Raw genomic sequence first — 53,615 nt, forward strand, 5'->3', positions numbered from 1 at the left:
CGCGACGCCCTCAAGGGCAAGCCCACCCGCCAGTTCACCCCACCCTCCGACCGCATCGTCGGCTGACCAACGGCTCAGCGGAGGTCGGCGGCGACGAAGGACCAGACCTCCAGGTCGACCCGGCCGCCGTGGGCGTAGCCGGCGTTGCGCAGCAGGCCCTCGTAGCTGAAGCCGGCCTTCTCGGCCACCCGGCGCGACGCCAGGTTGCCCGGCGCCACCCGCAGCTCGACGCGCTGGAAGCCGTGCTCGAGGATCAGCGCGATGGCGAGCGCGTCGACCGCCTCGGCGGCCAGCCCGAAGCCGCGGGCGTGCGGCGCGATCGCGTAGGAGACCTCGGTGCACCGGGCGCCCCAGTCGGTGCGCCGGGTCCAGAGGCAGCCGACCACCCGGTCGTCCTCCCGGCGGAGCACCCCGTAGTGGTCGCCGTCGCCGCTGTCCCGGCGCTGCCGGGCCAGGTCCGTGCACCAGGCCTGGCCGTCGATCTGACCGGCGGAGTCGGCCAGCGGCAGCCAGCGCCGGGTCTGCTTGTCGGCGAACACCTCCTCTGCCGCCGGCGCGTCCGCCGCCGTCAGCCGGCGCACCTCGGTGCGCGGCGTGGAGACGGTCAACGCCGGGAACCGGCGGATCGCCACCTGACCGATCACGCCGGCACTCCGCCGGGACGTGCCGCGACGTCCTCGGCCGCCGGCTCCGCCACCGCCGCGGCCACCAGCCGGGCGGCGATCTCCGGGTACGCGGCCCAGTGCACCACCAGCTGGGAGGCGTGCACGCCCCGCCAGACGAAGCCCTCCGGCGCCCCGCCCGCCCAGCTCCACGCCGGGCGCTGCCCGGCCCGCGGGGTGAGCACCGCCCGGTGCTCCTTGTGCCCGGCCACCACCGCGCCGGGCGGCGCGACGACGCTGCCGGTGAGCGCGGTCGCCTCCCGGTAGCCGACCACCATGCCCTCCCGGCTGGCGCCGACCGCGTCGAGCACCCCGCACATCGGCAGCCCGTCCAGCTCCCGGGCCAGCCAGAGCAGGCCGGTGCCCTCGGCGACGACCGGGCGGCCGGTGCGGGCCAGCTCGGCGACCGCGATGCAGAGCCGGCGGTTGGCGGAGAGCTGCTCGGCGTACGACTCGGGCAGTCCGCCGCCGACGACCAGCGCCCGGGTGCCGGCCGGCAGCTCCTCGTCGCGCAGCGGGTCGACCGTGACCACCTCGGCCCCGGCCGCCCGGAGCAGCTCGGCGGTCTCGGCGTGGCTGTAGCTGCCGCCCGGCCCGCCGGCGAGCGCTACGACCGGGGGCTCCGCCGGCGGCTCCCCGTCCGGTGCCGGCGACCAGGGCTCGGCGGGCAGCGGCGGGGCGGAGCGGGCCAGCCCGAGCAGCCGGTCCAGGTCGACGGTGGCGGCGACCGCCTCACCGAGGCGGCGCACCGCCCGGGTGGCCTCACCGGAGCCGGTGAGCGCGGGAACGGCGCCCAGCCGGCGCGCCGGCAGCACCGGCGGCAGGTCCTGGCGGCGCAGGGCGCCGTAGACCGGCACGCCGATGTCGTCGAGCGCCTCGCGCAGCAGCGTCTCGTGCCGCGCCGAGGCGACCCGGTTGAGGATCACGCCGCCCAGCCAGATCTGCTCGTCGTACGACCGGAAGCCGTGCACCAGGGCGGCCACCGACTGCCCGGTGGCGGCGACGTCGACCACCAGCACCACCGGGCTGCGCAGCCCGATCGCCACGGACGCCGTCGACTCGGTCTCCGGGTGGCCGGCGAGGCTGTCGTAGAGGCCCATGCTCCCCTGCACCAGGGCGAGCGCGGCCCCGGCGGCGCCGTGCCCGAGCAGCGGGCCGATCCGGTCCGCGCCGACCAGCCGCGGGTCCAGGTTGCGGCCGGGCCGCCCGGCGGCCAGCCCGAGGTACGCCGCGTCGACCTGGTCCGGGCCGATCTTGAAGCCGGCGACGTCCTCGCCCCGGTCGGCGAGCGCGGCGAGCAACCCGATCGCCAGCGCGTTCTTGCCGTGCCCGGAGGACGGCGCGCTGAGCACCAGGCGCGGCACGACGGTCATCATCGACTCCCTCGCGGCAGCGGGTACGCGGCCGCGGACCGCAGGCGCGGTCCGCCCGCGTGACGATAGCCGAACCGGCCGCCGGGCGAACGCCGCCGAGCGGGCGGGTCGCGGCCGCGCGCCGCCCGGGCGGTACCGGCCCGGCGCAGTGGCCCCGGTCATACGGGTAGCCTCGTGGTCGTGTACCGGTTCCTGCTGACGCCGCGCTGGCTGGGGATTCTCGCGCTGACCCTGGTCGCCGCGACGGTGATGGTGCTGCTCGGCAACTGGCAGCTGGACCGGTACCGGGGCCGCACCGAGGTCAACGAGCGGATCGACGCCGGCCTGCGGATGGCCCCGGTGCCGCTGCGGGAGGCGCTGCCGGCCCCGACCGGCGGCAGCGGCACGGCCGGCCCGGCGCCCGCCGAGGAGAAGATCTGGACCCGGGTCACCGTGACCGGCCGGTACGACACCGCGAACGTGGTCCTGGTCCGTGGCCGGACGGTGGAGAGCAAGGTCGGTTTCGAGGTACTCACCCCGCTGGTCCTGGCCGACGGCACCGCGGTGCTGGTGGACCGGGGCTGGGTCCCGCCGGCCCCGGGTGGCGCCACCGCCCAGCCGCAGGTGCCGCCGGTCCCGTCCGGCGAGGTGACCGTGGTGGGCCGGGTGCACGAGAGCGAGAGCGGCTCGGTGGCGGTGTCCCGGCGCGAGGGCCGGCTGGAGACCCGCCGGATCGGCGTCCCCCAGCTCGCCCGGGAGCTGCCCTACCCGGTGCACGGGGCGTACCTGCTGCTGGACGAGCAGGCCCCGGCGGCCGACCCGGCCTTCACCGCGGTGCCGGTCGGGCACGCCAACAACTGGCAGAACTTCGGCTACGTCGTGCAGTGGTGGCTCTTCGCCGGGATGACGCTGTTCGGCTACGTCCTGGTGGCCCGCCGGGAGGCCCGCCGGCTGACCGGGGCGACGCCGCAGCGGCCGGTCGACCGGGCCGCCGAGCCCGCCCCGCGCACCCCGGCCTGAACTCCCTGAGCCGGCCGCGGCCAGGGCCCCGGCGGTCGGGCCGGGCGGGCGGTCGTCAGCCGGTCGCGCGGCCGGCGTGGATGGCCCGCACCGCGTCGATGGTGTCCGCCTCGGCGGCGGTCTTGTCGTCGCGGTAGCGCACCACCCGGGCGAAGCGCAGGGCCATCCCGCCGGGATAGCGGGAGCTGGCCTGCACGCCGTCGAAGGCGATCTCCACTACCTGTTCGGGGCGGACCCGCACCACCCAGTCGCCCTTCTCCACGGCCAGGTCGAGGAACCGCTCGGTCTGCCAGCGCAGCAGCTCGTCGGTGAGCCCCTTGAACGTCTTGCCCAGCATCACGAAGTCGCCGGTGCGCGGATCACGGGCGCCGAGGTGCAGGTTGGAGAGCCAGCCGGTACGCCGACCGCTGCCCCACTCCACCGCGAGGACCACCAGGTCGAGGGTGTGCCGGGGCTTCACCTTCACCCAGGCGGAGCCGCGCCGGCCGGCGTCGTACGGCGCCTCGGGGGACTTGACCACGACGCCCTCCTGGCCGGCGTCGACCGCGGCGGCGAACGCCTCGCCCGCCCGCTCCGGCCCGTCCACCTCCATCCGCCCGACCAGCAGCGCCTCGTCGACCGCGCCGGCCAACGCCGCCCACCGCTCCCGGCCGGGCAGGTCGATGAGGTCCTCGCCGTCGAGGTGCAGCAGGTCGAAGAAGTACGGCGTGAGCACCGCCTCGCCGGTGGTCTCGGCGGCGGCGAGCACCGCCGGGGCCACCGGGGCGCGCCCGGTGGTGCTCGGCGTGGTGCGTCGGGCCGCCCGGCTGGAGGTCTCCTGGAACGGCAGCGGCCGCCCGGTGGCGTCCAGCCCGATGGCCTCACCGTCGAGCACCAGCTCCCGGGCAGGCAGCGCGCGCACGGCGGCGACCACCTCGGGCAGCCGGGCGGTGATGTCGTCGAGGCTGCGGGTGAAGACCGCGATGTCCGTCCCGGAGCGGTGCACCTGGATCCGGATGCCGTCGAGCTTGACGTCGACGACGGCCGGGGTGCCGGTGGCAGCGAGCGCCTCGTCGACCGAGGGTGCGCTCTGGGCCAGCATCGGCGCCAGCGGGCGCCCGACCTGGAGGCCGAAGTTGGCCAGCGCCGCGGCGCCGCCGGTGAGCGCGGCCACCGCGACGGCCCGCAGGTCACCGGCGAGCAGCAGCGCCCGGCGGACGGCGGTGAGCGGCACGTCGGCGGCCCGGGCCACCGCGTCGGCGAGCAGCCCCGCCTGGGCGCCCTGGCGCACCTCGCCGCTGAACAGCCCGGTCAGCAGCCGCTGCTCCTCGGCCGTGGCGGCGCCGAAGAGCGCCCCGAGCAGCGCCCGGCGGCGGCCCTGCGAACCGGGGCCGTGCACCGCGGCGATCTCGTCGATCGCCGCGTCGACCGCGGCCACGGTCAGCGTCGGCTGCTCCGCGGGGGATGGCAGGTCACGCAGGCTCGCCCAGCCCACCCCGGTCTGCCGCTGGCGCAGTTCGCCGGCGAGCCAGCCGGCGCCGGCCGCGATCTCCGCCGGGTCGAGCCGGCGCAGCGCGTCGGCGAGCAGCTCCACCTTGGCGCGCCGGCCGCTGGTGGCACCGACGGCGGCGGAGGTGGCTGCCAGGTCGAGGAACCGCACGGGTTCATCCTGCCAGCCACCCCCGACACCACCGGGGCATTGCCCGGCCCGGACCGGCGAGGCCCCCAGGACCACCACCCCGCCGCCCCGACGCCACGACCACCGGTCAGGCCGACACGGGCTCCTCGATGCGCAGGCCGCGGGCGCGGACCTCGTCGGCGACCCGGGAGAGCACCGCGTCCAGGGCGACCAGGGCGGCGGAGAGCTCACCGAGCTGTTCCTTGAGCGTGTCCTCGGGCCACGCGGAGACGTCGACGTCCCCCAGAGCGCTGACGGCGGCCCCCAGCCGGGCCATCACCTCGTTCGTACTCATGTTCGAAAGGCTATAACAGCCCCGCGCCCGACACACCGCAAACTCCGACATCCGCCGGGAAGTTACGGTTCCGACGCCTACCGGCCCTTCGTGCCCGCCTCGGCCACCTTGGCCAACAGCAGCGCCTCGGCCAGGCAGACCCGCGCGAACTCGCCCAGGTGCAGGCTCTCGTTCGGGCCGTGCGCCCGGGCGTGCGGGTCCTCCACGCCGGTCACCAGGATCGCGGCCTGCGGGAACATCTCCTGGAAGGTGGCGATGAACGGGATCGAGCCGCCGACGCCGATGTCCACCGGGTCGGTGCCGTCCCAGGCGGTGCGGAAGGCCGACCGGGCGGCGTCGAACATCGGGCCGGTGACGTCGATGACGCACGGGTCGCCGTCGTGCTCGAAGGTGACCTCCACCCGCGCCCCCCACGGCGCGTGCTTCTCCAGGTGGCTCCGGAGCGCCGCGTACGCCCGCTTGGGGTCGTCGCCCGGCGCGAGCCGGACGCTCAGCTTGGCCTTGGCCGCCGGCACCAGCGCGTTCGGCGCCTCGCCGGTGGCCGGCGCGTCGATGCCCAGCACGGCCAGGGCCGGCTTGGTCCAGAGCCGGTCGGTGATCCGGCCGGTGCCGATGAACGACACCCCCTCGGCCAGCCCGGCCTCGGCGCGGATCCGGTCCTCCGGGTAGTCGACGATCGCGCCCTCCCGGCCGACGAGGCCCTCCACCGCCACGTCCCCGGCGTCGGTGTGCAGGGTGGCCAGCAGCCGGACGAGCGCGGTGAGCGCGTCCGGCACCGCGCCGCCGAACATACCGCTGTGCACCGCGTGGTCGAGGGTGCGCACCTCCACGAAGCAGTTCACGATGCCGCGCAGCGAGGTGGTCAGCGCCGGTACGCCGATGTCCCAGTTGCCGGAGTCGGCGATCACGATGACGTCCGAGGCGATCTCGTCGCGGTGCTCGGCGAGCAGTTGCTCCAGCGAGTCGGAGCCGTACTCCTCCTCGCCCTCGATGAAGAGCACCACGCCGACCGGGAGGGCGTCACCGAACGCGCGCAGCGCCGCCACGTGCGCCATGATGCCGGCCTTGTCGTCGGCGGCGCCGCGGCCGTAGAGCCGGCCGTCCCGCTCCACCGGCTCGAACGGGTCGGACTCCCACAGCGACAGGTCGCCGACCGGCTGCACGTCGTGGTGGGCGTAGAGCAGCACCGTCGGCGCCCCGGGCGGGGCCGCCTTCTTGCCGATCACGGCCGGCTGCCCGCCGGAGCGCACGATCTTGACGTCCAGGCCGCAGCCGCGCAGCAGCTCGGCCACCGCCTCGGCGGAGCGCTCCACGTGCGAGTGGTCGAAGCCCTCGAACGCGATGCCGGGGATGCGGACGAGGCGTTCCAGGTCGGCGCGGACACCGGGCAGTTCCCGCTCGACGGCGGCCCGCAGGTCGGACTCGGACATGATCGGTGTGGTCATGACCGGCATCGTATGCCGGCCTTACCGGGCCGCACCGCCCGAGGCCGTGGCCGCGCTGGTCAGGGCTGCCGCACGTAGTAGTGGTCGGCGTCGTGCGGCAGCGCCGGCGCCCCGTCCACCACCAGGTCGGCGCGGGACCGGGTGCCGTCGGCGGCGAAGTGCGCCCGCTCGCCGGCGTGCCAGCGGCGCAGCTCGGGCAGGATCTGCGGGCCGTCCCGGTCGACCGCGCGGGCGAGCCGCAGCGGCGCCGGGGCGGTGACGAAGACGGCGAGCGTGAGGTCCGGCCGGGCGGCGACCCGGGCCGCGCTCACCCCCTCCACGACGAGCACCGGCGCCACCGGCACCGGCACCGGACGCGGCAGGAAGCGCCGCCGCACCCAGCTGTAGCGCTGGTAGGCGCCCGGCCGACCGGCGCGCAGCGGGGCCAGCACGCACTCCTCCAGCCGGGGCCAGAAGGTGAGCTGGTCGGCCCAGCCGTCGAGCAGGTCGTCGGTGTGCACCACCGGGGGTCGCCCACCGTCGGGCAGCGCGCCGAGGGCGTCCGCGAGGCGCGCCGCGAAGACGCTCTTGCCCGCGCCGCTGGGCCCGTCGACGGCCACCAGCCGGGTCCGCCCCAACCGCGCCGGCGCGGCCAGCACGCGGCGGGCCAGCTGGGCGTACGCCTCGACCACGACCACCGCCACCCGCCGACGGTAACCGGCCGCGCGGACCATTCCCCGGCCCGGGCCGGTTCGGGGGCCGACGCCGGTGGCCCGCGGTGCCCGCCGGCCGGATCCGTCGCCCGTTCGGGCGGTCGTGGTGCGGACCGGGGCCGTTCCCCGACCGGACGCCCGGGCGGGGCGGCATGATCGGCTGGTGTCCCACAGCGTGATGAGTCCGGGCGTCGACGCCCTGCTGGAACAGGCCCGCGCCGGGGTACGCCGGCTGACCCCGCACCAGACCGTCGAGGCGGTCCGCACCGGGGCGTTGCTGGTCGACACCCGCAGCGAACGGCAGCGCGGGGAACAGGGCGAGCTGCCCGGCGCCATCGTCATCGACCGGACCGTGCTGGAGTGGCGGCTGGACCCGGCCAGCGCCTGGCGGATCCCCGAGGCTACCGGGTACGACCTGCGGATCGTGGTGGCCTGCCGGCACGGCTACAGCTCCAGCCTGGCGGTGGCGAGCCTCCGGGCGCTCGGGCTGCATCGGGCCACCGACATGATCGGCGGGGTGCGGGCGTGGCTGGCCGCCGGACTGCCGATGTCGGACCGCCCCGCCGACGTCCGCTACTGACGCACGCCCGAACGGCGACACGCCCCCGGGCCGCACCGGCTGCTAGTCGTCCAGCGGATCCCGGGCCGGCCCGACCTTGGCCAGCCAGGCCGCCGCGTCGGCGGCGCCGAGCTCCGCGTCCACGGTCAGCGAGGCGGACAGCGTCGGGTACCGGCGGATGTTCTCCCAGCTGCGGGTGTAGGACGGCGGGTCGAGCACGATGACCCGGACCCCGTCCAGCAGCGGGATGTCGGCCGGGAGCCCCTCGTTCCAGATCCACTCGCCGTGGCCGTCCACCAGGTTGAAGCTGCCGGTCACCATGCCGCCGAACCGCTCCGGCGGCGCGTCGGTGGCGACCGCGACCCACGCCGGGTCGACGGTGAGCCCCTCGATACGGCCCGGTGCGGCCAGCGCTCCGGCCAGCAGGGTGTGCAGCTGGAAGTTGTCGCCCACGCCGTCGACGGTGACCCACCAGCCCCGCCCGGTCCCGCGGTGCAGGACGAGCAACCGCTCGGCGTCGAGCAGTCGCAGCAGCCCGAGCATGCAGTCCAGGTCGCCACGCACGTCGGCCAGTCCACTGCCCAGCTCGCGCAGCCGCGTCCGGTGCGGGAACGCCTGCCGCAGGGTCGTCGAGTGCTGCAGCAGGGTGGTCGTCGGCATCGCCCAGCTGCCCGCCGAGAGCCAGCCCAGCGCCGCCCGGAGGGCGGCGTCCTCGTCGTCGCCGGCCGCGGTCATCGCCGCGACCGCCGGCTCCAACGCGGCGGGATCACCCGGCTCGGGCAGCTCGTCGTCGGGGCGGACCCGTTCCCAGGCGACCCGGAACCGCTCGGCCTCGGTGAGCGCGTCCAGCAACCCGTCGGCGACGGCGCGGACCAGCGGGTCGGGGCGGGCGCCCAGCTCCACCAGCGCGCCGCAGAGCACCGCGAACTGCCCGCCCGCGCTGGTCCCCAGCTCGGGCAGGAGCGCGACGCAGCGGGGCAGCACCTCGTCCAGCTCGGCGGGCGACGCTTCCTGGGCGGCCTGCCACAACCGCGGCACCGCGTTGGTCATCCGGGCACTGTCGTGTGCCCGCACGGCCGCCTCCACGTCGGCGCAGCGATCAGTCAACTTTCCGGAACGATTCAAGAACACCGGCGCACTCTAGCGATCCCGCCGCCCCGGCGGTGCCCCGCCGGCGCCGCCCTGGTCGTCGCCGGTCGACGCGCCGGTTCCCTGGTCGTCGACGGTCGCGGAGCCCAGCCACTCGTCGTCGCCGGCGGGCGCGCCGGTTCCTCGGTCGTCGCGGGTCGCGGAGCCCCGGTCACTCGTCGTCGCCGGTCGAGGCGCCCCGTCCCTGGTCGTCGGCGGTCGGGGCGCCGGGTGGGATGAAGGGTAGGCCGGGCGGCGGGCCGGTCTCGATGAGGCGCCAGAGGGCGTCGGTGTCCAGGTGCTCCTCGACCAGATCGCCGAGCAGGTCCAGGGAACGCTCCCGGGCGGCGGCGAACGCGGTGTCGGGCGCGACCCGGAACCCGCGCCGGCCGGCCAGCCGGGCCGCCTCGGTGAGGAACCGCCGGCGGAACTCGTCGGACTCGAACGCGCCGTGCCAGTGGGTGCCCTGTACGGCGCCGAGGACGGCTCCCTCCCCGGTGCCGTCCGCGCAGGTCAGTAGCGGGGCGAGAGCCGGGTCGGCGGACGAGACGTAGCCGTGGTGGATCTCGTAGCCGCGTACCGGCACGTCGGGGCCGGCCGTGCCGGTGGACTGCCGGACGGTCTTGCGCGGGTCGAAGGTGATCTCGATGGGCAGCAGGCCCAGCCCGGGGACGCTGCCCCGCCTGCTCTCCACCGGGTCGTGGATGGCCCGGGCCAGCATCTGGAAGCCGCCGCAGATGCCGAGCAGCGGTTTCCCGGCCGCGGCGTGCGCCAGCACGGCGTCGGCGAGGCCGGTCTCCCGCAGCCAGGCCAGGTCGGCCACGGTCGACTTCGAGCCGGGCAGCACGACCAGGTCGGCGGCGGCCAGCTCGGCCGGCTCGACGGTCAGTCGGACCCGTACGCCCGGCTCGGTGGCGAGCGCCTCGACGTCGGTGGCGTTGCTGATCCGGGGCAGCCGGACCACGGCCACGTCCAGCCAGTCGGTGCCGTGCGGCGCGGCCGGGCGGCCGAGCACCCGGCCGTACGCGAGCGAGTCCTCCGCGTCCAGCCAGAGATCCAGCGCCCAGGGCAGCACCCCGTACGTCGGGCGGCCGGTGGCCCGGTGCAGCATGTCCAGCCCGGGCTGGAGCAGCCCGCGGTCACCCCGGAACTTGTTGATCACGAAGCCGGCGATGAGCGCCTGGTCGGCCGGGTCGAGCAGGGCCAGCGTGCCGAACATCGAGGCGAAGACGCCGCCCCGGTCGATGTCGCCGACCACGATCGTGGGCAGGCCGGCGTGCCGGGCCAGCCCCATGTTGACGTAGTCGCCCGACCGCAGGTTGATCTCCGCCGGGCTGCCGGCGCCCTCGCAGATCACCACGTCGTAGGCGGCCCGCAGCTCGGCGAGGGCCGCGTACGCCGTCTCGGCGAGCCGGGGCCGCAGCTGGCGGAAGTTGCCCGCGGTGACGGTGTCGACGGCCTCGCCGAGTAGCACCACCTGACTGGCCAGGTCGCTGCCGGGCTTGAGCAGCACCGGGTTGAACCGCAGGTCGGGGGCGAGGCCGCAGGCGGCGGCCTGCATCGCCTGTGCCCGGCCGATCTCGCCGCCCCGCCCGTCCGGGCCGACCACGACGGCGGAGTTGTTCGACATGTTCTGCGCCTTGAACGGCGCCACCTTGACGCCCCGGCGGTGCAGCCACCGGCAGATGCCCGCGGTCAGCACGCTCTTGCCGGCGTCGGAGGTGGTGCCGGCGACCAGCAGCCCCCCGCTCACCGCGCGCTCCCCCGCCCGCCGCCGCCCAGGACGCGGCGCCCGGCGGCGTTCACCAGCCGGCCCAGGGTCAGCGGGTACGCGGCGGCCAGCCCCAGCGCGGCCAACCCGACCGCGCCGGAGATCCGAGCCGCCCGCTTCAGGTGCCGGGCCTCGGGACGGGGACCGTCACCGAGGTACGGGCGCACCTCCGACCGACCGAAGTAGACGTTGCGCCCACCCAGCCGTACGCCGAGCGCGCCGGCCATCGCCGCCTCGCACTGCCCGGCGTTCGGGCTCGGGTGGTCGTTGCGGTCGCGGCGCCAGACCCGCCAGGCGCGGTCCCGGTTGCCGCGCCCGGCCGGCGCCAGCGCGACGGTAAGCAGCCCGGTCACCCGCGCGGGCACCAGGTTGAGCAGGTCGTCGATGCGGGCGGCCGGGGTGCCGAACCGGGCGTAGCGGGTCGAGCGGTGGCCGACCATGGCGTCGAGGGTGTTCGCCGCGCGGTAGCCGAGCAGGCCGGGCAGCCCGGCGACCGCGCCCCACAGCAGCGGGGCGACGACCGCGTCGGAGGTGTTCTCCGCCACCGACTCCACGGTGGCGCGGGCCAGCTCCGGCTCGTCGAGCACGGACGGGTCCCGGCCGCAGAGGTGGCCGAGGCGTTGCCGGGCCACCGGCAGGTCACCGTCGCGCAGCGCGCGGCCCATCACGGTGGCCTCGTGCCGCAGGGTGCGCCCGCCGAGCACGGTCCAGGTGCCGGCGGCGACCAGCACCGCCCGGGCCACCGGCTGGCGTCGGGTGGCGACCGTGGCGACTGCGCCGAGCAGCACCGGCACGCCGACCGCAACCGCGGTGAACGCCGCGCCGGCCGGCCGGTCCGGGCGGTACATCCGCCGTTCCAGGGCGCCCGCCGCGCGGCCGAAGCCGGCCACCGGGTGCCACCGCCGCGGATCGCCGAGGAGCGTGTCCAGGGCGTACCCCGCGGCCAGTCCCACCACGTTCGCCACCGGCGCAGCCTGCCGCACCCGTCACCACCTCCGGCCGGCCAGCCTAGACCAGCCCCACCCACCCGCTCCCCGCCCCGCACACCCGCCCCCGGCCCGACGGCCGGGGTCGGGTGCTGCAACTTCGGGGAAGTTGCGGCCTCCGGGCTCGGGGGCACCGCTACTTCCCTGAAGTTGTGCGGACCTCGGGGCGGCCGGTCCGGAGCGCCGGGAGCCAGCGCGGCAGGCGGCGCGGAGGCGGGGCCCGAAGCGGGGTGGCGGCGGGCGGCCGTCACCCCGCCCCCGTCGTCGGGGCGCCTCCTGCACTCCCGCTCACGCCGGCTGCGGCAGCCGGCCCCGACCCCGTCGACCACGGCCGGCCGGAGCGGTGGCCGAACCCTCCGCCGGCCGCCGCTCGCCGCCCGCACGTCGAATCCGCCAGCCGACGGGCCCACCTCGTCGGCCCCGCCCGCCAGCGGGGTCGGCTCGCCGGCCTCGCCGGTCAACTCGTCGGCTCCGCCCACCAGCGGGGCCAGTTCGTCGGTCTCGTCGGTCAGCCGCGCCAGCTCGTCGGCGTCGTCCACCAAGCCGTCGACCTCGATCGTCCGACCCGGGCCGCCGACCTCCTCGTCGTCGTCACCGCCCTCCGTCCGCTCGTCGAACGGGTCGAGCGGGTCGGCGGCGTCGGCGGGCAGGCCGCGACCGGGCCGCGGCGGAGCGAACTCGGGCAGCTCGAAGTCGTCGTCCAGCGGTCGGTCGTCCGGCCGAACCGGAGCCTGGCCGGCCGGCACCGGCTCGGTCGGCTCGCCGTGCACCCGCCGCTCCGCCTCGGCGTCCTCGACGGTGCTGGTCGCCATGCCGGGCCGGTTACGCAGGAAGCGGCCCCGACCCCGGGACAGGTCGTGCCCGACAGCGACCGCCTCCAGCTCGTAGAGCGTGCGGTGGTTGCCGGCGTCGTCGGTCCAGTCGCGGGTGTAGAGCCGGCCGCACACCACCACCGGGTCGCCGACCATCACCGAGGCGGCCACCCCCTCGGCGAGCTTGCGCCAGCAGTTGACGCGGACCCGCAGGCTGTTGCCGTCGACCCAGCGGCCGCTGTCGCGGTCGAGGCGGCGGGCGGTCGAGGCGACCTTGAAGTTGGCGACCAGGGTGTTGCTCTGGGTGGTGCGCCGCCACTCGGGCGCGGTCAGCACGTTGCCGACGATCGTGACGTACGTGTCGAACATCGTCCCTCCAGGGGAAGATCGGCTTGGCTTGGCGAGTCGACTCGTGCCGAGCCTGGGCCCGCCGCCCGCCCGCCGCCAGCCCGTGCCGCCGGCCTGTAGACAGCCCGCCCGGCTGTGGACAACGCCCTGATCAAGGCGCCGATGTGCTACCGGGCGTCAGCCGGCCGGACCGGTCGGTCCCGTACGCGAGGACGACGCGATCGCGGGCACCCGGCCGCCGAGCAGCCGGAGGTGCGACAAGCGTCGCGTTCCGGGCGGAGCGCGGCTGGGTATGGATTTGATCAACCGCACCGCCGACAGCACGACGTCGAACGAAAGGTCAGCGCCATGATGACGACCACCACCCGTTCCGCCCGCGTTCCCGGCCAGGTGCGGCGATGAGCGCCGTCGCGAACCCCGCCACGGTGGCCGAGTGCCTGCGGGTCGGTGCCGGGTTCTCCCAGGGCGACCGGAACTGGATCGTCGAGCAGTTCGCCACCCTCGACGCCCGGTTGGCCGCGTTCCACGCGGACGCCACCGAGCTGGAGGTGTCCGTGAAGGACCGGGACTCCCGGGGGCAGAAGGTCACCCTGGAGTGCTGGATCGCCGGCCGGCAGAAGATCGTCACCACCTCCGCCGAGGAGGACCTGCGAGCCGCGCTCAACGACGCCCGCGACGACCTGCGGCGGCGACTCAACGACGCGAAGACCCGGCAGGAACCGCGGCACAACAAGCACGTGCGCGAGATCGGCCAGCCGGGCCCGCAGGCCGGGGCCCCGGCGGGCGAGGTCGACCCGGCCCGCGCCGACGTGGAGACCGCCTGAGGCGTACGCCCGGCGTCCCCGTCCGCCGGGTGCGGGCGGACGGGAACGCCGGGGCCGCCGGGGGCTACCGTCCGGTAGCTTCCGGGCGTACCGTCACCGACGTGGAACCGGACGTGCTGGGCCCGCCGTACGAGCGGCAGACGATCGACCTGGGCACCGACGACGAGGGGCCGGTGGTGGCGACCCTGGTCCGCCGCCACGCCGAGCGCCCCACCGGGCGCGCCGTGCTCTACACGCACGGCTTCACCGACTACTTCTTCCAGGCCCACCTCGGCCACTTCTTCGCCGAGCGGGGATGGGACTTCTACGCCCTCGACCTGCGCAAACACGGTCGCAGCCTGCTGCCGCACCAGACCCCGAACTTCTGCCGCGACCTCAGCGACTACTTCCCCGAGCTGGACGCCGCCGCGAAGATCATCCGTGACGACGACGGGCACGACACCCTGCTCGCCATGGGCCACTCCACGGGCGGCCTGGTCATGCCGCTCTGGGCGCACGCCCGCCGGGACACCGGGATCATCGACGGGGTCTTCCTCAACAGCCCGTTCTTCGACCTGAACGCCCCCTGGGTGCTGCGCCGGCCCGTCGCGGCCGCCGCCGCCCGGCTGGGCCGGCGGGTGCCCCGCCGTGTCCTGCCGTTCGGGCTCGGCACCGTCTACAGCGAGACGATCCACGCCGAGCACCACGGCGAGTGGCAGTACGACCTGGAGTGGAAGCCACTCGCCGGGTTCCCGGTCCGGGCCGGCTGGCTCAACGCGATCCGCACCGGCCAGCGGCAGCTGCGCGCCGGGCTGGACATCCAGGTGCCGGTGCTGCTCGCCTGCTCGACCCGCTCGTTCAAGGGCACGAAGTGGCACGAGTCGGCGGCGCTCGCCGACGCCGTGCTGGACGTGGAGCACATGGTCCGCTGGGCGCCCCGGCTCGGCCGGCACGTCACGGTGGCACGCTTCGACGGCGGCATACACGACCTGACGCTCTCCGGTCCGGCCGTACGGGAGAAGGTCTTCACCGAGGTGGGCCGCTGGGCCGAGGCGTTCCTCGGCGCCGGGCCGACCGACGTACGCCTGGGCGGGGACGCCGGGGTGCCCGGCCGCCGGCAGCCGGCGGATCAGCCCGAGGGTGCCCCGGCCCAGGGCTGACGCGGCCGCCGATTCCCGGCGGCGCTCAGGCCTCGCCGGGCACCGGTATCGCGGCCCGGATCCGGTCGAAGGTGGCCAGCGGGTGCCCGCCCTCGGCGGCGGGCAGCACCAGACCCAGGCAGTGCAGCGCGACGTCGCCGGCGGCGTCGGCCTGCACCCCGAACACGGGCGCGCCGACGTAGCCGGGCGGCAGTTCCGTGGTGATCCGGACGGCCTCCCCGGCCCGCACCACCTGCTCGATGGCCACCTCCAGCGGCCGGGAGCCGTCCGCCCGGACGCCGTTGGCCAGCACGAACGCCGATCCTGGAGCCGCGCTCACCCGGGCGACCGCGTCCGCCCCGGCGGCGACGCCCTCGGTCACCTGCTGGGTCCGCCACCGCCAGCCCGCGCGCCGGGCGTCCTCGTGCAGGCCGTCGGTGGGCAGGATGGCGACGCCGACCTCCGGCCGGTGGGTCCACCCGTCCGGCACCGGCACCACGTCGGCCGCCGCGCCGGTCGGTTCCGTCACGCTCGCCCGCACCCCCAGCTCGCCGGGCGACTCCCGGGTGAGGGCGTCGGCGGTGAGTAGGTACTCCCCCGCCGGGTCGCGGAAGAAGAAGGCGGTGCCGGCGGCCGTCGGGGCCGCGCCGGTCCCGCGGTACGGCAGGATGGCGCGCCCGAGGAGCTGGCACAGCTCGTAGGCAACGTCGTTCTCGGCGTCCGGGTCAAGCAGCACGAGGCCGAGGGTACGGAGCGGGAACGGTGTGGTGGGCGGCGGGCCGGAATCCGAGTGCCGCCTGCCGGCAGTGCGTGCGACGCTGATCAGCGGCGTGGCTGCCGGGCACCCGATCCACCGCTCGCGCCGGGGGCGGCGGTACCCTTCTGGCGCGACGACCACACCATGCGCCCGTAGCTCAGCGGATAGAGCAGGGGACTTCTAATCCCAAGGCCGCAGGTTCGAATCCTGCCGGGCGCGCCACCTCCGTACCGATGGGGTCTCCGGCATCTACCTGTTCCGCTGCCAGCCGGGACGGAGGAGGGGCAAGCCCGCTTCCGAGGATGGCGGCGGGATCGAGTTCATCCAGTACGGCCACCGCTATCTGATCTGCGCTCCGTCGCTCCACCCGAGCGGCGAACAGTACCGCTGGTTCAACCCAGACGGCATCGAGGTGCTGGACGAGATCCCGGAGCCGGAGGAGTTGCCGTGGCTCCCGGAGGAGTGGACCGCTACCTGTTGCGGGTTGACCCGATCTCCGGCGAGGGTGCGCCGGAGCTTCCGGAGGCGGACGTTGCCGCGTGGGTCGCCAAGGATTCAGCCACCGCCGGGCCGGCGAAGCTGGGGACAGGAGCGTCCCAGTCGCCGGCTCGTGGTGGTGTCGCGGCAGCCGCAGCGTTTGAAGGTGGATCCCTTCACTCATCGTCTCCTGGATGCTCGGCACGGTGCCGCCAGCGGTGGTGGGTGGAATCCGCTAGTGGCGCGGTTGTCGCATCCACGCTCACCTTCGCGTCGGGTTCAAGTCGCCGGCCGCCGTCGGCCGGGGCGGGGTCGTCGTGGAGTAGCAGGAGGCGTAGGAGGCCAGCGACCGGGACGATGTTGCGGCTGCCGGCGCGGATCAGCGGTGCGGGGAAGGCGTCGGTGGCGGCGAGCCGGTAGGCCTGGGATCGGCTGATCCCGAGGACCGACGCGGCCGTGGCGAGGGTGGTCGTCACGCCGAGGGCGCGGACGCGGTCGACGGTCCACACCTCGCCGGAGACCTGCGCAGGCGTGGCGGTGGCGGTGTCTGTCGTGGTGTCGGAGGTCTGCTCAGTTGGGTTCACGTGGGCGTTCATGATTCGGGGTTCTCCTGCCCGTTCCGTGGATGTCTGAGATGGGTGGGTTCGAGAGGGCTCGTCGGTCGGGGCAGCCTCGAGCCGTCCAGCGCTCTGGCGTGCATCGCCTGCTGCTGACTTGACGGCGGTCGTGGCGTCTGGCTCACCGGTGGAGTTGGGTCCTCCTGCGGCGCGGGCGGCGAGGCCGCCTCAGCTTTGAGAATCTTGAGGAGTTCGGATACCCGGGTGTTGGACACGGTGCAGCCCGCCCGGCGGAGGGCTTCGGCGAGCGCCGCCCGGGTCAACGCCTGCCCGTCCGCGATGAGCTGGTCCCGGACGCGTCGCGCCGCCGGCAGCAGCTCGGCCACGTCGCCGGAGTGCCGCGCGGACCGTCCCCTACCGACGTCGCGGCGACCGCGGCCCGGTCCGCGAGGTTGACGGGCCGCATCCGATTGGCCGATCGCCTGTGCTGCGGACCGCTCCCCCGCCGTCCCCCCGGACCACGTCCTCGCGGCCGGTCCGCTCCGGGGTGCGGTTTGTGTGGGCTGGTCCGACAGATGGTCCGCGGTCCGCGCGGCGCTGGTTGAGGGGTTGGTTCCGGCGTATCCGAGGGCGACCTTGACCATGACGAGGAAGCCGAGCGCGGGCACGGCCGCGGCGATCCAGCCGATCGGTGACGGTTCGGCCTCCACGACCTGCGCGGCGAGAGACAGTGTGACCGCGCAGGCCAGCACGCTCGCGGGGAACACCGTCGAGGTGTGGGCGCGTTTGCGGCGGCGTAGCTCCAGGCCCGCGGCGATGGACATCAGTTCGAGGACGATCGCGTCGGCCCAGGCGAGCCAGCCGGGTTGGCCGTGGGCGGCGGCGACGTTGTGGACGTGGGTGAAGCTGGCAGCTCCGGCCGCCCCGCCGATGGCCAGCATGATCACGATCTGGACGCTGCCCTCGATGCGGCTGCTGGGGGGACCAGTGTCCGGGTCAGGTGCCGGTGCTGTCGTGGCGGACCACCTCCCCGGACCGGGCTGCGGCGAAGGTTCGTCCGCCAGCTGAGTAGAGCTGGACCGGTACGCGGACGGTCCCGGCGTCGTCGTGCGGGACGGTGATGGCGGACGGGGACCAGCCGCCTGTCGCGGACCGCCCGCGGTGAGCGCGCGACGATACCTCCGCGCTGTCACTGCCGGAAGGGATCGGCACTCTCCCTGATCTCTCAGGCCCAGCGAACCGGGCGCTGACAAACCGGTGAGAGTGGCCAGGTCTTGCTGGCTCCCGCAGGCGCGAGGTACTGTCCGCGGCCGCGTTGCCGCTGCCGGGCGTCACGCCGCCTCACCCGCCCGTCCAGCGTCAACGACATACGAGGCCAGGTCGGGCAGCCGCTGCCGCTGCCCTCCCCCGCCGGGCACGGCCCAGACCGCCTCAGCGGGACACAGGCCCGTCGTGCCGGCGTGGTCGCGGGCGGCCGGTAGCGACGGGCACCAGCAGTCGCGTGGCGGCGAGCAGGCGGCGCAGGTTGGCCTCTCGGGCGGCGGAGTGCAGCCAGAACAGCACCGGCCACGCCCGCCCGATCGTGGCGAACAGCTCCCGGTAACCGGCGAGCTTGCCGGTCAGGACCGCGAGCTGCTCGCGACCGGTGTCGTACTCGATGAAGAACGGGACCGTGACGTCGTTCTCGGTCCAGAGGCCGTAGCCGTCCGGGCGGACCCGCGGCTGGTATGCCCGCACCAGGCCCGGATCCTGCGGCTGCGTGAACGTGCCAGAGCGCTGGCATGCCGCCTCCGACAACCAGTCGACAAGGTGGGCGCGGGGGTGGGCGCGGGCGTAGCCGGCAAGGTCGGTGAAGAAGCTGTTCACCCCGAGCCGGTGCGCGAGGCTCCGGCTCGAGGTCCAGCGTCGCCGCTCGACGCGGGCGTGGTCGCGCCGGGGTGGCCGGTCGTCCCGGCCGGCGGCGACGACCTCGGCGCCGAGCTGGTCGATGACGTAGTGGTACGGGTACGAGCCGCCGTCGGCGCGCTGCGGCCGGAACCGGGCCACCAGGCGCAGCCGGTACAGCGTCCGAAGCCGGCGCTGGCAGAAGTCCAGCGATGGGAACAGCGCCTGGGCGATCTGGAACGACGTCAACACTCCGTGGTCGTACAGCCAGCCCAGCAGCACCCGGTCCCGGTCGGTCAGCTGCGACTGCACCCGCAGAACCGGATCATCCACCAGCCACCACCTCCCTCGACGGGGATGGCGCTCCCCAGGGGGAGAGACCCGAGACCAGACAGGGTCTGTCGCAGGACAAGTCTCCAGCGCTGACAGACGGGCTGACCTGCGGTGTGAAAGGAACAGGGGGGTCCGTTCGGGGGTCGGGCTGAAGACTGACCCCAACGGGGACGTCAAGCCCGACCCCCGGACGGGGGTCAAGCCGGAATCTGTCACCGCCAGCGATCCCGGCGGCGAACGAAGGTACTCGGGAGAACAACGGAACTCCTTTTGTCGTGTCCAAGATGTGGTCGGCGCCGAACCTGCGGCACCGAGTAGAGCGGCCCGCCCTGCCCCCGTCGGGCACCGAATGGCGGGCAGCAGACAACTGACGACCGGGATCACGCCGGGCCGGCGACCGGAGGGCGAGCAGGTGCAGCCCACTATGGCGATGTCAAGGAACGTGCCGTACCGGCACCGATGCGGCAATGCGGACGGGGTAAGCATCTGCCGCCGCAACCGTGACCTGCACGGCCGCCTACGGGAGATGCTCGGACAATGGCGAAGCGAGCCAGGGGGCCATCCCGGGCAGGCCCTGGACCCGCGCGGGCCGGGACAAGGCGGCGCCTACGCGCTCAGACGCCGAAGCGCGGCGGCGCGGCGCACCGGCTCAACTCGCCGGGAGAAGATCCTTCATCGCGGTCCTCCTGTCGCTCCTTCGGCACCCGGTCGACGGGCCACTCAAAGTGGGGGCCAGAACGACAGCGAGCGCCCCTACGGAGCGCCCACGCATCGACCGATATGGCCCGGCGAACGAGACCGCCGCACGGGGAACGTGTATCCAGTACCGCTCGACAGGGGTGCCGGTGTCAAGGGCTTTCAGTCGCAGCACACAGCGCATGATTCGCCTCCGCAAGTCGACAGTGCTGGAGTCTCGTGACTGCCCGCGCCAGGGCTTGCAGGTCTACCAATCGCCCTGGACCGTCGCGCCAGGGCAAAGGTGCTGGCCGTGCGGCCAAGCCTGCGCGGCAGAGGTCGCAAAAGTGCAGTGTCGGCGTAGTCGCTGAATGCCGCGATGATCTCGGAGACGTACCGCAGGTCACCGGCTCGGGCCAGCATTGCGACGATCGGTTACTGGAGCACGTTGCCGGCGACCAAGTCCCTGAACTGTGGGGTCTGATGTCGCTCGGGCTTCTGGCTCCTCGGCCGGCAGGGGGAGGTCGTGGTCATCCGGTGGGAGCGGGTGTGTCGGGCGGGCCAGCCGAGGAACCGGTCGAACATGTCACCGGCGCTTCCTGTGGTGCTGGGGTTGAGCTTGTGCAGGCCGTCGATGGCGTCGTGGAGGAGGCCGGCCAGGTAAAGGAACAGGCTGACTGGGCTGCCGTCGTAGTCGGCGAGGAGAGCGAGCTTCGCTCGCCCGCAGGGCCAGGGTTGGCCGCAGGTACGGCACAGCCAGAGCGGACGCAGCGGCAGATGATCCCTAGGCACCGAGCTGAGACGGTGGACCCTCGCACGGCGTGGCTGCTCTCCGCTCATGGGCGGTTGCTTTCTCGAGCCTGCTGGTCGAACAGCTGACGCCATACGTGGGTGAGCAGCGGCGGATCGGCCGCTCTCACCGGCGCCTGCGAGGGAACACGTGCCGGGAGTTCAGGTCGCCACGGTTGACCGAGTGTCGCGTTGCGCGAGACGTACACCGTCATGCCCGCTCCCCCGCCGAATACGTCCCCCACCCCCGGTGGGCTCGCCGCGGTGCTGGCGAGCCCACCGCCGAGATGCGGCGGCGCGGTGTCGGTGCGGAGCGCCGCCAATCCACCCGCATAGCTCTCGTGGCGGTGCGTAGGCGGGGAGTCACCCGCACGCGTGATGGGATGCTCGGCGGGTGCATCGGCCGGTGGCCGCTCTCGATCTGCTCGTCAGACAGCGCTGCGGATGAATCGGGCCGGTCTCGCTCGTCGACGCTCACCTGGTATCTCCGCTAAACAGTTCGGGCTTGGAGTGGCACCGAGACGGGCGGGAAGCTAGGACAACTCTCGCCTTGCACTGCTCGGCGCCGTCCGCCAGCACCCGTCCCGGGCCATGCGTCTACACAACCGCTGGCGGTCGCCGGTTCCCAGCGCGGCAACGGCGCAGAACTGACGCATCCCCATTGCGTCACGGCAGGCCGTGATCTGCCATCGCTTCCCCGCCGCCAGTCGATCTGCGGCTTGCTGCCGTCGGTGAGCCCGGAACAGCGCTAGGCCTTCGCCGCACTGGCACCATTCGCCGGGACCGCTCCGTCTTCGGTGCCACGAGCTGCAACCGGCCATCGGCCCGCTGCACGGTCTGCCGAACCGGCAAGGTGCCGGGGTCCAAGTCGATGTACGACCAGGCAGGGCCCCAGCACCTCGCCACGACGAAGCCAGACCGTCAAAGCGGCCCGCAAGCGGGCCGCGGCGGCCCGGCCCGGGCCCGCCGGCGACCTTCAGCCGGCATCGGCCGGGCCGGCCGGCAACGCTTACGAGCCCAAGAGCGGAAGACCTCGGGGCTCCGCCCCGAACCCCGACCCTCCTCGGAGATCCGCTTGAGCCCGCAGGCTCGGTGGCCGACCCGCAGAACGGAATCGTGAGAGCCTTTGCCGCCATGGGCGACTTCGAGCAAATCTACGTCTCGCACCACCAGTTCGTGGTCAGCAGCGACCCAGGCGATTACCTGGGGCTGTACACCGTTGGGGACGGCTTGGTGCATGTCACTGGCGCTGGAGCGCTCACGGTGATGACCGGTCCGCACTCCGCCCCGGTGCGGGTGCGGGTGGCGGTGCTGACCGAGGCGGCGGCACCGGACGACGGCTGGGACGCGGTGAGCGAGGCGACGCTGTGGCACTCGGGCGAGCACTTCTCGGTCCACGGCCTCATGGGCGACGCTCCGAACGCTTTCCGCTCCATCGCCGCGCCCGGGCCGGGACTGCTGCGGGTGCAGGTCCGTGCCCGTGACCGGCAGCCCGAGGGAAGCGCCGCGGAGGCGTACGAGGTGCTGGTCTGGCCTGTGCACGAGGATCTGGGCCTGCGCACGCTGCGCGACGACGGCAAGGAGTCGCCGTGGACCCAGCGGGCGGACAAGGCCGCCGCCTGGGCGATGGTCCGGCTGGTCACCGCGGCGAACCGGGGCACCGAGCCCCGCTTCGACATACGGCGTGCGGTGCCGCCGGGCTGGTCGGGCGTGCCGGACTTGGTGCTGCCGGCGGGCGAGGTGCTCGCGCGGCTGGAGGGCGGCCGTTGGCGCTGGTCGACGGTCGGCGAGCCGACGGCGACGGCGACGGCGACGGCGACGGTGCCAGACGAGTCCGACAGCGTCGTGGAGCGCGACGGCGACACCCTCGTGCACCGTGGTGTGCTCGCGTCCCAGGTGCCGCTGCTGGGCCTGGTCTGGGATCACCTGCGGCGCCACCCGGAGCCGCCGTATCCGTGGGAGCGGGAGTTGGCCGAGCGTGCCGCCAAGGCTGGCGCCGTCCGCCGCAGGCTGGAGGAGGCGGAGGCGCGCCGGTGGGGCGGGCGCTTGCCGTCGCAGCGGATCCGCTCGCTGCCGGCCAACGTGTGGAGCCTCGCAAGGATGGACCGCGAGCTGCTGGATCTACTTGAGGGGGCCACGCCGCAGCACCAGCGTGCGTTCGCGCTCTGGGCGACCCGCCGCGCATGTGCGGTGTCTCGCCTCGACACCGTCGACTGGATCGCCCATGCCCTCGCCGCCGTCGAGCTCGGCGACCCCACGCCCCCGCCCTTCGACGACATGGGCGCGACCTGGGAGCGGCTCTTCGCCGACCCGCGGGTGCCCAGCACGGTCGTCACCCTGCCGGACGGCACGCCCAACTGCTCTCAGCAGGCGATGGCGCTGCCGGCGATGTTCGCGGTGACGTACGAGGACCCGCTCGCCGCCGCGGTGGAGACGGTGTTCTGCGCGGCGATCGCACACGGACCTGAGCACCGGCGGCTGTTGTCGGACGCGCGGGCGCTTCTTGTCGGTCCGCCCGACCTCGGCGCCGGCCGGACGTAGGTCGCCGTGCCATCCACCTGCCAGTAGGCCGGCACCCCAGACGGTTACCACGGGGCACGAGCGGTCAAGCATTTCCTGTCTTGACCTCGTCCACCAGGTCCGGTGTTGGTCGTGATCTTCGTCCTGCCGAACTGACGCTCCGGGTCCAGCGCAAGGACGGCCAGTTAGTTGTACAGCCAGAAGGCGGCACAGCCGAAACATAGCGCCAGCAGAACGGCCGAGGCGAGCAGCAGCATGAGTAGTGTTAGCGGTTCGTTGCGCGCGTTCGGCGCAGACGGCTGCGGCGACGGACTGCCGTCGGCAGGCGCGGGGTCGGGCACGTCGTGATCATGTCAGACCCAACAGTGTGGCCGTACAGCCGAGACTGCCCGCAACCGCCGACGCTGCCCGACAACCACGAATCCCGCCGGACGCGCCATCGCCATCTGAGGCCAGCGGCTTGTGGCTCCCGGTCCGGTCGATCACCGCGACCCCCGTACAGGCCCGTCAACCGAACAGGTGCATTGACGGGCCGGTGGCTACCAAGCGGCTGGTGCGGCACGAAGGTCCTGCTCGACCCGTGCTCGTATCGCCGGCGCGTCGACGCTCAGGTCGCGCAGAATGGCGGCGGCGTCGCCGGCGTCGTCCTCGATGATCGCAAGCAAGAGGTGGCTGGTGCCCGTGTCGGGGTGCCGGTAGGCCAGCGAGATCTCCATGGCTCGTGCCATCGCGGTGACGACCTCGGTACCCGTGAACGGGTCGCCGGGGCGCTGGCTGCTCAGTTGACTGGCGAGCACCTCGGCCGGCGGCTCCTCGGGCCCGCCGCGACCTACGGCCAGCACGCGTAGGCGGTCGGCATCGACACCGTGGGCGCGCAGGACGGCCGCACCTCGGTTGCGGCTGCAATGATGGGCCGGTACCCGGAGTCGGGTCGCTTCGAGCGTGGCGTCGTGTGTGAGCATCGCGAGCAGGATGTGCAGTGGACCGATCACGTCATGGCCGAGCCGGATTGCCTGGCGTCTCGCCTCGAAGTCGACCGCGACGAGGATCGGGCCGAGGCGGCTGAGTCGAGATGCGCGCGCGAAGAACTGTCCCGCGAGTCGGTCGAGCAGCGACCCGGATTTCGGCCAGATCGCCAACCTTTCATTCTCGAGGTCCGGATAGGGCTCGTCCGTCGAGCGCATCGTCGGTTCCGCGCGCAACCGGTCAACGGCCTCCAGCCGGGAGTACTCGTAGGGGTAGACGTAGCGGGTCCCGTCGCAGCCGGGCAACTGCAGCATGCCGAGCACGAGATGGGACAGGTTGGCGAACGGTAGACGGTTGTCGCGCGCGCCCTGAAGCGCGCCGACCAGCGTTGTCCGAACGGCGTTCGTCCAAGATGGGCGGGGGCGCCTGCCCGGCACGTCGGACTTTCTGAGCCGCCGGTCCGGCTGGCGGTGGATTCTCCATTCGACCTCGCGCAGGACCGCCCGCACCTCCTGGTCGTACTCGCTGACCGCCTCGGACACCAGTTCGCCGACTGCCCGCCCCGCTGGAATACGGCGCGGATCGACGACCATCCGCATGAGGTTCGCACCGCTTGCGCCTGCAAGCAGCCACGGCGGGACCGACTTGGGGTACAGCGCCACCCGGCACAGCAGGTCGACGGTGCCGACGCTGCTCGCCCCGCGCCGCACCGCCGCTGAATACGCCTGCAGCAACACCCTCATCGGCATCGCGCCGAGCGCGACGAACGGCGGCTGCGCCTCGGCGGCGTTCGAGGCCTCCATGATCGTGACCGTAGGCGTCCACTGTCGGTGGCGCTACAGCCGTTCGTACCGCCGAGACAACACCCGCACACCTGCTGGCCGCGGCACGGATACCGCCGAGCTAGCCCCTCGGCGACACGCCGGGCACGGACCGTGATCCCCACCAGAAGCACGTGTTATTCTCCGGCGTCTATCTCCGTAGCGCGGACCCGGATCGGGTCGTTGTCGCAAAGGACTCCTCCCCGATGTCGGCCGTTCCCACTCCGACCACGCCGCCGACCCCGCTGGACAATCCGGCCGGCGGCGCGTTCACGCTCATCTTCACCACGATTCCCGCCCTGCTCCGGCTGACCTGCGGGCTGGCCGGCGCGGCGGTGGCGCTCGCGGTCCGCACCCCGCCGGTCGAGCCGGGGCTGCTGGTCCCGGCGGTGGCCGGGCTGACCGCCTGGTCCGTCTGGTACGCCGTGCGGGCGCTGCGGCACGGCGTCACCGCTGCGCTGGTGGCCGCCGACGTGGCACTGACCACCGCCACCTGCCTGGCGATCCCGCTGCTGGTGGCGCCGGAGGTGCTGCCCGGCGAGGGGAGCTGGGTCGCGGTGCTGGCCAGCACCACGGTGATCAGCGCCCAGGCCACCGCGCCGGCGCGCTGGTCGGTCCCGGCCGGGCTGCTGGTCACCGTCGGCTACGCGGCCGGCGCGTACACCGCCGGCAATCCCGACGAGGCCACCGCGCACACGGCGACCCTGCTGATGCAGACGGCCTGCGCGGCGATGATGACGGCGGTGATGCGGCGCCGGATCGGCCGGGCCGACCGCGGCTTCGCCGAGCACCAGCGGTTGACCCGGGAGGCGCTGGTCGCCCGGACCGCCCGGGACGCCGAGCGGCGGCAGAACCGGGACCTGCACGACACCGCGCTGGCCACGCTCACCATGGTCGGGTTGGGCGCGGTCGCCGGCCCCTCGGCGAGGCTGCGCCGGCGGTGCGCCGCGGACCTGCGCACCCTCCGGATGCTGGCCGACGCCAGGTCGGCCCCGGGCTGCGCGCCGGTGCCGCTGGACGACCGGCTGCGGGCGGTGCTCGACCGGCTGCCCGAGCTGCGGGTGACCGCCGAGCTGACCTCCTGCGTGGTGCCGGGGCCGGTCGCCGAGGCGGTCGCCGAGAGCGCGTACGCCGCGCTGTCCAACGTGGCCCGGCACGCCCCGGGCGCCACCGCCACGCTGCGGCTGGACCGCGCCGCCGGTACCGTCGCGGTCGAGGTCGCCGACGACGGTCCCGGCTTCGACCCACAGCAGGTGCCGGCCCACCGGTACGGCCTGCGCGAGTCGGTCCGCGGCCGGATGGCGACCGTCGGCGGGCGGGCGGTGGTCGACTCCGCGCCCGGCGCGGGCACCCGGATCCGGCTGGAGTGGTCCGATGTCCACTGAGACCGGCGCGACGGCGACCGGCGGAACGACGGGCGCGGCAGCCGACGCGACCACGGGCGCGGCGGCGGCCGACGGAGCGATCGGCACGGCGGCGGGTGGGACGACGAACGCGCCGGCCGGCGGGATCCCCGGGCCGCGGAGCCCCGCGGCCGGCGGCCCGGCGGCGGAGACGGGGGTACGGCAGGCGGCGGCCGCCGTGGCCAGCGCCTCCGACCGGGGTGCCCGGATCGTGGTGGTGGCGATCGCGCTCGCCTGGCACACCGCGATCGGGCTGCCCGCGGTGCTGGCGGCGCGGGCCGACCTCGCCGCGCCCGTGGTGGTGGCGGCCGGCTGGCTGGTGGTCGCGGTCACCGGCGTGCTGGCCGGCGTCCGGCTGCTGCGCGACGCCCCGCTGCCGGCCTGGCCGTTGGCCGCGCTGCTGCTGGTGGTCGACGCGGCGGTCTTCGCCGCGGCCGGCGAGCGGCAGCTCTTCACCGCCGCCAACTGGGTGTGGGGCACCCTCGGCTGGTTCCTCGTGCTGGTGCTCTGGGGGCGGCGGGCCCTCGGGCTGCTCGCGCTGCTGGCCGCGCACTCGCTGATCGCGCTGGTCGCCGTGCTCGGCCACGGCGCGACCACCCCCGCCGACCTGGCCCGCTACGCGATGTACGTGTACGGCACCTCGTCGCTGCCGATGGCGGTCTTCGTGGGCGGCGCGGTGATCGCCACGCTGGCCCGCGAGCGGGCCGGCGCCGCCGCGGCGGCGCACGCGATCGCGGCGGAACGGGAGGCCGCCGAGCGGGCCCGCCGGGACCGGCAGGAGCGACTGGCGCTGGTCAGCGGGACGGCCGAGGCGGTGCTCGCCGAACTCGCCGACGGCCGGGCCGACCCGGCCGACCCGGGCGTACAGCGCCGCTGCGTGCTGGCGGCGGCCCGGCTGCGCCGCCTCATCGCCGAGTCCGACGACGTGCCCGACCCGCTGCTGCACGAGCTGCGGGCCGCCGCGGACCTGGCCGAACGGAGCGGCCTGCCGATCGACCTGGTCACCATCGGCACGCCGCCGCCGTTACCGGTTGAGGTCCGCCGGCGGCTGGCCGACCCGCTCACCGCCGCCCTGACCGGTGCGCGGGACTGGGCGCGGCTGACCGTGGTGTCCGGACCGGACGAGGTGGTGGTCAGCCTGGTCGCGCCGGACCGGGACGGCCCGGACGGCAGCCGGCCGCCGCCGGACCACGACGGGGACGACCGGGTGGAACAGCTCTACGAACACGACGGGGAGATCAGATGGACGCAGACCCGGTGGCGGCGGTGACCGGCGAGCGACCGGTGGGCGTGGCGATCGTCGACGACCATCCGGTGGTGGTCGAGGGAGTGCGGGCCTGGCTGGCCACCGAACCCCGGCTGACCGTGCTGGCCACCGGCGACGACCCGGACGAGGTGCTGCGGGCCGCCCCGGCGGCCGACGTCGTCCTGCTCGACCTGCGGCTGCACGGCCGGATGGCGCTGGACAAGCTCGCCGAGCTGAGCGCGGCGGGTCGCCGGGTGGTGGTCTACTCCGAGCACACCGACCCGGACACCATGCTCGCCGCCCTCGACGCGGGGGCGGTGGCGTTCCTCGCCAAGCACGAGGGCCGGGAGCACTGCGTGGCCACCGTGCTGGCCGCGGCCAGCGACCGCCCGTACGTGCCCCCGGCGCTGGCCGGCGCGATCGTCGGCGACGCCCGCCCGGACCGGCCCGTCCTGTCGGACAAGGAACGCGAGGCGCTGCTGCTGTGGTTCCAGTCGATGTCGAAGGCGTCGGTGGCCCGCCGGATGCGGATCAGCGAGCACACCGTCAAGCAGTACGTCGACCGGGCGCGGATCAAATACACCCGGGCGGGGCGGCCGGCCGCCACGAAGGCGGCGCTGCTCGCCCGGGCGATCGAGGACGGGCTCATCCGGCCGGAGGAGATCGGCATCTACCGGTCACAGGCGTCCTACGACCGGCCGACCCCCTAACGGGCGTCATGACAGCGGTGTCGGGTTCGGCGACGCTCGGTGCGGAAGGTCGTCCGCTCCCGGAGGTCGTGACCATGCACGACGACGCGTCCCCGTTCTTCATCGGTCCGCACCGGTTCGACGCGCCGGACGACGACGTCGGCCCGGTACTGGACCGGCGTCACGAGCTGGTGCCCGAGCCCGGCGAGCGGGTGCTCTGGCGGCACCGGCTGCACGCGGCGGGCCACCTGCTCGGCCCGTCCGAGGGGTGGCAGCGCTGGACGCTGCCGGCGCCGGTGGCGGTGACCGTCACCGACCGGCGGTTCGCGTTCGCGGGCACCGGGTCGCAGCTCGCCGTGGTCGGCCGGCCGGACGACACCGCCCGGCACCGCCGCGGCGCCCGGGGGCCGGGCCTGGTCAGCGGTCAGATCCGCTGGCAGTGGCCGTCCCGCCTGGAATTGGTGCCGCCCGGCCCGGACCGACCGGCCCAGCTGCTGATCGTCTGCGACGCGCTGCGCACCATCTGGCAGCCGGCGCTCGCGCTGGCCGGCCCGGCCGACGAGGTCACCGACCTGGCCCGGCAGGTACGCCGGTCGGTGGCCACGTTCCGGCTGACCCGGCCGCAACTGGTCGACCTCTCCCCGGCGGAACGGGACGTGCTGCGGCTTCGCGCCGGGGGCGGGCCGCTGGCCGGCGACGGACGGATCACCCTGCCCGGGTCACTGCCGGTCGAGTTCCGCTCCCGGGACGACTACTACCATCCGGAGCGATCGGACTCCGGGTCGCGCGGGCCCGCAGCCGGCGCAGCATGCGGGCGTCGGTGAACCCGACCGTACGGGCGGCGGCCTCCACCGTGCTGCCGTGCCCGATCAGGTGCTCGGCGCGTTCCACCCGCAGCAGCTGCTGGTAGCCGAGCGGGGTCAGCCCGGTGGCCTGACGGAACAACCGGGTGAGGGTCCGCTCGGCGACCCCGCCCGCGGCGGCGAGGTCGGCCAGCGGCAGCGGCTCGGCGAACCGGGAGTCGATCAGATCCTGCACCCGGTGCACCGCGTCGGACAGGTGCGAGCGGTGCCGCATCATGGCGCTGGCCTGCTGCTCGTGGCCGTTGCGCCGGGCGTAGACGACCAGCGTCCGGGCGATCCGGGCGGCCGCCGACGGGCCGTGCCGGGTGGCCACCAGGTGCAGCGCCACGTCGATGCCGCTGGCGATGCCGGCCGAGGTGACCACCCGCTCGTCGACCACGTAGAGCACGTCGCGGACCACCTGGGCCGCCGGGAACCGGCGGTCCAGGTCGTCCTGCACGTCGTGGTGGGTGGTGCAGCGCCGGCCGTCGAGCAGGCCGGCCCGGCCCAGGGCGTACGCGCCGGCGCAGACGCTGGCCACCGTCCCGCCCCGGGCGTGGTGCTCGGCCAGCCGCCGCAGGTCGGCCGGGCCGACCGGCCCCTGCGGGCCGTGCGCGCTGACCCGCCACCCGGGCACCACCACCAGGTCGTCGCCGGTCAGCTCGGGCCAGTCCAGCCCGGCCACCAGCGGCACGCCCTGCACCGTCGGGACCTGCGGCCGGTCGGCGACGTAGTGCAGCCGGTAGTCGTATCCGAGGTCGGCGGCGGTGGAGAAGACCTGGGCCGGCCCGGCGAGGTCCAACAGGTGCAGCTGCGGGACGAGCAGGAAGACGACCCGGGCCATCGGTTCAGCCCCGGGCGCCGGCCGGGACCGCGCCGGTCACCTCGGCCACCGTGCGGATGGTGGCGAACCGGCCGGCCAGCGCGTACTCGGTGCGGGCGATGATCTCCTCGTTCGACAGGGTGCGCGGGTCGGCGAGGAGTTCGGCCAGGGTGGCGGTCTCCGGCAGGTCCCGGTGCGGGGTCGGGAAGGTCACCGTCGCGTCGGTCACGAAGGTCATCTCGTAGCCCAGGTCGCAGCCGACCCGGGCGGTGGTCTCCACGCACTGCTCGGTGCGGATCCCGCAGACGGTGATCTCGCGGATGCCGGCCAGGGTCAGCAGCTGCTGGAGGTTGGTGGTGGTGAACGCGTTGTGCGAGGTCTTCACCAGGGTCGGCTCCCCGGCCGCCGGGGCCAGCCCGTCGATCAGCCGGACGTGCCCGTTCGCCGGGTCGAAGACACCGCCGCTGCCCGGTTCGGCGTGCAGGACCCAGACCACCAGGTCGCCGCGGTCGCGCGCCGCGGCGACCAGCCGGTCGACCGCGCCGACGATGTCGGGGTTGGAGGCGTACGCCCAGATCGGTCGCTGCCGGAACGACTCCTGGACGTCGATGACGACGAGTGCTGCTCTGCTCATGACCTGAATCCTGGCTGGCCGGGGCGCCGCGATGGCAGACACCATCCTGCCCCGCTGCGGAACGATCCGGCCACATGCCCGGCTCTGCAACGGGAGACCGGGTCAGGCCGTGGAGGTGCGGCGACCGCCGGCGTCGAGAGCGGCGGCCTCCTCGGGGGTGGGGGCGGTGCCGCCAAGGTGCGCGGGGAGCCACCAGCGGTCGTCCGGGCCGGCCGGCGCCTCCGGGTACTCCCGCTGGGCGCGGTCGACCAGCGCGTCCAGCCGGGTCTTCAGGTCCGCGGTCATCGCGTTCGTGTCCGGGTAGCCGGCCGGGTCCATCGGCTCGCCCACCATGATGGTGATCGGGGTGTGCCGGCGGGTGAGCGTGCGCGGCCGGCCCTTGGTCCAGAGCCGCTGGGTGCCCCAGAGCGCCACCGGCAGCACCGGCACGCCGGCCTCCTGGGCCATCCGGGTGGCGCCGCTCTTGAGCTCCTTGACGGTGAACGAGCGGCTGATCGTGGCCTCGGGAAAGACGCCGACCACCTCACCCCGGCGCAGCGCGCTGACCGCCGTCGCGTACGACCCGGCGCCCGCCCGGCGGTTCACCGGGATGTGCCGCATCCCGCGCATCAGCGGACCGGAGACCTTGTGGGTGAACACGGACTGCTTGGCCATGAAACGGACCAGCCGCTTCGCGGGGTGCGCACCCAGGCCGCAGAAGATGAAGTCCAGGTAGCTGACGTGGTTGCTGGCCAGCACCGCCCCGCCGGTGCGCGGGACGTGGTGGGCGCCGTCGATGGTGATCTTCAGGTCGAGGACCCGGAACATCGCCTTGGCGGCGGCGATCACGGGCGGATACACGAGTTCCGGCATCCGCAGACGGTACCCTGCCCGGCTGGGAGTCACGCCAGGGCCGAGCGTGGTTCCGGTCCCCCGGCGCCGGGTCCGCCGGGCCTGCCCCGCCCGCCCGGTTTCTGCCCGTCGCAGAGCGGACGGGCGCACGGCCGCCGGCGGGGGCACGATGGCGGGATGACCGAACGCGCGGTGCTGCTCTGGATCCACGGCGGTGGCTGGCGCGCCCGCTCGACCGAGGACGGCGTGGCGCTGGCCCGGTACGGGCTGCGGGTGGTGCCGGCGACCTACCGGCTGGTCGACCGGGCGCACTGGCCGGCCCAGCTCGACGACGTACGCGAGGCGGCACGGCGAGCCCGCGCGGCGGCCCCGGGTCGTCCGCTGCTGGTGGCGGGCGACTCGGCCGGCGGCACGCTCGCCCTGCACCTGGCGCTGCGCGGGGTGGACCGGCCGGACGACGTGACCGCCGGGCTGGCCTACTGGCCGGCCGTCGACCCGCTGGCGGTGGACTGGCGGCGGCTGCGCGGCGGCGACGACCCGTGGGCCGGGCTGCTCGGCCACCCGCCCGCCGCCGGCGACCCGGCGACCGTGGACGCCACCGTCACCACGCACGCCGGCAACGGGGTGCCGGTGCTGCTGGTGCACGGAGTCGCCGACCGGTCGGTGCCGGTCAGCCAGACGGTCGACCTGGCGGCGGCGCTGCTGGCCGCCGGGCACCCGGTGCACAGCTGGCTCACCCACGGCGGGCACGCGCTCGACCTGCGCCGGCCGGACCTGGCGGCGGTGACCGGGGCGTTCCTGGACACCGTCCTGCCGACCGGCTGACGCGGACCCGCCGGCGGCCGAGGTGGCCGCCGGCGGGTCGGACGATCCGGTCAGCCGGCCGCCGGCTCCTCGATCTCGAGCCGGCCGCGGGCGAACGCGTCCACCCGGCCCCACCGGCCCGGGATGTCCAGCACCTCGATGCGGCCCATCCCGATCGGCAGCCGCGGCTCCACCGCCAGGTGACCCTCGTGCGGCTCCAGGCCGAGCATGGTGCGCAGCAGCAGCATCGGCGTGCCGGTCGACCACGCCTGCGGGCTGCACGCGGTGGGGTACTCCACCGGGAACTTCGTCAGCTCGCGCGGGTAGCCGCCGAACGCCTCCGGCAGCCGGCCCTGGAAGTAGGTCGCCGCGTCCAGGATGCCGCTGGCGATGGTCGCCGCCTCCTCCGCGAAGCCGTACCGGCGCAGCCCCCAGGCGATGAACGAGTTGTCGAACGGCCAGATGGTGCCGTTGTGGTAGCCGATCGGGTTGTAGCGGACCTCCCCCTCGGCGAGCGTCCGCACCCCCCAGCCGGAGAAGAGCCGGGGACCGACCAGATGGTGGGCGATCTTCTCGGCCCGGTCGTGGTCGACGATGCCGCTCCACAGCAGGTGCCCGACGTTGGAGCTGAGCACGTCGCACTGGCGGCCGTCCGGGTCGAGGGCCAGCGCGTAGTACTCGCCGTCCTCCACCCAGTAGTCGCGGTTGAACCGCTCCTTCAACTGGGCCGCCTCCCGCTCCAACTGGTCGGCGTAGTCGGGGTCGCCCCAGAACTCGCGGGCCAGCCGGGCGGCGCGCATCTTCGCGTCGTACGCGTACCCCTGCACCTCGCAGGTGGCCCGGGGGAACGGAGGCAGCTTGCCGTCCCGGTAGGAGACCGAGTCCCAGGAGTCCTTCCAGCACTGGTTCTCCAGGCCGGTGTCGCTGTTGCGCCGCTCGTACCAGATGTAGCCGTTGCCGACCAGGTCGGCGTAGTCGTCGACCCACTTCAACGCGGCCCGCGACTCCCGCTCCAACTCCTTGACCAGCGCGACGTCGCCGGTCCACTTCTCGTACTCGTCGAGCAGCACCACGAACAGCGGGGTGGCGTCCACCGAGCCGTAGTACGGCGTGTGCGGCTGCTCCTCGAAGGCCGCGGTCTCGCCGTAGCGCATCTCGTGCAGGATCCGCCCCGGGTCCTCGTCGCGGAAGTCGTCGAACCGGGTGCCCTGCAACGCGCCCAGGATCCGCAGCGTGGTCTTGGACAGCTGCGGCGTGAAGGGCAGGGTCTGCAAGCAGGTGAGGATGCTGTCCCGGCCGAACATGGTCATGAACCAGGGCAGACCGGCCGCCGGCAGCGCCGCCCCGCCGAGGGAGATCGGCGAGAAGCGCAGCGCCGCCAGGTCGATCAGGCTCCGCCGGTAGGTCGAGGCGAGCCGGCCGTGCTGGCTGTTCACCTTGGGCGCTTCGGCGATCCACTTCTCGAGGTCGTGCTGGAGGGCGAGCCGCTCGGTGCCGTGGGCACGCAGCCCCATCCGCAGGTCCCGGCCGCCCGGCCCGATCGCCAGGGTGTGCACCATGATCGAGGTGCCCCACTGCTCGTTGGGCTCCAGGTGGATGGTGTACGCGAAGCCCTGCCGGTCGTAGCGGGCCGGGGCGGACGAGGAGATGCGCGTCTCCCGCCGGAAGTTGCCCCGGCGGTAGCCGAGCCGCAGGCAGTTCGCCTCGGCCTCCGAGTAGAGCTCACCCTTCTTGTTCAGGATCTCGTCCTTGACCTGGAACAGGTCGGCGAAGTCGGCCGCCGCCTCCATCCGGATCTCCAGGTCGACCGGCTTCTCGTCGTGGTTGAGGATGGTGATCTGTTCGCGGAAGCTGCCGCCGATCGCGCGTTCCCGGATGACCGACAGCTTCGCGTCGATGTAGTGCGTCGCCATCCCCGGTACCAGGAAGAACCGGGCCTCGTAGTACTGGAGGTCGTCGTAGGAGAGGGAGTTGAGCCGCTCCCCGTTGATGGTCAGCACCCAGGTGGACAGGTAGCGCATGTCGAGGGAGAAGAGTCCGGTCGGCTCGGTCGGCGTCGCCTCGATGTCCCCGGTGTCCTCGGAGACCACGAAGGTGTTGCCGTCCAGGATCCGGATGGTGTTGCTCTGCCCCATCAGTGCGTCCCCCTCTCGAAGCGCCGGCGTGGCCCGCGGCTGTCCGGCGGGCTCGGGAAGAGCCGCTCGACCTGCACCACGAGCCGGGCGTCGCCGGTCACCGTCATGTCCCCCCGGAACAGCGCCGCGATCCCGTTCTCCCGTCCGGTGGCCAGGTCCTCGAAGAGCGCCGGGGTGGTCCCGATGACGGTGTCCGCCTCGGCGTCCTCCTGGCTCACCTCGATCCGGCCCCGGTCCATCCGCAGCAGCCAGTGCGTGGTCTGCGCCCCCTCGTGCAGGTCGAAGCGCAGGGTTCCCGTGGTCTTCGCCAGCACAGGTTCGAAGCCCCGCCGGTCGAGCTCCTCGAAGAACCTCGTGGTCGCGTCCACCGGTCCTCTCCCCCCGTCGGTCGGTCCCCGCCCGCCGGCCCGGCGGGCGTGTGTCACGTACGTCCCACCTGCCGACGTTCGGCATCCGTGCACGGGTCCCCGGCCGGGGCGGCGTCAACCTCGCCCGGATCGGGTGAGCCGACGACCGGTTGTCGCGGCCGCCCAGTGGCCTCCGGAGAAGCCGGACGCAGTGCGGGAGGTCGGATGGCGAAAGGCGGACCCGAGGTCAGCCGGGAGTGATCTGGCCACTGGACGACCGCGGCGCCGCCCCCGGGTGCTCACCCGCCCCGGGTGCTCACCCGCCCCGCCGCCGCGCCGCGTCGGCACGACGGGCGGGCCGGAGCGCCGCGACGCCGGCCCCCGGGTGGGGAACCGGCGTGCCGCGGCGGACAGGTCAGTTGTTCGGGTCTTCGGCGCTGATGTCGGCGAGCACCGACTGGGGCTCCCGTTCGACCGCGAGGTCCCCCATGGACACCAGCCCGACCAGGCGCCCGTCGTCGACGACCGGCAACCGGCGGACGGCGTAGGTCCGCATCAGGTCCGCGGCGGCCACCGCGTCGTCGTACTGGCTCACCGTCACCACGTCCTTGCTGGTGATCCGGTTGAGCGCGGTGGTGTTCGGGTCCAGGTTCTCGGCCACGCCCCGGACCGTGATGTCCCGGTCCGTAACGATACCGACCACGTTGTCACCGTCGGTCACCACCACGTCGCCGATGGCGCTGTCGCGCATCTCCTGCGCGGCCGCGGTGAGCGTGTCGTTGCCGTCCATCGTCACCAACCGGGTCGTCATGAACTCTCCGACCGTTGTCATGGTGCTCCCCTCTCGGTTCGGCACCGGCCGTCTACCCGCCGCCCCGCCGGGGTAACGCCCCGCTCTCGCGCCGCGCTAGCGTGGCGGCGTGAGCGGGGACGAGCACGAGCTGGCCGGGCTGGTCCGGCGCAGTCCGTGGGTGCTGCGGGCACTGGCCGTGGTGCGCGACTCGGGGCTGCCGGACGCCTGGATCGGTGCGGGGACGTTGCGCGACCTGGTCTGGGGCGAGCGCTACGGGGACGGGTTCGATCCCGGCGCGGTGCGGGACGTCGACGTGGTCTTCTTCGACCCCGGCGACCTGACCCGCGCCAACGACCACCGGGCCACCGCCCGGCTGGCGGCGGCGTGGGCCGAACCGCCCTGGGAGGCGCGCAACCAGGCCGCCGTGCACACCTGGTACGCGGACAAGTTCGGCGGCGAGCCGATCGCGCCCTACCGGAGCGTGGCCGAGGCGGTGGCCACCTGGCCCGAGTACGCCACCGCCGTGGCGGTACGCCTCGACGCCGCCGACCGGATCGAGGTCTGCGCCCCGTACGGGCTGGCCGACCTGCTCGGCGGCATCTGGCGGCACAACCCGGCCCGGGTGGACGTGGCCCGGTCCCGGCAGCGGCTGGCCCGGCACCGCCCCGCCCAGCGCTGGCCCGGCGTCACGGTGATCGGCCCCGGCTGACGGGTCAGCCGCGCGGCGGTGCGCCGTAGACGCGCTCGACGTGCAGGCGCAGCACCAGCCGCCGTTCGGCGACCATCGCCCGCCGGTAGTCGTCCCAGTCCGGGTGTTCGCCCTGGATCGACCGGTAGAGCCCGACCAGTTCCTCGACCGTGGCGTCGTTCGGATCCGCGGCGACCGGGCTCAGCTCGGCGCGCGCGTCCGCCACCGCGTACGCCCAGCCGTCGTCGCTGCCGACGTGGAAGCTGGCCCGCGGGTCCCGGCGGAGGTTGGCGGTCTTCGCCCGGTCGTCGGTCACCGAGACCCGGATGAGATCGCGCTCCCGGTCGTAGGCGTAGACCACGGTGGACAGCTGTGGCCGGCCGTCCCGCCGGACGGTGGCCAGCACCCCCATCCACCGCCCGGCGATCAGGTCGGTCAAGGCCCGCTGGGTCCGGTCGTCCGGCACGGCATCCTCCTCGTCGCGCTGTCCCGCCGCTTTCATTCCAGCACCGCGGCGGGTCAGCGCAACTCGGCGACCACCAGTTCGGCGATCTGCACGGCGTTGAGCGCGGCGCCCTTGCGCAGGTTGTCGTTGGAGCAGAACAGCGCGAGGCCGTGCTCGACGGTCTCGTCGGCCCGGATCCGCCCCACGTAGGTCGGATCCTGACCGGCGGCCTGCAGCGGGGTGGGCACGTCGTTCAGCGCCACGCCGGGCGCGCCGGCGAGCAGCTCGCGGGCCCGCTGGGGGGTGATCGGCCGCGCGAAGCGGGCGTTGACCTGGAGCGAGTGGCCGGTGAAGACGGGCACCCGGACGCAGGTGCCGGAGACCTTCAGCCCGGGGATGTCCAGGATCTTGCGGCTCTCGTTGCGCAGCTTCTGCTCCTCGTCGGTCTCCTCGGAGCCGTCGTCGACGACCGAGCCGGCGAGCGGGAGCACGTTGAACGCGATCGGCTGGGTGAAGGAGCGCGGGGCCGGGAACTCCACGGCGGCCCCGTCGAAGGTGAGACCGCTGGCGTGCTCGGCGACCTTGCGGACCTGCTCGTCCAGCTCGGCCACGCCGGCCAGGCCGGCGCCGGAGACCGCCTGGTACGTCGAGACGACCAGGCTGACCAGCTCCGCCTCCTCGTGCAGCGGGCGCAGCACCGGCATCGCCGCCATCGTGGTGCAGTTCGGGTTGGCGATGATGCCCTTCGGGCGTACGGCGGCGGCGTGCGGGTTGACCTCGGCGACGACCAGCGGCACCTCCGGGTCCATCCGGAACGCGGAGGAGTTGTCGATCACGACCGCGCCGGCGGCGGCGACCCGGGGGGCGAGGTCCTTGGCGGTGCCCTTGCCGGCCGAGAAGAGCACGATGTCCAGGCCGGCGTAGTCGGCGGTGGCCGCGTCCTCCACGGTGATCTCGCCGTCGCGCCACGGCAGCGTACGCCCGGCCGACCGGGACGAGGCGAACAACCGCACCTGCTCCGCCGGGAACTCCCGCTCGCCCAGCACCTGCCGCATCACGCCACCGACCTGGCCGGTGGCCCCCACAATGCCGATCCTCATGCCCGCGAGGCTACCCAGCCCGGCCCCGGGATCGGGAACGCTTTCCCACCGCCCGGGCCGACGCCACCCCCGGCCGGGCGGCGCCGACCGACGGACCGGGAGCGTACGCCCGCCGCAACGACGCCGCCCGTCCACGCTCCGCCCCGGAAGATTCGCGGGCCACCGCCGCCCCCCCACCGCAGCATCGCCACCCCCGGCCCTCGGCACCGAGCCCGGAACGCCCACACCCCCGCCCCCACCCGAGCGCGACCCACATCACACACCCGACCGCCCGCCGAGGACGCGAACGCCGCACGCCCGAGCGGACCGGGCCCACGACGGAAGGGTGGCCCGCCGTGACCGGCGCAGGGATCAAGCCTGACCGCCCGGAGCCGGGCACGGCGGGCCACACCCCACCCGGACCACCGCGGGCGATCCGGGTGGGGTCAGGCGCATGCAGCCGTCAGGGTGCGGCGTCGACGATCTCGCCGAGGCCGGTGGCCGCCAGGTCGTCCCGGATCAGCGCGGCGTCCCCCTCCACGACCAGGGTGAGCGACTCCGGGTGCAGGTGTGCCGCGGCCGCACCGGAGACCTGGTCGACCTCCGCGGCGAGCAGCGACTCCCGCAGCCGGGCGTGGTAGTCGTCCGGCAGGTCGTGCACCACCAGCGTGGTCAGCGCGGAGGCGATCGCCCGCGGGCTCTGCAGCTCGACGGAGAGCTGGCCGGCCCGCCAGGACCGGGCCACCGCCAGCTCGTCCTCGGTCACCCCGCCGGCCTGGGTACGGGTGATCTCGCCGACCGCCTCGACCAGCGCCGGCGCGGTCACCGCGGTCTGCACGCCGGAGCTGACCGCGAACCGGCCGAACCGGCGGGACGAGGCGAAGTCGCCGCGGATGCCGTACGTGTAGCCGCGCACCTCGCGGATCAGGTGGTTGAGCCGGGAGGTGAAGGCCCCGCCGAGCACGGTGCCGGCCAGCGTCATCGGCACGTGGTCGGGGTGGGCGCGGTGCGGGGACGGGTGCCCCAGCCGCAGCGTGGACTGCACCGAGCCGGGCCGGTCCACCAGGATGATCCGCCGGCCGGCGCGGGTGGGCACCGCGATCGGGCCGCCCCGGTCGATCGGGCCGCCGCCGGTGCCGGCGAACGCCGCCGCGCCGAGCGCGTCCAGGTCGAGCCGGTCCAGGTCGCCGACCACGATCAGCGTGCCGGGCCGGATGAACCACTCGGAGTGGAAGACCGTGACGTCCTCCGCGTCGAGCGCGGCCACCGAGTTCGGGTCGCCGTACATCGGGCGGCCCCAGCGGTTCTCCGCGCCGAACAGGTCGGCGCGCAGCGCCGCGTCGGCCCGGGGGCCCGGGTTGGCCCAGTCCATCCGCAGCGCGGTCGCCTCGTCGTCGCGGACCCGGCGCACGTCGGTCGGGTCGAGCCGGGGCGTACGCACCGCCTCGGCGAGCAGTTCCACGGCGGCACCCAGCCGGTCCACCGGCACCTGCACGCTGACCTGGAACGAGTCCCAGTCCAGCCCGGTCACCAGCTCGGTGCCGAGGGCCTCGATCGCCAGCGCGTACGCCGTCGCGTCCCGCTGCGCGGTGCCCTCCTCCAGGGCCTTGGCCAGCACCCCGGCGAGCCCCTCCTTGCCGGTCGGCTCGCGGGCGGCACCCGCGTCGAGCAGCAGCAGCGCGACGGCGAGGTTCTGCCCGGGCAGGTGCGCGGCGACGACCTGACCGCCGGCCACCGCGCGGCGGACCACCGGCGGGAACCGGTACGGGCGGGCGGCGCCCGGGCCGGGACGGTGGGTGATCAGCGTCATGACGTCTCCTCCGGCAGGTAGGTCAGAGTCGCCCGGTCGGCGGCGCCGAGCACCTCGGCGGCCGCCTCGGCGACCTGCTCGGCGGTCACCGCGAGCCACGCCGGCAGCCGCTCCGCGGCCTTCGCCGGGTCGCCGAACTGGGTGGCGTAGCGGCCCAGCGTGTCCGCCCGGCCGTCCACCGTGGACATCTGCCGCCACCAGGCGGTGGTCAGCAGCGACTTCGCCCGGTCCAGCTCGGTGGCGGTGACCGGCACGGTGGCCAGTTCGTCGACCACCTCGGCCAGGCCGGCGGCCAGCCGTTCGCCGGTCACCCCGGGGCGGGCGGTCGCGGTGGCGATCAGCGGCGCCGGGGCGTGCGCCAGGTCCACCCCGTACGCCCCGACCAGGTCCGGCTGCGCGATCCGCTCGCCGTCGGCGAGCCGCTGGTAGAGCCGGCTGCCCCGGCCGCTGCCGAGGATGGCGGCCAGCACGGTGAGCACGTCGTAGCCGGGGCTGCCGAAGGGGTAGGTGCGGTGCGCCACGTAGACCCGGGGCGCGGGCACGTCGCCGGTGACCGTCTCCACGGCCGGCCGGCCGGTCGCCGGGACGACCTGACCGTCCGGTGCGGCCGGGATGTCGGCCCGGGCCGGGATCGCGCCGAAGTACTTGTCGGCCAGCGCGAAGACCTCCGCGGCGGAGGCGTCGCCGACGACGGTGAGCACCGCGTTGTTCGGCGCGTAGTAGGTCTGGTGGAACGCCTGGAAGATGGCCAGGTCGGCGGCGTTCAGGTCGGCCATCGAGCCGATCGTGGCGTGGTGGTAGGGGTGGCCGGGCGGGTAGAGCAGCGGCAGCAGCCGCAGCCAGGCGTCGCCGTACGGGACGTTCTCGTAGCGTTGCCGCCGCTCGTTCTTCACCACGTCGCGCTGGTTGTCCAGGGTGTCCTGGGTCAGCGCCGGCACCAGCCCGCCCATCCGGTCGGCCTCCAGCCAGAGCGCCAGTTCCAGGTGTTCGGCCGGGACCGTCTCGAAGTAGTTGGTGCGGTCCGGGTTGGTGGTGGCGTTCAGCGAGCCGCCCGCGCCCTGCACCAGCTTCATGTGCTCGGTCTTGGCCACGTTGACCGAGCCCTCGAACATCAGGTGCTCGAAGAGGTGGGCGAAGCCCGTCTGCCCCTCCGGTTCGTGCCGTGAGCCGACGTCGTACCAGAGGTTCACCGCGACCGCGGGGGCGGTGCGATCCTCGCTCACCACCACGCGCAGGCCGTTCTCCAGTCGGGTCGTCTCGATGGGCCAGGGGTAACCGCTGTCGGGCATGGCACGACGCTATCCGATCTCGCGGACGGAACGGTGACGCGCCGCCGGCGACCGGCGGGGGGCCGGACACCGGGCCGCGAGGCATCGACCGGGGGCGGCCGGGTACCGGGGAGGACATGTCCCTCTCGACCGGTACCGACCGGGCCGGTGCCGTCCTGGAACGGGCCACCGCCGCCCTGACCCGGCTGCGCCGCGCCCGCCTGCTGCACCCGCTCGGCCGCTCGTTCACCGGCGAGGTGACCATCTGGGGCGTGGCCGGGCCGCCGACCGGAGTCGGCATGTTCGACCGGCCCGGCCGTTACCCGGCCACCGTCCGGCTCTCTAGGGGCGTGCCCACGCCGGAGGGCTGGCCGGACGTGCTGGGCGTGGCGGTACGGATGCACCGGGGCGGGGAGCGCCCGTTCGACCTGCTGGCCAGCTCCAGCTGCGCGGCGCCGGTGCTGCGCCACCTGCCGCTGCCGCGCCGCCGGTTCGCCGGGACGTACAGCTCGATCATGTCCTACCGGGTGGGCCGGCGCCGGCTCTGGCTGGCCGCGCTGTCCGACCCGGACTCCGTCGACCTGGGCCGGAGCCTGGCCGAGGTGGCCGCGGCGACCCGGGCGGACGCGCCCCGCCTGGTGCTGGCGATCGCGTCGGCGGTGGGGCCGTGGCGGCCGATCGGTCAGGTCGCCCTCGGCGACCAGCTCGGCGCCCGGGAGGACGCCGCGCTGGCCTTCGACCCGATCGGCAACCTGCCGGCCGGGCTGCGGGCGCGGGGCCCGCTCGCCTGGGTACGCGAGCACACCTACCGGGGCTCGCGGCGGGCCCGGGGCGCCCGGGTTCAGTCCGGCGGCTCGCTCGGGGTCACCGTCTGATCCGACGTCCGCCGTTCCAGGAAGGTGTCCGGGGCGGCGTTGCGGTCCTCCTCCCGGATGTCCGACTCGTCGAGGACGGCGTCCGCCTGCGCCACCGGATCGTCGCTGCCGACCGCCGCCTCCTCCGGCAGCAGGTGCGCGCGGGACTCCACCCGTTCCTGGTCGCTCTGCTCGTGCGTCATGCCGGTCCCATACCCGGGGCGCGTGCCGGGCACGCCCGGGACACCTCCGCCGCGCGGCGGCCGGGTCGGTGCCCCGGGGTCGGCTCCGGCGCGCTCCGGCCGGTGAACCTCCGCGACGAGCGGTGAGCCCCGCCGCCGCGTCGGGTACGCTTGCCGGCGTGACGCGTTCGTATCGATGGTTTAGGCAGCCGGCTCGCCAGCCGGTGACTTCACCATGATCTGACGTCACCGCAGCAACGAGCCGGCCGGGCAGGAGCGTGAAGTTCCTGCCCTTTCGCATGCGAGCAGCCGGCTCGACCCGGGCACCGGCCCCGGGCACGGTCGGCGGAAGGATGCCCACCGTGACGACCCCGGAGACCGATCGGGTCAGCGACCAACGGATCGACCGCGTCGTGCCGTTGACCACTCCGGCCCTGCTCCACCACGAGCTGCCCCTGGACGACGCGCTCGCCTCGGCCGTGCTGTCCGGCCGGCGCGCGGTGGGCCGGGTGCTGGACCGAGCGGACGACCGCCTGCTGGTGGTGGTCGGCCCCTGCTCGGTGCACGACCCGGCCGCCGCCCTGGAGTACGCCCACCGGCTCCGCGCCGCCGCCGACCGCCTCGCCGACGACCTGCTCGTGGTGATGCGCGTCTACTTCGAGAAGCCGCGCTCCACGGTGGGTTGGAAGGGCCTGATCAACGATCCGGGGCTGGACGGCTCGGGTGACGTCAACGCCGGTCTGCGTACCGCCCGGGCGCTGCTGCTCGACGTGCTGCGGCTGGGCCTGCCGGTGGGCTGCGAGTTCCTCGACCCGATCACCCCGCAGTACATCGCCGACACGGTGGCCTGGGGCGCGATCGGTGCCCGCACGGTGGAGAGCCAGGTGCACCGGCAGCTCGCCTCCGGGCTGTCGATGCCGATCGGGATGAAGAACCGGCCGGACGGCAGCATCGGCACCGCCGTGGACGCGATCCGCGCCGCCGGGGTTCCGCACGTCTTCCCCGGCATCGACGTCTCCGGCACGCCGGCGATCATGCACACCCGGGGGAACGCCGACGGGCACCTGGTGCTGCGCGGTGGCGGCGGCCGGCCCAACTACGACGCGGAGTCGGTGGCCGGGGCGCTGGAGCTGCTCCGGGCGGCCGGGCTGCCCGAGCGGGTGGTGGTGGACGCCAGCCACGCCAACAGCGGCAAGGACCACCGCAACCAGCCGAAGGTGGCCGCGGACGTGGCCGGCCAACTCGCCGCCGGGCAGCGCGGCATTGTCGGGATCATGCTGGAGAGCTTCCTGCTCCCCGGCCGGCAGGACCTCGACCCCACCCGCGAGCTGACCTACGGCCAGTCGGTCACCGACGCCTGCATCGGCTGGGACACCACCGACGAGGTCCTCGACCACCTCGCCGCCGCCGTCCGCACCCGCCGCCGCACCCCCGCCCCCACCCCCGCCTGACGCTCTGCCCCCGTTGATCGTGAGGTTGCCGGCGAAATCGATCTCCAGAAGTGCCGCAGCCTCATGATCAACGGGTAGGCGGGAGGGGGTGGGGTGGGTTTGACCGATTCGGGCGCGGGTAGCTGGGCGGGGTGACCGAGGACGTACCCGTGACCGACACACCCGTGGCCGACACCTCCGTGGCCGACGCGCCGGTGGCCGACGCGTCCGTCAGCGACGAGCCGGACATCCGGCGGCTCGACGACCTGCTCGAGGACCTCTACCACGGCCAGGAGCGGATCACCCAGGCGACCATCTACCGCCGGGCGGTCGCCGCGGAACTCCCCGCGCAACTGCTCACCCGGATCGCCGCGCTGCCCGAGGGCGAGTACGCGGTGGACGAGGCGGCGGATCTGCTCGGCGGGTCGGTCACCTGAGGTCCCGGCGATCCCCCCGCGAGAGGAGAGCGAGATGTCCCACCACGAGGAGCAGCACGAGAAGGTCCCGGCGCTCGGCCAACCCCCGGAGGGCGTGGACACGCTGCCGGAGCCGGACTTCGCCAACGAGCACGACAAGACCGCGGTGGACCGCGAGGTGATCACCGGCGCGGACGAGGACGAGCGGGAGCCGGAGGCGGCCCGGGGCTGGGCCGGCGAGGACCACGGGACCACCCCGACCTGACGGACGGGTCGACGCGACAGCGGGGCCGGCGGATCGCCGGCCCCGCTGTCGTCGTGCTCGGGACGTCAGCCGTCGTCGCCCTCGGCGGCCTGCTGCGCCACCGCGTACGCCATCTGGAGGAAGTCCGACGCGGCCACCGCGGTCAGCGCGGTGGCGACCAGCCGGGTGAGCCGCGGGGCGAGCACCAGCCCGCCGGTGAGCCCGGTGGCCACCCAGACCGCCAGGCAGAACGGGCAGCTGAGCAGCTCGCCGATGGCGTGCCGGGTGGAGCTGCCGGAGTCGCGCACCTCCTCCATCACCTCGCCGCTGCCGATCGGCTTGTCGTAGCGGGTGAACGGGGCGCGCAGGGGGCTGGTCACCGCGTCCTTGGACAGCAGCCGGCTGAGCTTGTGCGTGGCGACGCAGAGCAGCACCACGTCGGCGGTGGCGGGGCGCTCGGGAACCGGCCTGCCGGTCAGCCGGACCAGGCCGGCGATCGCCCCGGCCACACCGGCGTAGCTGCCCATGGCCGCCAGGTAGCCGCCCAGCGGGCGGTACTCGTTCGGCGCGTACGCCTGGCGCAGCCGCGCCACCTTGTCCTTCAGGTCGGTCACCCAATCTCCTCGGTGCTCGCGCCGGCTCAGCCGGCCTGGAGGTTGTCGGCCACCTCGCGGGCCAGGCTGTCCAGGGCCTCACCGGCCAGCCGGTCGGCGTCGGCGCCACCGGTCAGGTCGAGGTGGACCCGGGCCCCGCCGGCGTCGGCGGGGTCCACCCGGAGTTCGGCGCTCCAGTCGCCCGGGGCGCGCCAGCGGGCCGACAGCTCCTCCGCGCTGGCGTGCTCGGCGGGGGTGCCGTCGGCGCGCAGCGGCTCGGGCAGCCACGCTGCCGCCCGGGCGGGATCGGTCGCGGTGCTGAAGACCACCTCGGGCGGGGCGGAGACACCGCGCTCGGCGGACGCCATCACTCGTCCCGCAGCCGGCTCGGGTCGACCTCGCGCCCCGGATGCCGGGCGAGGTACTCGGTCTCCAGCTCGGCGGTGCGGCGCAGGTGGTGCGCGAGCGCCGAGTCGGACGCGTGCCGGAGCGTGTCCAGCCGGGTGCGGTGCAGGCTGTGCATCTCGCGGATCAGGTCCTCGTCGGCCAGTTCGGCGGGGTCGACACCGAGCAGGTCGCCGTCGTCGTCCACGCCGGTGGAGGCCATGTCGTGGACCTGGTCGCCGCCCCACTCCGGCATCCGCTGCTCCGGGCTCGGGAACTCGTCCTGTCGTACTGATCCGGTCATCACGCCCCCCTGGTCGAGTTTTGGGCTGGCGTCTAGACGGATGCCCACACCGGGTCGCACCAAACCATCCCGGGCGTGGACGGACTACGACACCGCGTCGGAGAACGCGGCCGGCCCCGGTACCCTCGATGCCATGAAGCGGCTCTGGACCCCGGCGTGGATCGCGCGCCACGTGGTCATGGTCGTGCTGGTCGTGGGCTTCCTGGCGCTGGGCTGGTGGCAGATCGGCCGGGCCGCCGCGGGTAACGCGTTGAGCTGGGCCTACGCCTTCGAGTGGCCGATCTTCGCGGGCTTCGTTGTGTTCGTCTGGTGGCGCGAGGTCCGGCACGCCCTGCGCGGGCCGGCCGCCGCGGACGAACCCGGGACGCCGCCGGCACCGTCCGGGGGCGCGGCCCGTCTGGGCGTACGCCGACCGGTGCGGGTCGCCCGGGCGCCGGCGGCCGACGCCGAGGGCGAGGACACCGACCTGGCCGCCTACAACCGCTACCTGCAATGGTTGAACGCCAATCCGGGCGCCCGGCCCGGTGACTACCCCGGCTGAGGCCGGCTCGGAAGGACGGACGAAGGTGGGCGCAGCCCTTACCCGGTACCGCGTGATCGCCTGGATCGTTGGCGTGGTGCTGATCCTGCTGGTCGTGATCGGCATGCCGCTGAAGTACGGGTTCGACAACCCGGTCGTGGTGGAGACGGTGGGCCCGGCACACGGTTTCCTCTACATGGTCTACCTGGTGGCCGCGTTCGACCTGGCCCGCCGGGCCGACCTGCCGCTGAAGCGGATGCTCGCCGTGATGCTGGCCGGCACCGTGCCGTTCGTCTCCTTCTACGCCGAGCGCCGGGTCACCGCCTGGGTCACCCCGCGCCCCGAGCGCACGCCGGAGCCGGTCGCCGGCTGACCGTCGCCCGCGACGGGCCCGTGGCGAGCCGGTTCACCGGCTCGGCCGCCACGGGTCCATCGAGGCGAGCGGTTCCTCCCAGCCGCCGTAGCGGTTCATCTCCCGGGCCCGGCGCAGGGCCCGGGACACCTGGCCGAACTGCCGCTCGTCGTCGCTGCTGAACAGCAGCAGCTCGGTGCCCCGGTGCCAGCCCCACAGCTCGTACGCCGGCGGCCGCCACCGGTCCCCCGCCGCGGCGAGCAGCACCGGCAGCAGGAACACCACACCCAGGGTGAGGTACGCCCCGGCGGTGAGCCGTTGCAGGCCGCCGGTGAAGCCGAGCAGCAGCCCGACGCCGGCGATCACGGCACCGCTGGCGGCGACGGCGCGTACCGCCACCCGGTCGTGCGGCCCGCGGGTGGTGTGCAGGTGGGTCAGCTCGGCGACCCGCCAGGTGTTGCGGCCGACGGTGAACCGGTCGACGGTGACGATGATCCCGGGGCGGGCGTATAGCAGGGTGTTCTTCTTCTCCGCGGTCACCTTGGTGGGTCGGGGCGGTCGCGGCGGTCGGGTCGTGGCGCCATCGTGGTTCACGGCTACCTCCCACGGCTGTGCGCCGGGTCGGCCGCCGCCGGTACGGGCATCGATGCCCGCCGACGGGATTCCCGGCTCCGCGCTTCATTGTGTTGCCGCCCCGCCAGCCCGGACGGCCGTTTTCGCCGTCCCGGCTGTTCCGCCGGCCCGCCCTCCGCCGGATAGAGCCATCCAAGTCCGTCTTTTCGGTTATAGCGCTTCAGCAACCGGCGGCATACGCCTGGAACGACGAATCCGACAGATCCCCCGTACGACGAAAAGCCGGGCAGCCGCGCGCCCGGCGGAGCGACGCGGCGCCCACCGACCGTGACGGTACCGGCCCGCCATTCCCGCCCCTTTGCCAACATTCGCCCCGGCTTTCACTGCGAGCCACTCCTGCACCGGGTTAGGTTGAGCGGGCCCGGCCCGGTCGACCGCCGTCCATCCGGATGGCGCCGGCCCGGGTGCCGCCCGGGGGCGTCAGCAGCCCACGGCGGCCGGTGGGAGAGGAGCCTTCCGCTCTTGTCGTCCCTCAAAAACACGCTGCGCGGCCTGGCCGTCGCGATGCTGTCGGCCGCGCTGGTCACGCCGGCCACGGCGGCCTGGGCCGAGCCGTCCGCCGCGGAACTGACCCGGCGGATCGAGAAGTCCTCGACGGAGCTGGAGCACGTGGTCGAGGCGCACAACAAGCTCCGGGAGCAGATGAAGGAGAACCAGGCGGCTGTGGCCGGTCTGCAGGAGCGCATCGCGCCGCTGGAGCGGCAGGCCGAGCAGAGCCGGGCCGACGTCGGCGCGCTCGCCGTGACCGCGTACAAGAACGGCGGCAACCTGAGCACCGCCGACGCGCTGCTGCGACCGGACTCCGCCAGCACGCTGCTGGACCGGCTCGGCACGCTCGATCAGCTCACCCGGCAGCGGCAGGAGCGGATCGCCGGGTTCACCGCCAGCCAGCGCGCGCTGCTCGACGAGAAGACCCGGCTGGACGTCACGCTCAGCCGGCAGGCGGCCCAGGCCCGCGAGCTGGCGGCCGGCCGGAAGCGCATCGAACGGGACCTGGCCGGCCTCTACGAACTGCGCCGTCAGGCGTACGGCCGGGCCACCGAGGCGCCCGCCGCGCGGCCGGACAGCGCCAACGACGCCCCCGCCATCTCCGGCCGGGCCGGGGTGGCGGTCCGCTACGCCTACGGCGCGCTCGGCAAGCCGTACCGGTGGGGCGCCGACGGGCCGGACGGGTACGACTGCTCCGGCCTCACCTCCGCCGCCTGGCGGGCGGCCGGCAAGTCACTGCCGCACAACACCCGGATGCAGTGGGGCGTGGTGGCGCACATCAGCCGCAGTGAGCTGCGCCCCGGCGACCTCGTGTTCTACAGCGGCCTCGGGCACGTGGGCCTCTACGTCGGCGGCGGCCAGGTGATCGACGCGCCCAGCGCCGGGCGCAACGTGCTCAAACGGGGCATGAACCTGATGCCCATCCAGGGCTACGGTCGGGTCCGCTGACCGCTGACAACGAAGACGAACGGCCGGCGTCCCCCTATCGGACGCCGGCCGTTCCTCGTCATTACTACCAGCTCAGGCCGCCTGCAGCCCCTCCGCGCGAGCCAGCTCGCGGAGCCGGCCGAGCGCCTGGATCTCCAGCTGGCGGATCCGCTCCCGGGAGAGCGAGAACCGCGAGGCCACCTCGGTGAGCGAGTGCTCCCGGCCGTCCTCGAGCCCGTACCGGGCCCGCATGATGCCGGCCGACCGGTCGTCGAGGTGGTTGAGCAGGCCCTCGATCCGCTGCCGCTCCAGGCCGGTGAGGACGATCTCCTCCGGCGACGGGGCGTCGCTGTCGGCGACCAGGTCACCGAGGTTGGTGTCCCCGTCGTCGCCGACCGGCGTGTCCAGCGACACGGTGTCCTGCGACCACCGGACCAGCTCGTTGACCCGCTCGACGGTGACCCCGAGGGCCGCCGCGATCTGCTCCGGCTCCGGGTCGCTGCCCAGCTCACGGGTCAGCTGGCGGGCCACGTTGCGCATCCGGTTGACGTCCTCGACCAGGTGCACCGGCAGTCGCACGGTGCGCTCCTGCTGGGCGATCGCCCGGCTGATCGCCTGGCGGATCCACCAGGTCGCGTAGGTGGAGAACTTGTAGCCCCGCTCGTAGTCGAACTTCTCGACCGCCCGGACGAGGCCGGTGTTGCCCTCCTGGATCAGGTCCAGCATGGGCATGCCGGAGCGCACGTAGCGTCGGGCGATCGACACGACCAGTCGCAGGTTCGCCCGGATGAACAGGTCCTTGGCCCGCTCACCCTCGGCGACCAGCCGCTCCAGTTCGTCCCGGTCGACGCCGGCCGGGACGCGGTCCTCGGCGAGCAGGTGCTCGGCGTAGAGGCCGGCCTCGATCGCCTTGGAGAGCTCGACCTCCTTGGCGGCGTCCAGCAGCGGCGTCCGGGAGATCTCGTGCAGGTAGACGCCGACCAGGTCCCGCTCCTCGGCGACCTCGTCGGTTCGCATGCCGATGTTCTTGTCCACGTTGCCCACGGTCCCCTCGCTCGCGCCGGTTGCCCGGTTCCTTGCCATCCCCACGTCCATCAGCCCTCCCCCGTAACTTCCGCCGTGCCCACCGGTGCTGACACCTACACAACAGATGAGACGTGTCGGGGATTCCATGTCGTGAGTCGAAAGTGTCACGAATGCCTGATAATCAGCTGAGAGCCCGGTCCATGTTTGCTGTCAGCACCCGTCGGGCTGCTCATCGGTGGGCACCACGCACGGGTCGGCGGATCGACGGACGCCATCCGCCCGGTCCATGGCAACACCGCCCGGCCCGGGAGCACAGCGACCCGGGTCACCGCCGCGCTGCGATCCTGGTCACTGCCACATACGCGCGGGCGGCCGGGTCGGTTCATCCACGCCCGTGGTGATACCCCACGGCAGGTTGAACAATCCGGGGCCTCCGGTTATGCCCACCGCACCGGACGGGTTCGGGACGTGTCGGACGCCACGTCCGGAGGCGCCCAGTCGGCGCGTCCGGGGCGGCCACCGCGCCGGCCACCGAAGGTGCGCGGCGCGTGCCCGGGTGGGTCAGGAGGCGAGCAGGGCGAGCGCGCCGCGCACCTGGTCGGCGGAGCGGGCCAGGGCGGCCCGCGCGACCGACACCTCCGCCCCGGAGACGAGCGATACCAGCGCGGTCTTCAGGTCACCGTCGGCCTCGTCGAGCGCGCGGCGGCAGATCTCCTCCGCGCACCCGGTCGCCTCCATCAGGATCGAGATCATCCGGCCCCGCAACTTGGCGTTGGTGGCCACCATGTCGATCATGAGGTTCGAGTAGACCCGGCCCAACCGCACCATCACGGCGGTGGAGAACGTGTTGAGCACCAGCTTCTGCGCGGTGCCCGCCTTCATCCGGGTCGACCCGGTGACCACCTCGGGGCCGGTGTCCACCCCGATGAAGACGTCGACCGACCGAGCGGCCTCCGCCTCCGGGTTCGCGCAGAGCAGCACTGTCGCGGCCCCGGCGGCCCGGGACGCGGCGAGCGCCCCGAGGACGTACGGGGTGCGCCCGCTGGCGGCCAGCCCGACCACCACGTCACCGGCGCGTACGCAGTCGGCCGCCTCCGCCGCGCCGGCCCGGTCGTCGTCCTCGGCGTTCTCCACCGGCTGCCACATGGCGTCCGGCCCGCCGGCGAGGTGGGCGCAGAACCAGTGCCGTGGGGAGTTGAAGGTGGGGGCGAGTTCCGCCACGTCGAGCACGCCCAGCCGGCCCGACGTGCCGGCGCCGAAGTAGTGCACCCGGTGGCCGCCGCGCAGGGCGGTCACCGCGAGGTCGACCGTCGCGGCGATCTGGTCGAGGACGGCGGCGACCGCCCCCGGCACCCGCCGGTCCGCGTCGTTGATCACCGACAGCACCTCGCGGGTCGACATCAGGTCGAGGTCCACGCTGAGCGGGTTGCGGCGTTCGGTGGGCGCGCCGACCCGGATCACCGGCCCGGCCGCCATCGAAGGCGCCTGCTCGTCCGGCTCCACCGCCGTCATGCCCGCCTCCGGCCGGAGCCCACCCGGTGCGACTGGACCGCCTCGGCGGTGGCCTCGAGCGCCTTCCTGGCCCGGGCGCGGTTGCGCGCGGCCACCCCGACGAAAAGGCAGTCGACCACGGTGAGCTGGGCCAGCCGGCTGGCCATGGCGCCGGACCGGTAGGTGGTCTCGCGGGCCGCCGTGGTGAGCACGAAGTCGGCCACCTCGGTGATCGGCGAGCGCGGGAAGTTGGTCAGCGCCACCGTCGCCGCGCCCCGGGCCCGGGCCTGCTCCAACACCTCCACCACGTCGGAGGTGGTGCCGGTGTGCGAGATGCCCACCGCCACGTCGCCCCGGCCGAGCAGCGCGGCCGAGGTCAGCGCCGTGTGCACGTCCGGGAAGTAGAAGGCGGTCCGGCCGATGCGGTGCAGCTTCTGCTGGAAGTCCGAGGCGACGAAGCCGCTCGCGCCCGCGCCGTAGACGTCGATCCGGCCGGCGTTGACGATGGCGTCGACCACCTGTTCGCAGACCGCCGGGTCGAGTTGCTCGGCCGTCTCCTCGACGGCGCGGGCGTCGTTGAACGCGATGGTCGCGATGATCTGGGCGAGGTCGGCGCCGGGCGGGATGTCGCCGCCGACCACGCGGGCGTCCGGCGGCTCGACCCGGCGGGCGGCCTCGGCGGCCAGCCGGATCCGCAACTGCGGGTAGCCGTCCATGCCGACCGACCGGCAGAACCGGATCACGGTCGCCTCGGACGTCTCGGCGGCGGTGGCGAGATCGGTGATGGTCCGCCGGGCGGCGTCGGCCGGGTCGGCGACGACCAGCCGGGCGACCCGCTGCTCGGCCGGGGACAGCGACGGGAGCAGGCCGCTGATGTGGACGATCAGTCCACCCGGCTCGTGACTCGCAGAAATCTTCGGACTCTTCGCCACGGATGAAACTTACTTTCATGAGGCGTGAGCGTCAACCATGACTCCGCGTGTTGGCGAAAGTACCGCCAATCGGCGCGCTCCGCTTGACAGCGTGCCATTGCGTAGCAACGGGCGGCTCCGCCCACCGGCTCGGACCGACTGCCGGACGGCCGCCGGTCGTCGCCGGGCGGGCACCACGCCCGGCGGCCGCGCCGATAGCGTGGCGGCATGGCGGATCGCAGTGTGCTGGTGACCGGAGGCACGGGTGGGCTCGGCGGTGCGGTCACCGCCGCGTTCGTGGCGGCGGGCTGGCGGGTGGTCGTACCGCAGCGGACGAGTCCGGCGACGGCGGCGGACGGGCCGGTCCGGGTCGTCGCGGACCTGACCGACCCGGCCGGGGCGCACCGCGCGGTCGAGGTCGCGGCCGGCGACCCGGCGGCGCCACTGCGCGCGGTGGTCAACCTGGTCGGCGGGTACGCCGGCGGCGGCAAGGTGCACGAGACACCGGTCGAGGAGTTCGAGCGGATGCTGGCCGTCAACCTCCGCCCCACCCACCTGGTCACCCGGGCGGCCCTGCCGCACCTGGTGGCGGCCGGGGGCAGCGCGGTGGTCTGCGTCTCGTCCCGGGCGGCGGTCGCCCCGTTCGCCGGGGCCGCCGGCTACATCACCGCCAAGGCGGCGGTGCTCGCCTTCGCGGGCGCGGTGGCGGTGGAGTACCGGTCCGCCGGGGTGCGCTGCAACACCGTGCTGCCCAGCGTCATCGACACCCCGGCCAACCGGGCGGCCCAGCCGGACGCCGACCACTCCCGCTGGGTCGACCCGGCCCAGATCGCGCCGGTGATCCGTTTCCTGGCCTCCGACGAGTCGGCGCCGACCAGCGGCGCCGCGATCCCGGTCTACGGCCGGGCCTGAGCGCTGCGGAACACCCGCGCCGGCAGCCGCCCCGGCGGCCGGGCCGCACCGGTCTCTGCGGGCGGCGGACCGTCGGGGCGCGGTTCGGCCGCCGACAGCCAGCCGGCCAGGTGGTCCTGGATCTGCCGGGACACCTCATCCGGCGAGCGGCCGGCGTCGACCAGCACGAACGTCGGGTACTCGGGCAGGGTCCGGTAGGCGTGGTCGGCCGCGGCGAGGTAGCCGATGCTCTCGTGGTCGGTGCCGCGCCGCTCGATCCGCCGGTACGCCTCGGCCGGGTCGACGGCCAGCAGGAAGGTGACCTGCGGGGCCGGGAAGATCCGGTAGCCGAGCCGGGCCAGCCGCTCCCAGCGGCGCCCGCCGTGCGCCCGGATGCTCACGTACTGGCAGACGGAGTAACGGTCCATCACCGCGACCCGGCCGGTGACCAGGCGGCTGAGCAGGGCGGCGGCAATGGCGAGCCAGCGCAGCGCGGACTCCACCACGAGCAGGCCGCGCCGCCCGACCAGCCGCTGGGCGTCCGGCCGGCCGAGCCGCTGTGCGACCCGGCCCAGCCAGCGCCGGCCGCCGGCGTTGCGGTGGTAGGTGGCGGGGCGACCCGACGTGGTGAGCGCGTCGGCGAGGCGGTGCGCCTGGGTGGTCTTGCCCGAACCGTCGATGCCGATCAGCGCGACGGCGCGCAATCGGGCCCTGCCGCGCCGTCCCCACGTTGATCTGGCCACCTTGCAGAGGCTATCCGACGGGCGCTCGCCTACCGGGTGGTTTGTCCTTCCTGCGCCCGGTTGGCACCCACCCGCGACCCGGCCAGGTGTGGACGACCGGAATGCCGGGTACGGAAGTTCGATCCCAACCGCCTGTCCACCTTCACGACGACGGGAGATCCAGATGGCCGAGCGCGGGGACGAGACCCTGGTAACCACCCTGAAGAAGGTCGCCGCCGTGCTCAAGCAGTCCGAGATCCCGTTCGCCCTGGGCGGCAGCTTCGCGGTGTACGCGCACGGCGGCCACTCCAGCGAGCACGACGTCGACTTCCTGATCCGCGGGGACGACGTCGACCGCGCCCTGGAGGCCCTGGTGGCGGCCGGCTTCACCGCCGAGCGCCCGCCGGAGGACTGGCTGGTGAAGGTCTACGACGACGGGCGGATGGTGGACCTGATCCACCGGCCCATCGAGACCCCGGTGACCGAGGAGACGTTCGCCGACACCGTGGTCCGGCCGGTCGACGCCATCCACATGCCGGTGCTCTCGGCCACCCAGTTGATGGTGCACAAACTGCTCAGCTTCTCCCAGCACTACTGCGACTTCGCCCGGGGTCTGCCGCTGGCCCGCTCGTTGCGGGAGCAGATCGACTGGGAACGGGTACGCAAGGAGACGCAGCACTCGCCGTACGCGGAGGCGTTCCTGGTGCTGCTCGACCGGCTGGACGTGGTGCCGTACTCCGGCACCCCGGAGGGGAAGGGGACACCGTGACCGTGCATCGCGGCGCCGGGCCACCCGACGAGTACGTCGAGGCGGAGATCCACCGGATGCTGACCGAGGATCCGGACGTGGCCGAGCAGGGGATCACCGTGGTCCGCCGGGAACGCGCCCTCGTGATCTACGGCGAGGTGGAGAGCGCGCACCGGCGCGAGGAGATCCTGCGCCGGGTGGCCGAGCGTTTCC

Annotated in this window: 57 protein-coding genes, 1 tRNA gene and 3 pseudogenes (2 of these 61 running past the window's edge); 24 read left to right on the forward strand and 37 right to left on the reverse strand. The window is 74.3% G+C overall.

From position 1 onward, the window contains the following. On the forward strand, nt 1-66 hold the final stretch of the coding sequence (locus tag ACVCAH_RS20610; RefSeq protein ID WP_447137802.1) for a transglycosylase domain-containing protein. The gene continues 2,067 nt to the left of window position 1, outside the view; only the last 66 of its 2,133 coding nucleotides appear in the window; its start codon lies off the left edge, out of view; its stop codon occupies nt 64-66. 8 nt (nt 67-74) lie between these two features. On the opposite strand, the gene ACVCAH_RS20615 is transcribed toward ACVCAH_RS20610, so the two are convergent. Both ACVCAH_RS20615 and ACVCAH_RS20620 read right to left on the reverse strand, forming a co-directional pair. Further along, nucleotides 75-644 (reverse strand): GNAT family N-acetyltransferase, encoded by a 570-nt coding sequence (locus tag ACVCAH_RS20615; protein WP_447137803.1) that lies wholly within the window; start codon nt 642-644, stop codon nt 75-77. Continuing rightward, nucleotides 641-2,035 (reverse strand): cobyrinate a,c-diamide synthase, encoded by a 1,395-nt coding sequence (locus tag ACVCAH_RS20620; protein WP_447137804.1) that lies wholly within the window; start codon nt 2,033-2,035, stop codon nt 641-643. The genes ACVCAH_RS20615 and ACVCAH_RS20620 overlap by 4 nt, the downstream gene beginning before the upstream one ends. 174 nt (nt 2,036-2,209) lie before the next feature. Between ACVCAH_RS20620 and ACVCAH_RS20625 the strand changes: the two genes are divergently transcribed. Continuing rightward, nucleotides 2,210-3,034, forward strand: a complete 825-nt coding sequence (locus ACVCAH_RS20625; RefSeq protein ID WP_447137805.1) for an SURF1 family cytochrome oxidase biogenesis protein — start codon at nt 2,210-2,212, stop codon at nt 3,032-3,034. A gap of 55 nt (nt 3,035-3,089) precedes the next feature. Here ACVCAH_RS20625 and ACVCAH_RS20630 read toward each other — a convergent pair whose 3' ends face one another. The 4 genes from ACVCAH_RS20630 to ACVCAH_RS20645 form a co-directional block, all read right to left on the reverse strand. Beyond that, complete coding sequence (locus ACVCAH_RS20630) at nt 3,090-4,673, reverse strand: ATP-dependent DNA ligase (RefSeq protein ID WP_447137806.1); 1,584 nt, start codon at nt 4,671-4,673, stop codon at nt 3,090-3,092. A gap of 106 nt (nt 4,674-4,779) precedes the next feature. Next, the gene (locus tag ACVCAH_RS20635) at nt 4,780-4,986 is read right to left on the reverse strand and encodes a hypothetical protein (RefSeq protein WP_109902554.1); all 207 of its coding nucleotides are present in this window, start codon (nt 4,984-4,986) and stop codon (nt 4,780-4,782) included. Between the two features lie 77 nt (nt 4,987-5,063). Beyond that, entirely contained in the window at nt 5,064-6,416 is a 1,353-nt protein-coding gene (locus ACVCAH_RS20640; RefSeq protein ID WP_447137874.1) for a M20/M25/M40 family metallo-hydrolase, read from the reverse strand. A 74-nt stretch (nt 6,417-6,490) separates the two neighbouring features. Next, on the reverse strand, nt 6,491-7,114 hold the full coding sequence (locus tag ACVCAH_RS20645; RefSeq protein WP_447137807.1) for a uridine kinase family protein: 624 nt from the start codon (nt 7,112-7,114) through the stop codon (nt 6,491-6,493). 187 nt (nt 7,115-7,301) lie between these two features. Between ACVCAH_RS20645 and ACVCAH_RS20650 the strand changes: the two genes are divergently transcribed. Further along, nucleotides 7,302-7,703 (forward strand): rhodanese-like domain-containing protein, encoded by a 402-nt coding sequence (locus ACVCAH_RS20650; RefSeq protein WP_447137875.1) that lies wholly within the window; start codon nt 7,302-7,304, stop codon nt 7,701-7,703. A gap of 42 nt (nt 7,704-7,745) precedes the next feature. Here ACVCAH_RS20650 and ACVCAH_RS20655 read toward each other — a convergent pair whose 3' ends face one another. The 4 genes and pseudogenes from ACVCAH_RS20655 to ACVCAH_RS20670 form a co-directional block, all read right to left on the reverse strand. Next, nucleotides 7,746-8,732, reverse strand: a complete 987-nt coding sequence (locus ACVCAH_RS20655) for a hypothetical protein (RefSeq protein WP_447137808.1) — start codon at nt 8,730-8,732, stop codon at nt 7,746-7,748. 250 nt (nt 8,733-8,982) lie between these two features. After that, nucleotides 8,983-10,563, reverse strand: a complete 1,581-nt coding sequence (locus tag ACVCAH_RS20660; protein WP_447137809.1) for a cobyric acid synthase — start codon at nt 10,561-10,563, stop codon at nt 8,983-8,985. Beyond that, the gene (locus tag ACVCAH_RS20665) at nt 10,560-11,564 is read right to left on the reverse strand and encodes a cobalamin biosynthesis protein (RefSeq protein WP_447137810.1); all 1,005 of its coding nucleotides are present in this window, start codon (nt 11,562-11,564) and stop codon (nt 10,560-10,562) included. The genes ACVCAH_RS20660 and ACVCAH_RS20665 overlap by 4 nt, the downstream gene beginning before the upstream one ends. Nucleotides 11,565-11,855: 291 nt before the next feature. Beyond that, nucleotides 11,856-12,748, reverse strand: a pseudogene (locus ACVCAH_RS20670) (single-stranded DNA-binding protein). Nucleotides 12,749-13,125: 377 nt separating this feature from the next. On the opposite strand from ACVCAH_RS20670, the gene ACVCAH_RS20675 reads away from it, so the two are divergent. Beyond that, nucleotides 13,126-13,551 (forward strand): HPF/RaiA family ribosome-associated protein, encoded by a 426-nt coding sequence (locus tag ACVCAH_RS20675; RefSeq protein ID WP_447137811.1) that lies wholly within the window; start codon nt 13,126-13,128, stop codon nt 13,549-13,551. Nucleotides 13,552-13,652: 101 nt separating this feature from the next. Continuing rightward, a complete protein-coding gene (locus tag ACVCAH_RS20680; protein ID WP_447137812.1) occupies nt 13,653-14,690 on the forward strand; it encodes an alpha/beta hydrolase in 1,038 nt (345 codons plus the stop codon). Nucleotides 14,691-14,715: 25 nt separating this feature from the next. Here ACVCAH_RS20680 and ACVCAH_RS20685 read toward each other — a convergent pair whose 3' ends face one another. Next, a complete protein-coding gene (locus ACVCAH_RS20685) occupies nt 14,716-15,405 on the reverse strand; it encodes a hypothetical protein (RefSeq protein WP_447137813.1) in 690 nt (229 codons plus the stop codon). A gap of 167 nt (nt 15,406-15,572) precedes the next feature. On the opposite strand from ACVCAH_RS20685, the gene ACVCAH_RS20690 reads away from it, so the two are divergent. Continuing rightward, nucleotides 15,573-15,648 (forward strand) — tRNA-Arg (locus ACVCAH_RS20690). A 31-nt stretch (nt 15,649-15,679) separates the two neighbouring features. Then, a pseudogene (locus tag ACVCAH_RS20695) lies at nt 15,680-15,847 on the forward strand (bifunctional DNA primase/polymerase); the annotation flags it as partial. Nucleotides 15,848-16,079: 232 nt separating this feature from the next. Here the strand turns inward: ACVCAH_RS20695 and ACVCAH_RS20700 are convergent. The 5 genes and pseudogenes from ACVCAH_RS20700 to amcA form a co-directional block, all read right to left on the reverse strand. Next, nucleotides 16,080-16,499, reverse strand: coding sequence for a helix-turn-helix transcriptional regulator (locus tag ACVCAH_RS20700; protein ID WP_447137814.1), 420 nt, complete (start codon nt 16,497-16,499; stop codon nt 16,080-16,082). Then, nucleotides 16,496-17,401 carry a DUF2637 domain-containing protein gene (locus ACVCAH_RS20705; RefSeq protein WP_447137876.1) on the reverse strand — a complete coding sequence of 302 codons (906 nt, stop codon included), beginning with the start codon at nt 17,399-17,401 and terminating at the stop codon, nt 16,496-16,498. Before ACVCAH_RS20705 ends, ACVCAH_RS20700 begins: the two co-directional genes overlap by 4 nt. A gap of 390 nt (nt 17,402-17,791) precedes the next feature. Then, nucleotides 17,792-18,677: pseudogene (locus ACVCAH_RS20710) on the reverse strand (replication-relaxation family protein). A gap of 1,110 nt (nt 18,678-19,787) precedes the next feature. Continuing rightward, nucleotides 19,788-20,192, reverse strand: a complete 405-nt coding sequence (locus tag ACVCAH_RS20715; protein ID WP_447137815.1) for a hypothetical protein — start codon at nt 20,190-20,192, stop codon at nt 19,788-19,790. Then, nucleotides 20,189-20,356, reverse strand: coding sequence for a multiple cyclophane-containing RiPP AmcA (amcA, locus tag ACVCAH_RS20720; protein WP_447137816.1), 168 nt, complete (start codon nt 20,354-20,356; stop codon nt 20,189-20,191). The genes ACVCAH_RS20715 and amcA overlap by 4 nt, the downstream gene beginning before the upstream one ends. Nucleotides 20,357-21,257: 901 nt before the next feature. On the opposite strand from amcA, the gene ACVCAH_RS20725 reads away from it, so the two are divergent. After that, a complete protein-coding gene (locus ACVCAH_RS20725) occupies nt 21,258-22,682 on the forward strand; it encodes a hypothetical protein (protein ID WP_447137817.1) in 1,425 nt (474 codons plus the stop codon). A gap of 164 nt (nt 22,683-22,846) precedes the next feature. Here the strand turns inward: ACVCAH_RS20725 and ACVCAH_RS20730 are convergent, their stop codons facing one another. Both ACVCAH_RS20730 and ACVCAH_RS20735 read right to left on the reverse strand, forming a co-directional pair. After that, nucleotides 22,847-23,002 carry a hypothetical protein gene (locus tag ACVCAH_RS20730; protein WP_447137818.1) on the reverse strand — a complete coding sequence of 52 codons (156 nt, stop codon included), beginning with the start codon at nt 23,000-23,002 and terminating at the stop codon, nt 22,847-22,849. 198 nt (nt 23,003-23,200) lie between these two features. Beyond that, the gene (locus tag ACVCAH_RS20735; RefSeq protein ID WP_447137819.1) at nt 23,201-24,430 is read right to left on the reverse strand and encodes a Clp protease N-terminal domain-containing protein; all 1,230 of its coding nucleotides are present in this window, start codon (nt 24,428-24,430) and stop codon (nt 23,201-23,203) included. 224 nt (nt 24,431-24,654) lie between these two features. Here ACVCAH_RS20735 and ACVCAH_RS20740 point away from each other — a divergent pair, with 224 nt between their 5' ends. The 4 genes from ACVCAH_RS20740 (at nt 24,655) to ACVCAH_RS20755 (ending at nt 28,610) form a co-directional block, all read left to right on the forward strand. Continuing rightward, the gene (locus ACVCAH_RS20740) at nt 24,655-25,833 is read left to right on the forward strand and encodes a sensor histidine kinase (protein ID WP_447137820.1); all 1,179 of its coding nucleotides are present in this window, start codon (nt 24,655-24,657) and stop codon (nt 25,831-25,833) included. A gap of 79 nt (nt 25,834-25,912) precedes the next feature. Beyond that, on the forward strand, nt 25,913-27,121 hold the full coding sequence (locus tag ACVCAH_RS20745; protein ID WP_447137877.1) for a hypothetical protein: 1,209 nt from the start codon (nt 25,913-25,915) through the stop codon (nt 27,119-27,121). After that, entirely contained in the window at nt 27,094-27,807 is a 714-nt protein-coding gene (locus ACVCAH_RS20750) for a response regulator transcription factor (RefSeq protein WP_447137821.1), read from the forward strand. The genes ACVCAH_RS20745 and ACVCAH_RS20750 overlap by 28 nt, the downstream gene beginning before the upstream one ends. A 74-nt stretch (nt 27,808-27,881) precedes the next feature. Beyond that, complete coding sequence (locus ACVCAH_RS20755) at nt 27,882-28,610, forward strand: hypothetical protein (RefSeq protein ID WP_447137822.1); 729 nt, start codon at nt 27,882-27,884, stop codon at nt 28,608-28,610. Here ACVCAH_RS20755 and ACVCAH_RS20760 read toward each other — a convergent pair. The 3 genes from ACVCAH_RS20760 to ACVCAH_RS20770 form a co-directional block, all read right to left on the reverse strand. Beyond that, nucleotides 28,492-29,472 (reverse strand): GlxA family transcriptional regulator, encoded by a 981-nt coding sequence (locus ACVCAH_RS20760; protein WP_447137823.1) that lies wholly within the window; start codon nt 29,470-29,472, stop codon nt 28,492-28,494. The two genes, ACVCAH_RS20755 and ACVCAH_RS20760, sit on opposite strands and share 119 nt — an antisense overlap. 4 nt (nt 29,473-29,476) lie before the next feature. Continuing rightward, nucleotides 29,477-30,085, reverse strand: a complete 609-nt coding sequence (locus ACVCAH_RS20765; protein ID WP_447137824.1) for an isochorismatase family protein — start codon at nt 30,083-30,085, stop codon at nt 29,477-29,479. Nucleotides 30,086-30,187: 102 nt separating this feature from the next. Further along, complete coding sequence (locus ACVCAH_RS20770; RefSeq protein ID WP_447137825.1) at nt 30,188-30,937, reverse strand: lysophospholipid acyltransferase family protein; 750 nt, start codon at nt 30,935-30,937, stop codon at nt 30,188-30,190. A 156-nt stretch (nt 30,938-31,093) separates the two neighbouring features. Here ACVCAH_RS20770 and ACVCAH_RS20775 point away from each other — a divergent pair, with 156 nt between their 5' ends. Next, complete coding sequence (locus tag ACVCAH_RS20775; protein WP_447137826.1) at nt 31,094-31,741, forward strand: alpha/beta hydrolase fold domain-containing protein; 648 nt, start codon at nt 31,094-31,096, stop codon at nt 31,739-31,741. A 50-nt stretch (nt 31,742-31,791) separates the two neighbouring features. On the opposite strand, the gene ACVCAH_RS20780 is transcribed toward ACVCAH_RS20775, so the two are convergent. From ACVCAH_RS20780 to ACVCAH_RS20790, 3 genes are all read right to left on the reverse strand, one after another. Continuing rightward, nucleotides 31,792-33,855: an amylo-alpha-1,6-glucosidase gene (locus ACVCAH_RS20780; protein WP_447137827.1), complete on the reverse strand. Its 2,064-nt coding sequence runs from the start codon at nt 33,853-33,855 to the stop codon at nt 31,792-31,794. Continuing rightward, complete coding sequence (locus ACVCAH_RS20785; protein ID WP_447137828.1) at nt 33,855-34,223, reverse strand: SCP2 sterol-binding domain-containing protein; 369 nt, start codon at nt 34,221-34,223, stop codon at nt 33,855-33,857. Before ACVCAH_RS20785 ends, ACVCAH_RS20780 begins: the two co-directional genes overlap by 1 nt. A 394-nt stretch (nt 34,224-34,617) precedes the next feature. Beyond that, nucleotides 34,618-35,034, reverse strand: coding sequence for a CBS domain-containing protein (locus ACVCAH_RS20790; protein WP_447137829.1), 417 nt, complete (start codon nt 35,032-35,034; stop codon nt 34,618-34,620). Nucleotides 35,035-35,122: 88 nt separating this feature from the next. On the opposite strand from ACVCAH_RS20790, the gene ACVCAH_RS20795 reads away from it, so the two are divergent. Beyond that, nucleotides 35,123-35,704 (forward strand): nucleotidyltransferase family protein, encoded by a 582-nt coding sequence (locus ACVCAH_RS20795; RefSeq protein ID WP_447137830.1) that lies wholly within the window; start codon nt 35,123-35,125, stop codon nt 35,702-35,704. 4 nt (nt 35,705-35,708) lie between these two features. Here the strand turns inward: ACVCAH_RS20795 and ACVCAH_RS20800 are convergent, their stop codons facing one another. The 4 genes from ACVCAH_RS20800 to ACVCAH_RS20815 all read right to left on the reverse strand — a co-directional run bounded on the left by ACVCAH_RS20800 (nt 35,709) and on the right by ACVCAH_RS20815 (nt 40,306). Beyond that, nucleotides 35,709-36,149, reverse strand: a complete 441-nt coding sequence (locus ACVCAH_RS20800) for a PPOX class F420-dependent oxidoreductase (protein ID WP_447137831.1) — start codon at nt 36,147-36,149, stop codon at nt 35,709-35,711. A gap of 53 nt (nt 36,150-36,202) precedes the next feature. Continuing rightward, nucleotides 36,203-37,228: an aspartate-semialdehyde dehydrogenase gene (locus tag ACVCAH_RS20805; protein WP_447137832.1), complete on the reverse strand. Its 1,026-nt coding sequence runs from the start codon at nt 37,226-37,228 to the stop codon at nt 36,203-36,205. Nucleotides 37,229-37,670: 442 nt separating this feature from the next. Beyond that, nucleotides 37,671-39,017, reverse strand: coding sequence for a M16 family metallopeptidase (locus ACVCAH_RS20810; RefSeq protein ID WP_447137833.1), 1,347 nt, complete (start codon nt 39,015-39,017; stop codon nt 37,671-37,673). Then, nucleotides 39,014-40,306, reverse strand: coding sequence for a M16 family metallopeptidase (locus ACVCAH_RS20815; protein WP_447137834.1), 1,293 nt, complete (start codon nt 40,304-40,306; stop codon nt 39,014-39,016). The genes ACVCAH_RS20810 and ACVCAH_RS20815 overlap by 4 nt, the downstream gene beginning before the upstream one ends. A gap of 116 nt (nt 40,307-40,422) precedes the next feature. Between ACVCAH_RS20815 and ACVCAH_RS20820 the strand changes: the two genes are divergently transcribed. Beyond that, nucleotides 40,423-41,160, forward strand: coding sequence for a phosphodiesterase (locus tag ACVCAH_RS20820; RefSeq protein WP_447137835.1), 738 nt, complete (start codon nt 40,423-40,425; stop codon nt 41,158-41,160). Here the strand turns inward: ACVCAH_RS20820 and ACVCAH_RS20825 are convergent. Then, a complete protein-coding gene (locus ACVCAH_RS20825; protein ID WP_447137836.1) occupies nt 41,127-41,342 on the reverse strand; it encodes a hypothetical protein in 216 nt (71 codons plus the stop codon). The two genes, ACVCAH_RS20820 and ACVCAH_RS20825, sit on opposite strands and share 34 nt — an antisense overlap. 332 nt (nt 41,343-41,674) lie before the next feature. Between ACVCAH_RS20825 and ACVCAH_RS20830 the strand changes: the two genes are divergently transcribed. From ACVCAH_RS20830 to ACVCAH_RS20840, 3 genes are all read left to right on the forward strand, one after another. Continuing rightward, a complete protein-coding gene (locus ACVCAH_RS20830; RefSeq protein ID WP_447137837.1) occupies nt 41,675-42,772 on the forward strand; it encodes a 3-deoxy-7-phosphoheptulonate synthase in 1,098 nt (365 codons plus the stop codon). Nucleotides 42,773-42,951: 179 nt separating this feature from the next. Continuing rightward, on the forward strand, nt 42,952-43,188 hold the full coding sequence (locus ACVCAH_RS20835) for a hypothetical protein (protein WP_447137878.1): 237 nt from the start codon (nt 42,952-42,954) through the stop codon (nt 43,186-43,188). 34 nt (nt 43,189-43,222) lie between these two features. Next, nucleotides 43,223-43,432: a hypothetical protein gene (locus ACVCAH_RS20840; protein WP_447137838.1), complete on the forward strand. Its 210-nt coding sequence runs from the start codon at nt 43,223-43,225 to the stop codon at nt 43,430-43,432. Between the two features lie 65 nt (nt 43,433-43,497). Here ACVCAH_RS20840 and ACVCAH_RS20845 read toward each other — a convergent pair whose 3' ends face one another. From ACVCAH_RS20845 to ACVCAH_RS20855, 3 genes are read right to left on the reverse strand one after another with little or no spacing between them, the layout of a single operon-like run. Beyond that, on the reverse strand, nt 43,498-44,025 hold the full coding sequence (locus ACVCAH_RS20845) for a DUF1360 domain-containing protein (protein ID WP_447137839.1): 528 nt from the start codon (nt 44,023-44,025) through the stop codon (nt 43,498-43,500). Nucleotides 44,026-44,051: 26 nt separating this feature from the next. Next, nucleotides 44,052-44,372, reverse strand: a complete 321-nt coding sequence (locus ACVCAH_RS20850) for a hypothetical protein (RefSeq protein WP_447137840.1) — start codon at nt 44,370-44,372, stop codon at nt 44,052-44,054. Next, nucleotides 44,372-44,695: a DUF6158 family protein gene (locus ACVCAH_RS20855; protein WP_447137841.1), complete on the reverse strand. Its 324-nt coding sequence runs from the start codon at nt 44,693-44,695 to the stop codon at nt 44,372-44,374. Before ACVCAH_RS20855 ends, ACVCAH_RS20850 begins: the two co-directional genes overlap by 1 nt. A gap of 130 nt (nt 44,696-44,825) precedes the next feature. On the opposite strand from ACVCAH_RS20855, the gene ACVCAH_RS20860 reads away from it, so the two are divergent. Together ACVCAH_RS20860 and ACVCAH_RS20865 are read left to right on the forward strand one after the other, a co-directional pair. Then, the gene (locus tag ACVCAH_RS20860) at nt 44,826-45,233 is read left to right on the forward strand and encodes a hypothetical protein (RefSeq protein ID WP_447137842.1); all 408 of its coding nucleotides are present in this window, start codon (nt 44,826-44,828) and stop codon (nt 45,231-45,233) included. Between the two features lie 25 nt (nt 45,234-45,258). After that, on the forward strand, nt 45,259-45,585 hold the full coding sequence (locus ACVCAH_RS20865) for a DUF3817 domain-containing protein (protein ID WP_447137843.1): 327 nt from the start codon (nt 45,259-45,261) through the stop codon (nt 45,583-45,585). Nucleotides 45,586-45,618: 33 nt separating this feature from the next. Here the strand turns inward: ACVCAH_RS20865 and ACVCAH_RS20870 are convergent, their stop codons facing one another. Beyond that, complete coding sequence (locus tag ACVCAH_RS20870; protein ID WP_447137844.1) at nt 45,619-46,158, reverse strand: DUF6232 family protein; 540 nt, start codon at nt 46,156-46,158, stop codon at nt 45,619-45,621. A gap of 501 nt (nt 46,159-46,659) precedes the next feature. Between ACVCAH_RS20870 and ACVCAH_RS20875 the strand changes: the two genes are divergently transcribed. Further along, entirely contained in the window at nt 46,660-47,634 is a 975-nt protein-coding gene (locus tag ACVCAH_RS20875; protein WP_447137845.1) for an NlpC/P60 family protein, read from the forward strand. A 72-nt stretch (nt 47,635-47,706) separates the two neighbouring features. Here ACVCAH_RS20875 and ACVCAH_RS20880 read toward each other — a convergent pair whose 3' ends face one another. The 3 genes from ACVCAH_RS20880 to ACVCAH_RS20890 all read right to left on the reverse strand — a co-directional run bounded on the left by ACVCAH_RS20880 (nt 47,707) and on the right by ACVCAH_RS20890 (nt 51,062). Continuing rightward, on the reverse strand, nt 47,707-48,696 hold the full coding sequence (locus ACVCAH_RS20880; protein WP_447137846.1) for a sigma-70 family RNA polymerase sigma factor: 990 nt from the start codon (nt 48,694-48,696) through the stop codon (nt 47,707-47,709). A gap of 504 nt (nt 48,697-49,200) precedes the next feature. Beyond that, nucleotides 49,201-50,151, reverse strand: a complete 951-nt coding sequence (gene murQ, locus ACVCAH_RS20885) for an N-acetylmuramic acid 6-phosphate etherase (RefSeq protein WP_447137847.1) — start codon at nt 50,149-50,151, stop codon at nt 49,201-49,203. Continuing rightward, nucleotides 50,148-51,062, reverse strand: a complete 915-nt coding sequence (locus ACVCAH_RS20890) for a MurR/RpiR family transcriptional regulator (RefSeq protein WP_088992263.1) — start codon at nt 51,060-51,062, stop codon at nt 50,148-50,150. Before ACVCAH_RS20890 ends, murQ begins: the two co-directional genes overlap by 4 nt. Nucleotides 51,063-51,269: 207 nt before the next feature. Between ACVCAH_RS20890 and ACVCAH_RS20895 the strand changes: the two genes are divergently transcribed. Continuing rightward, nucleotides 51,270-51,953, forward strand: coding sequence for an SDR family NAD(P)-dependent oxidoreductase (locus ACVCAH_RS20895; RefSeq protein ID WP_447137848.1), 684 nt, complete (start codon nt 51,270-51,272; stop codon nt 51,951-51,953). On the opposite strand, the gene ACVCAH_RS20900 is transcribed toward ACVCAH_RS20895, so the two are convergent. Then, entirely contained in the window at nt 51,938-52,675 is a 738-nt protein-coding gene (locus ACVCAH_RS20900; protein WP_447137849.1) for a dTMP kinase, read from the reverse strand. The genes ACVCAH_RS20895 and ACVCAH_RS20900 overlap by 16 nt on opposite strands. Between ACVCAH_RS20900 and ACVCAH_RS20905 the strand changes: the two genes are divergently transcribed. Both ACVCAH_RS20905 and ACVCAH_RS20910 read left to right on the forward strand, forming a co-directional pair. Next, nucleotides 52,611-53,423 carry a nucleotidyltransferase family protein gene (locus ACVCAH_RS20905; protein ID WP_447137850.1) on the forward strand — a complete coding sequence of 271 codons (813 nt, stop codon included), beginning with the start codon at nt 52,611-52,613 and terminating at the stop codon, nt 53,421-53,423. The two genes, ACVCAH_RS20900 and ACVCAH_RS20905, sit on opposite strands and share 65 nt — an antisense overlap. A gap of 56 nt (nt 53,424-53,479) precedes the next feature. Next, nucleotides 53,480-53,615: the 5' portion of a hypothetical protein gene (locus ACVCAH_RS20910; protein WP_447137879.1), read on the forward strand. The gene runs 74 nt beyond the window's last position; 136 of the gene's 210 nt are visible here — the first part of the coding sequence; its start codon is at nt 53,480-53,482; the stop codon falls past the right edge of the window.

The organism is Micromonospora sp. LZ34 (assembly GCF_052981855.1).

Coding starts and splice junctions, on each gene's coding strand:
- ACVCAH_RS20620 (WP_447137804.1), bottom strand. CDS start 2,035: ATGACCGTCGTGCCGCGCCTGGTGCTCAGCGCGCCGTCCTCCGGGCAC.
- ACVCAH_RS20635 (WP_109902554.1), bottom strand. CDS start 4,986: ATGAGTACGAACGAGGTGATGGCCCGGCTGGGGGCCGCCGTCAGCGCT.
- ACVCAH_RS20640 (WP_447137874.1), bottom strand. CDS start 6,416: ATGTCCGAGTCCGACCTGCGGGCCGCCGTCGAGCGGGAACTGCCCGGT.
- ACVCAH_RS20650 (WP_447137875.1), top strand. CDS start 7,302: ATGAGTCCGGGCGTCGACGCCCTGCTGGAACAGGCCCGCGCCGGGGTA.
- ACVCAH_RS20655 (WP_447137808.1), bottom strand. CDS start 8,732: ATGACCAACGCGGTGCCGCGGTTGTGGCAGGCCGCCCAGGAAGCGTCG.
- ACVCAH_RS20675 (WP_447137811.1), top strand. CDS start 13,126: ATGAGCGCCGTCGCGAACCCCGCCACGGTGGCCGAGTGCCTGCGGGTC.
- ACVCAH_RS20700 (WP_447137814.1), bottom strand. CDS start 16,499: ATGAACGCCCACGTGAACCCAACTGAGCAGACCTCCGACACCACGACA.
- ACVCAH_RS20705 (WP_447137876.1), bottom strand. CDS start 17,401: ATGCTGGCCATCGGCGGGGCGGCCGGAGCTGCCAGCTTCACCCACGTC.
- ACVCAH_RS20715 (WP_447137815.1), bottom strand. CDS start 20,192: ATGAGCGGAGAGCAGCCACGCCGTGCGAGGGTCCACCGTCTCAGCTCG.
- amcA (WP_447137816.1), bottom strand. CDS start 20,356: ATGACGGTGTACGTCTCGCGCAACGCGACACTCGGTCAACCGTGGCGA.
- ACVCAH_RS20735 (WP_447137819.1), bottom strand. CDS start 24,430: ATGGAGGCCTCGAACGCCGCCGAGGCGCAGCCGCCGTTCGTCGCGCTC.
- ACVCAH_RS20740 (WP_447137820.1), top strand. CDS start 24,655: ATGTCGGCCGTTCCCACTCCGACCACGCCGCCGACCCCGCTGGACAAT.
- ACVCAH_RS20750 (WP_447137821.1), top strand. CDS start 27,094: ATGGACGCAGACCCGGTGGCGGCGGTGACCGGCGAGCGACCGGTGGGC.
- ACVCAH_RS20755 (WP_447137822.1), top strand. CDS start 27,882: ATGCACGACGACGCGTCCCCGTTCTTCATCGGTCCGCACCGGTTCGAC.
- ACVCAH_RS20760 (WP_447137823.1), bottom strand. CDS start 29,472: ATGGCCCGGGTCGTCTTCCTGCTCGTCCCGCAGCTGCACCTGTTGGAC.
- ACVCAH_RS20765 (WP_447137824.1), bottom strand. CDS start 30,085: ATGAGCAGAGCAGCACTCGTCGTCATCGACGTCCAGGAGTCGTTCCGG.
- ACVCAH_RS20770 (WP_447137825.1), bottom strand. CDS start 30,937: ATGCCGGAACTCGTGTATCCGCCCGTGATCGCCGCCGCCAAGGCGATG.
- ACVCAH_RS20775 (WP_447137826.1), top strand. CDS start 31,094: ATGACCGAACGCGCGGTGCTGCTCTGGATCCACGGCGGTGGCTGGCGC.
- ACVCAH_RS20780 (WP_447137827.1), bottom strand. CDS start 33,855: ATGGGGCAGAGCAACACCATCCGGATCCTGGACGGCAACACCTTCGTG.
- ACVCAH_RS20790 (WP_447137829.1), bottom strand. CDS start 35,034: ATGACAACGGTCGGAGAGTTCATGACGACCCGGTTGGTGACGATGGAC.
- ACVCAH_RS20805 (WP_447137832.1), bottom strand. CDS start 37,228: ATGAGGATCGGCATTGTGGGGGCCACCGGCCAGGTCGGTGGCGTGATG.
- ACVCAH_RS20810 (WP_447137833.1), bottom strand. CDS start 39,017: ATGACGCTGATCACCCACCGTCCCGGCCCGGGCGCCGCCCGCCCGTAC.
- ACVCAH_RS20815 (WP_447137834.1), bottom strand. CDS start 40,306: ATGCCCGACAGCGGTTACCCCTGGCCCATCGAGACGACCCGACTGGAG.
- ACVCAH_RS20820 (WP_447137835.1), top strand. CDS start 40,423: ATGTCCCTCTCGACCGGTACCGACCGGGCCGGTGCCGTCCTGGAACGG.
- ACVCAH_RS20825 (WP_447137836.1), bottom strand. CDS start 41,342: ATGACGCACGAGCAGAGCGACCAGGAACGGGTGGAGTCCCGCGCGCAC.
- ACVCAH_RS20830 (WP_447137837.1), top strand. CDS start 41,675: ATGCCCACCGTGACGACCCCGGAGACCGATCGGGTCAGCGACCAACGG.
- ACVCAH_RS20840 (WP_447137838.1), top strand. CDS start 43,223: ATGTCCCACCACGAGGAGCAGCACGAGAAGGTCCCGGCGCTCGGCCAA.
- ACVCAH_RS20850 (WP_447137840.1), bottom strand. CDS start 44,372: ATGGCGTCCGCCGAGCGCGGTGTCTCCGCCCCGCCCGAGGTGGTCTTC.
- ACVCAH_RS20860 (WP_447137842.1), top strand. CDS start 44,826: ATGAAGCGGCTCTGGACCCCGGCGTGGATCGCGCGCCACGTGGTCATG.
- ACVCAH_RS20880 (WP_447137846.1), bottom strand. CDS start 48,696: ATGGCAAGGAACCGGGCAACCGGCGCGAGCGAGGGGACCGTGGGCAAC.
- murQ (WP_447137847.1), bottom strand. CDS start 50,151: ATGACGGCGGTGGAGCCGGACGAGCAGGCGCCTTCGATGGCGGCCGGG.
- ACVCAH_RS20895 (WP_447137848.1), top strand. CDS start 51,270: ATGGCGGATCGCAGTGTGCTGGTGACCGGAGGCACGGGTGGGCTCGGC.
- ACVCAH_RS20905 (WP_447137850.1), top strand. CDS start 52,611: ATGCCGATCAGCGCGACGGCGCGCAATCGGGCCCTGCCGCGCCGTCCC.